Here is a 56,521-nt window from a genome sequence, read left to right on the forward strand (position 1 = left end):
CGTGATCTTCAGCTGTCATCATCCGGTCCCATGACCCGTCCCTTACTCGCGGGCGTGTGCCTGCTGGCCGCACTCCTGGGCTGCGGCGCCACGCCCCCCGCCGTAGCGACGCGGCTGGCCGAGAACGGCTGCGCGCCCAAGATGCGGTACGTGGAGTCGAGGAGGGAGGAGGTCGGCCTCATCTATATCGTCCCAGCGGAGCAGGACTGGCCGAAGTACAGAACGGCGTACTGCCTGGCCGCCGCCGGGAACGGCGCGAAGCTCGTCGGCCGCGTGCTCAAGTTGCAGCCGGCTACGCCGGTCGGACGAGCTCCGGCGCCTGATGCCCACGCTGCCTTTCGCGCCGGTACAAGATCGCCCGAGCGGCCATCACCACGCAGCCGATGCCGAGGAGCAGGCCCCAGGTGATGTCGGTGAGGAAGTGCATGCCCCGGTACAGGCGGGAGAAGGCGACGATGAGCGGCGCGGCGATGCCGAGCACCCAGATCACCACCTGAAGCGCCCGGTTGCGGACGTGCATGCTCAGGATGAGCGCGACCGAGCAGTAGAACCCGACGGCGGCGCTGACGTGCCCCGACGGGAAGCTGGAGGTGGGCGGGGCCGGGTCGATGTGCTGCACCGGCGGCCGGTGCCGGCCGACGGGCGTGGTGGTGGCCAGGAAGATGAGCGACTGGCTCCAGACGGCCGCGATCAGGAAGATCGATTCCCGCCAGCGCTTGTACACGAGTCTGAAGACGATCGCGGCTATCGCGGTGAGTGCCACGATGTACGGAGTGTCCGAGAGGCTGGTGCCGAAGTCGGTAAGCGTGTTCCACAGTGGGGTGCGTCCGGCGGCCAGGCCCCGGCTCACCTCCGCCTCACCGGTGGGCCAGGCGACGATCAGCTTGCCCACGCCGAACGTCACCGCGGCCATCAGGACCATCGGCAATAAGATCGTCAGCGCGTAATACTTCGCGTGCTCAGTTTTGGTCATGGGTCACCTTCTCTGACTCGGGTTCCACTCCTTCGGCCAGCGGAGAGTTGGGCCTGCGGCCCTGTTCGCGCCGCCACGTCTCGAATCCCGCCGCGGTGGCGGCGACCACGGCCACGCCCAGGATGATCCCGGCGACCACGTCGCTCACCCAGTGCACGCCGAGCGCGATCCGGGTGTAACCGACCGACAGCACCAGGAACCAGGCGATTGCCCAGGTCACGCGCCGCCCCCACCGGGGCAGCATGGGCAGGAGGAGCAGGACGACCACTCCCGCGCCGAGCGTCACGTTGACCGCGTGGCCCGACGGGAAGGAGTCGCCGGGCGCGAGCGCGACGGGATCCGGCAGGTGCGGTCTGGCGCGGGCAGTGATGATCTTGAGCGCCAGGCCGAGCAGCCCGCCCACGGTGATGGTGGCGATCGCCCAGACGGCCAGCCGTCGCGCGCCCTTGTGCCACAGCCAGGCGGCGAACGCGATGACCGCGATCCGCCACGGCCACGGGCCGAACAGATCCGTCCACACGATGAGCACCCTGGTCACGTCTGGATGGGTGATCGCGTACGCGTGCAGATCATCGGCGACCTGCTTGTCCAGTCCGTTGACCGGCATCTTGGCCACGACGAGCAGCAGGCTGAACGGAACCATGATGAGCGCCACCGCGAGGCTGGCGATCGTCAGCCGCAGTCCCAGGCTGCGGTCAGGATCGACGCGAGCTTTGACCCATTGGCGGCTCACTGTCCTGATCCTCCCTCGGTTGGCATTCGCGCTCGGCTACCCACACAGCGGCCATTGATTCCTGCCTGAAAACCGGTGTCGAGGGTAGTCCGGTGACCATGTCCCCCACCGTGGCGGTCGTCGCGCACCGCAAGAAGACTCTCGGCGCAGGCCTGGACAGGCTGCGCGTGCTCATCACCGAAGAGGACGTCGGCGAGCTCCTCTGGTACGAGGTGCCCAAGAGCAAGAAGGCGCGCAAGAAGGTCCGGGAGGCGCTCAAGCAGGGCGCCGACCTGGTGTTCGTCTGGGGCGGCGACGGCATGGTGCAACGGTGCGCCGACGTGATGGCCGGCTCCGGCGTACCGATGGCGGTCCTCCCGGCGGGGACCGGGAACCTGTTCGCCAACAATGTCGGCATCCCCATCGACCTCGAAGAGGCGGTGCGCATCGGCTTCCACGGCCGGCGGGAGAAGCTGGACCTGGGAGTGCTGAACGGCGAGCACTTCGCGGTGATGGCGGGAGCCGGGTTCGAGGCCGAGATGATCGCCGACGCCGACCGGCAGGCCAAGGAGCGGCTCGGCAGGCTCAGCTACGTCAAGGCGGCCGTCCGGCACGTCGGCGGGCCGCTGGTGCCGATGGAGATCAAGATTGATGGGACGACGTGGTTCGACGGGGAGGCGAGCTGCCTGCTGCTGGGCAACGTGAGCACGATCGCCGGCGGCATCGAGGCCTTCGACGACGCCCAGCCGGACGACGGCTGGCTGGACGTCGGGGTCTCCACCGCCCAGGGGCCGGTCCAGTGGGCCCGGGTGATCGGCAGGATGGCCACGGGACGCTCGGACGACTCGCCGTTCGTCCGGATCACCCGCGCCAGGAAGGTGTCCGCCCGGTTCGGCGCTCCGCTGACGTACGAGCTCGATGGCGGCGACCGCGAGGCCACCACCCGTCTCAAGGCGAAGGCCGTCCCGGGCGCCCTCACGATCTGCCTGCCGCCGGACGGGCGCTCAGACGAGAGCTGGGACGGGTAGCTGTCATGAGCCGGCGGCCGCGGTGAACCGCACCATGCTCGGCTCCTCGCGATCCCGCAGGTCGGCGGCGGTGGCCTCGGCGCCGCGCAGCGCCCGCAGCACGTTGCGCCCGGCCACCTTCGCCAGATCGTCGTCGGACCAGCCCCGGTCGGCCAGGGCCGCGAACAGCCGAGGGTAGCCGCGCACGTCTTCCAGGCCGACCGGCAGCCCGTCGCACCCGTCGTAGTCGCCGCCGATGCCGAGATGGTCGATGCCGGCCACCTCGCGTATGTGCTCCAGGTGCGCCACCACGTCGTCGAGCGCGACAGCGGGCTTGGGGTGTGACTTCGCCCAGGTGGCCAGGAACTCATGGGTCGCCTCGTAGTCATGGGTGTTGACCCCGGCCGAGCGGGCGGCGTCGGTGCCCGCCTGCCGCCACTCCCAGTTGGCCTGCGACACGAACGAGGGCACGAACACGGCCATGCACACCCCGCCGTTGCCCGCCAGCGTCTCCAGCACGTCATCCGGTACGTTGCGCGGCGCGGAACAGATCGCGCGCGCCGACGAATGGGAGAAGATCACCGGCGCCCGCGTCACACGCAGGGCGTGGCGCATCGTGTCGGCCGACACGTGGGACAGGTCGACCAGCATGCCCAGCCTGTTCATCTCCCGCACGACCTCCTCCCCGAACGCGGACAGCCCGTGGTGCACCGGCTCGTCGGTCGCGGAGTCGGCCCAAGGGGTGTTGTCGTTGTGGGTCAGCGTCATGTAGCGGACGCCGAGCTCGTACAGCATCCGCAGCGCGCCCAGCGAGCAGTCGATCGAATGACCGCCCTCGGCGCCCATCAGTGACGCGATCCGCCCACCGGCGAAGACCCGCTCCACCTCGTCGGCCGTGGTCGCCAGGGCCAGCTGGTCGGGGTAACGCCGGACCATGGCCCGTACGCAGTCGATCTGCTCCAAGGTCGCGGTGACCGCTTGCCCACCGGGCAGCCCGCACGGCACGAAAACCGACCAGAACTGCCCGCCCACCATCCCGGCCGCCAACCGGGGCAGGTCGGTATGGGTCCGATCAGAGGTGTCACCGCTGATCTCGAGCCGGTCGAAGTCGTAGCCGACGAGCTGGCGGGCCGTCCAGGGCAGATCGTTGTGCCCGTCGATCAGCGGGTGCTCGCGCAGCAGCTCGGTCACGTGGCGCAACGAGTCGGTGGACGTGCTCAGAGAAGGTGCTTCCATGCCGATCAGCCAATCACAGGGCATGCCGTCGTGGCGGATCGACCTGCGTCCGACTCAGGTACGTCGCCGGCGGGGATCTCCCAAGCAGCGACGGGCTCAGGTACGCCGCCACCGGGCCTCTCCCAAGCAGTACAGGGCGAACAGCAGCAGCCCCAGCGCCACCACCGCCAGCAGCCAGGGCCCCGCCGGGGTGTCGGCGAACGCCCTGAGCGTCGCGTCGATGCCCCCGGCCTTGTCGGGGTCGAAGGTGATGGCCGCCTGGATCACGAAGACCCCGGCCAAGCCGGCGATCAGGCCGCGCGCGATGTACCCGGCGAGTCCCAGCCGGTCCATCACCGCGCCGGCTCGCGGCGGCATCGGCCTGAGCTGTTTGCGGAACTCCTTCTTGATGCCATACCGCACCCAGTAGACGCCGAGCGCGACGATGCCGAGCCCGACCAGGCCCACGATGACCTGCCCGGCCGGCAGCGCGAGCAGCTTGCCCGTCAGATCCTGGGACCGCTTGTCATCGGACCCGGTCTTGCCGGTCAGCAGCATGGTCAGCAGGGCGGCGCAGATGACCACGTAGACCACGGTCCGGCTGGCCGGCTCGACCCGGTCCTTGAGCTTGTGGGCGCCGAAGATCGCCTCGGACGCCTGCCACAGGGCCAGCGCGGCGAACCCGACGACCATGATCCATAAGAGCACGGCCCCGAACGGCAGCGCGGCCACCGTACTGATCGCCCCGTTCTTGTCGGCCTGCTTGCCTCCACTGCCGAACGCGATCTGGATCGCCAGAACCCCGATCAGCCCGTAGAGCACGCCACGACAAACCAGCCCAACCCGCGCGAGTTTGTCCATAGCCGGGCTGTCTGCCGCCCGGCGTGCCATCGCCTCAGCTTCGCTCATGGATTCTCCCGAGAGTCGTCAAAGACTCTCGGACTGCCCCGGATTCCGCGCTCTAGACCTGCACCCGAGCAGACCAGGGACGGCGCTCAGTCCCGATCGTCCATGACGCCGTAGGTGGAGGCCCGGAACAGGAAGGAGGCCCAGGAGCGGTAGGGCCGCCACGCCTCGGCCAGCTTCCGGTACGCGGCCGGCGGCGCGTCCTCCGGCAGGCCGTACGCCTCCCGGAGGATCGCGAACAGTCGCGGCTCGTCGCCCGGGAACGCGTCCGGCGCGCCCGCGCCGCGAATGAGGATGAGGCCGGCGGAGAACGGCCCCACGCCGGGCAGGCCCCGCAGCTCGGACAGGGCCTCCTCCGGGGCGAGCGCGCGCAGGTGCTCGGTGGTGAGCAGGCCGTCGAGCGCCGCGCGGGCCAGCCCGCGCACCCACTCCTCCTTCTGCGCGGGCAGGCCCAGGCCACCGGCCTCCAGCAAGGTCACGGGCGGGGGAAAGGCCGGGTACACCTGTCCGTCCAAGGTGACCTTCGCGCCGTGCCGCTCCGCGATGCGCTGCTTGAGGCGGGCGGCGATGAGCATCGACGAGCGCTGTACGATCACCGCCCAGCACGCCGCCTCCCACGGGCTCCAGAAGCACACCGGCCGCAGGCCGGGCCGGGCCCGCTGCAGGTCGCCGAGCACCGGGTCGGCCTCGCCGAGCCGGGCGAAACCGGCGCCGTCCACGTCGAGGGACAGGATCCGCGCCACCTCGCCACGGATGCCCGGCCCCGCGGGGCGCGTCGTGGCGACGGCGACCCCGCCCGGCGCGGCCGTCACGCTCACGCCGATGGGCAGCCAGTCGGACTCCGCGCAGTAGGCGAAGCGCAGCGCCCGCCCGTCGGAGGGCAGCGCGCTGGTGGCCGGCCAGTCCTCTACGAAGCGCAGCGAGGCACCGAAGTCGAACGGGCCCTCGGTAGTGAGCGTGAATCCGTGCGTGGTCATGCGCCGTATGTTAGGAGGCCGAGCGGACCGGCCGGGACTCAGCCGTCGACCTCATCCTGATCATGTTTGCGCAGGCGCCAGGCGGCCTGGGCGCCGAGGCTGGTGTCGATGTGCTCGCGCATGACGGCGGCGGCGCTGTCGGCGTCGCCCGCGATCACGAACTCCAGCAGCGCCTCGTGTTCGGCGGCCTTGCGGTCGCGGGCCGTCTGGCCGCGTTCGACCTCCAGCGCGAGCCGCCGGTAGCGGTCGGCCTTGTCCCACAGGCTGTCGAGCGTCTGAATGAGCAGGTCGTTGTGCGATGCCGATGTCGCGGGCGAGCCTGGCCTGCGCGGCATGGGTATCCTCCCGCTGCAGTTCGTGCCTGGTCAGGGCGCCGACGAGCTCGGGCTGACGGGCCGGGAGACCATGACGATCCGTGGCCTCGGACCGATCGGCGACGGCCTCGTCCCGCCCACGCTGACCGTCACGGCCGATGACATCACCTTCGAGGTGAAGGTCCGTCTCGACACCGGACGCGAAGCCGACTACTACCGGCACGGCGGCATCATGCCCTATGTCCTGAGAGGTCTCATGGTGTGACCTCGTGCCGCCTCTGGGTAGGGGCCGACTGTAAGGCACGAGGAGGGGAACACTTATGAGCCGCATCGGAGAATGGCTGAAGAAGGCCGAGGACCTGGCCAGAGGGCACTCCAAGCAGGCTGACCAGGTGCTGGATCGCGCCGAGCGGTTCGCCAAGGAGCGGACCGGCCACAAGTACGACGACCAGGTCGAAAAGGGCGCGGACACGGTCCGGCGCCGTTACGGAGGAGGCGAACCGCAGCCAGGTCAGCCGCCGACGCAGCCCGGTCAGCCGCAGCAGCCACCGGAGTAGCCCGGACTGACGACGACTTGCCGAAGCGCGAGCGGCCGGCGCGGCGTCCGCTGCCAGCGGGTCCTAACGACGCCTACGTGGATCAGGGGCGCGCCGCGTGGCGGGCTGTTCCACCAACGTGGCGCCCGTCTCCGCCTCCACGGCCGGGGCGTAGCCCGCCGCTCGCAGGGCGGTCACCGTCTCCCGCTCCGGGCTGGCGCTGATCAGTACGGTCGGGGCGATCAACCGCAGGCCGAGCGCGCGCAGCGGCTTGGCGTGGACGAGCTCGGCCAGCAGCGCCTCGTCGTCGGAGCGGATGCAGCAGCCGGATCGCACCACCCGCATCCGCCCATGGGTCCGTCCGACATCCTTGATCAGGTATTCCAGCGGCTGCGGCAGCTCGCCCTCCGCCACGGCCCGGAGCTGGTCGAGCAGGGTGTCCGGCTGGTGGCCGGAGTCGAGGGCGTGGCGTACCGAGGCGTGGCTGATGCGCCACACCACCGCGTGGCCTTCCGATTCGCGCACGCCGACCGCGTTGAGCAGGGCGGCCAGTTTCGCCTCAGGGGTGCCGCTCACCACGGCGGTCAGGTCGGTCTGGAAGCGGGCCGTGGTCCGGGGCGCGGGCAGTATTTCGGTCAGTACCGGGGCGAGCGCGGCGTCCGCGCTCTTCCATGCCTCGCCGGTACGGAGCAGGTCGAGGACGGTGTGGCCGAGCCGGGTCAAGGCGCCCTGGCCGGTGACGCCGAGAAGCGCGGCCTCGCGGAGCGTGGACTCGATGCGCTGGGCACCGGCCGGGCCCTGCGGAATCCGTGCGGGGCGGTGCCAGGTAGCCGCGGGCACCAGGTACGGCGGTGCGTCGGCCGCGCGCAGCGAAGGGGCGGCGCCCAGGGCCTCCAGCAGCGCGTAACGCAGGCTGACGGCGTCCGGGTCGTCCGTGCCGGCCAGGGCGACGGGTGTCTGGTCGGGGTCGGGCCACCAGAGCGGGATGTCACGGCACACGGTCCAGGCGGCGATGATCGGCACCAGCCGCTGGGCGGGAGTGCGCGACAGCCAGCGGTCATAGGCCGTGGTGGGCAGGACGACCTGGGTGGGCGGCGGCACCTTGGCGCGGCGGTTCGCGGGCGGCTCGGCAGGCTCGGCCAGGAGGCCCAGCAGGCCGGCGCGGAAGCAGAGCTCCAGCAGGAAACGGACGGTCTCCGGGTCGGCGATGTCCTTGGCCAGGCGTTTGGTGTCGCGCACCGCGACCCCGCCGGATTTGCGTACGGTGAGCGGCTGTTCGGCGCAGCCGGCGAGCAGCCGTTCGAGCTGCCAGGTGAGCGTGCCCAACGCCGCCGCGGCCGCGGGTTCGACGCCCTCGGCCCGTTCCAGGCCGTGCGGCTCGGGAGGGTAGGGGGTGAACGTCGCCCGCAGCTCGCCCCGGACGGCGATCGCGACCTCGGCCGGCAGCTCGGCTATGTGGGGCACGCCTGCCGGGAGCAGCAGCCCGCGCGCCGCCAGCCAGTCCGCGCCGGCGTGTCCCGAACCGCCGGCGAAGACGTACTTGTTGCTGCCGTACGACCCCGCCTGGTGGAAACAGTGGGCCTCGACCATGGGCCCCTCATACGTGAGCCGCGCCAGCAGCTCCGTGGCCGAGGCGGGTGCCTTGTCCAGCAGAGCGCGCAGGCGTACCGGATCCGTCAGGTACGCCACGACGTCGCGTTCGGCGGCTTCCCGGCTCGGCGCCTTGTCCAGCCCCAGCGCGGTGGCCAGCCGATGGACCTCGGGCGCGTTGAAATAGCGGGCGACGAGGTAGGCGACGGAGCGGCCCAGCCCCATGCCGTCCGCCAGGTTCCGGTGGATGTAGGGCGCCACCGAGCACTGCTCGCCATGGGGCGGCTGAAGCAGGGCCTGGTCGGCCAGCCGTGCCAGGGCGGCGTTCGCCTCCGCCCGCAGGTCCTGGTCCTGTCCCGCCAGGAGGGTCAGCAGCTCGGCCCGGGGAACCGGGCGTGGGTCGGGGGTGCGCCAGTAGTCGTCGGGGAAGGGGCCGTAGCGCTGGGTGGCCAGCCAGGCGATCGCGCGCAGGACCTGGAGCTCCGGGAGCGTGCAGAAGCCCACCAACCGGGAGACCACAAGATCCTGGTTGAGCAGATGGGCGTAGTCCTCCAGTGACGGCTCGCGACCGCGAACGCGCAGCGCGCCGCGATCGGCCACGAGCGCCAACTGCTCGGGAGCGCGCGAGGTGAGCCAGTCCATGAGGGCGTCGCGGGGCATGCCTGGCAGCGTAGTACGCAGTGGTCGTCAACTCTTCTCCGTCGCGGAGAAACCAGCAGGTCTAGGGGCTCTCATCGGGGTATGAAGCCTCAGGGAGACGTAGGAGGCGCGCCCATGCGAGGTGAGGGAGAGGCCATGCTGGGCGCCCTGCTGGACGCGAGCCACCTGGCCGCGATCGAGGACCTGCCGGCCCTGCTCGCCCTGCACGCCGAGCCGGCCGGGTTCTCCAACGCCACGATCTACGTGGTCGACCTGCAGCAGCAGTACCTCATCCCGCTGCCCGGCCAGCGCGACGCGGCGGGGGAGTCGCTGCAGGCGATCCGCATCGACTCCACGCTCGCCGGGCGGGCTTATCGCAATGTGGAGATCGTGCAGGCCAAGCACGCCGTCGAAGGGGAGCCGGAGCCGCCGCCCGACGAGGGCCGGCGGCGGCTGTGGGTGCCGCTGCTCGACGGCACCGAACGGATCGGCATGCTGGCGGTGACCGTCTCCGCCGGCGATGAGGCCGCCGATCCGCTGGTGAAGCAGCTGGCGGGCCTGGTCTCCCTGATGGTGATCAGCAAGCGCTCCATCAGCGACACCTACGCCTCGCTGGTGCGCGCGGAGTCGATGACCCTGTCGGCCGAGGTGCTGTGGAACCTGATGCCCAACAGCAGCTTCGCCAACGACAAGGTGGTGGTCAGCGCCGCCCTGGAGCCCGCCTACGACGTGGGCGGCGACGCGTTCGACTTCGCCATCGCCGGAGACACGCTGCACCTGTCGATGTTCGACGCCATGGGGCACGACACCTCCGCCGGGCTGACCGCGACGATCGCCGTCGGCGCCTGCCGTAACAACCGGCGGCGGGGGACCGGCCTGCTGGCGGCGAGCGAGGCCATCGACGAGGCGATCGCCGACCAGTTCGGTATGACCCGCTTCGCCACGGGCATCCTCGCCGACCTGAACCTCAAGACCGGCGAGCTGACCTGGGTCAATCGCGGGCACTATCCGCCGCTGGTGATCCGGCGGGGCCGCCGGGTGGCCATCCTGGAGACGGTGCCGTCGCCGCCGATGGGCTTCCGGCTGGGCCTGTCCGCCGGTCTGGAGCACTACCAGCTCGAACCCGGCGACCGCCTGCTCTTCTACACCGACGGCATCGTGGAGGCGCAGAGCCCGGAGGGGGAGATGTTCGGGCTTGAGCGGTTCACCGACTTCGTCGTGCGCCGCGAAACCGACGGGGTCTCGGCGCCGGAGACGCTGCGCCGGCTGATCCAGTCGATCCTCGCGCACCAGCACGGCCGCCTCCAGGACGACGCCACGGTGCTGAGCGTGGAGTGGCGCGGCGAGAAGGAGCACCGGCTCACGATGTGAGCGGCCTTGGCGCGTGATGTGAGCACGCGCCATGTGCGCAAAAGGAGCACCGCCCTACGATGTCAGCCATGAAGAGCGGAGCGCTGCTGGTGGCGGGCACCACGTCGGACGCGGGCAAGAGCGTCGTCACCGCCGGGATCTGCCGCTGGCTGGCCCGCAAGGGTGTCCGCGTGGCGCCGTTCAAGGCCCAGAACATGTCGCTGAACTCGTACGTCACCGCCGACGGCGCCGAGATCGGCCGGGCCCAGGCCGTGCAGGCGCGGGCCGCGGGCCTCGAACCCGTCGCCGACATGAACCCGATCCTGCTCAAGCCGGGCAGCGACCGCCGCAGCCAGGTGGTCCTCATGGGGCAGCCGGTGGCCGACGTCGACGCGATGGAGTACGGCCGGCTCAAGGACCTGCTCCGCGAGAGCGCGCTGGCCTCGCTCGACCGGCTGCGAAGCTCGTACGACGTGGTCATCTGCGAGGGCGCCGGCAGCCCCGCGGAGATCAACCTGCGCCGGGGTGACATCGCCAACATGGGCTTGGCCAGGGCGGCCAACCTGCCCGTGATCGTGGTGGGCGACATCGACCGCGGCGGCGTCTTCGCCGCCTTCTACGGCACGGTCGGCCTGCTGGACGCCGCCGACCAAGCCCTCATTTCCGGATTTGTCGTGAACAAGTTCCGAGGCGCTGCCGAGTTGCTCGAACCCGGCCTGGACCAGCTCAGAGACCTCACCGGCCGCCGCGTCTACGGTGTGCTGCCCTGGCTGGACGGCCTCTGGATGGACGTCGAGGACTCCCTGGCCCTCGGCAGCCGCTCGATCGCCCCACAGCGGCCCCACGGCGCCCAGACGCTCCGCGTGGCGGTGGTCAAGCTGCCGCGGATCTCCAACTTCACCGACCTCGACGCCCTGGCCGCCGAGCCGGGGGTGCTCGTCCGGTTCGTGACCGACCCGGCGGAGCTCGACGACGCCGACCTGGTGGTCCTGCCCGGCTCGCGCGCGACGGTCGACGATCTGGCCTGGCTCCGCGACACGGGACTGGCCGCCGCCGTCCAGCGGCGGACCGGGCCCGTCCTCGGCATCTGCGGCGGCTACCAGATGCTCGCCCGCGAGATCCACGACGACGTCGAGTCGGGCGCCGGCCGGGTCGACGGCCTGGGCCTGCTTCCGATCCGGGTCCGGTTCGCCGCGGGCAAGACGCTCGGCCGCCCGGCCGGTCACGCCTACGGGCATCCGGTGAGCGCGTACGAGATCCACCACGGCGTCGCGACCGTCGAGGGCGGCGAGCCGTTCCTCGACGGCTGCCGCGTGGCCGACGTGTGGGGCACCACCTGGCACGGCGCGCTGGAGAACGACGGCTTCCGCCGCGCCTTCCTCACCGAGGTGGCCGAGCGGGCCGGGCGCGCCTTCGTCCCGGCGCCGGACACCGACTTCGCCCTGCTGCGCGAGAGCCGCCTGGACGCGCTCGGCGACCTGGTCGAGCAGCACCTCGACACGGACGCCCTGCTCGACCTCATCGAGAACGGCCCGCCCGCCGTGCCGCCGCTGCCGCCGGGGGCTAGCGCAGGGTGAGCCGCTGGGCGCTGATCCAGTCGTCGATGAGCTCCCACTGGTCGTACAGCCAGCGGATCCGCGCCTCGCGCGCCGCGGGGATCCGCGAGGCGGGCACCCGCCACCACTTGGCGGTGATGTGCGCGCTGACCGGCAGTTTGTGCCACACGTCGCCGATCGTGACGAGGTCGTCCAGGCCGGTGTGCGCGACGAAGATGACGTCGGCCGCCGGGCAGGACTCGATGGCCGCGATGGCGCCGCCGGGGCGGGGCGGCAGCAGGTGGTCCATGCCACGGGCCCGCGACGCCTCCTCTTTCAGCCCTTTCTCCTCCAGCCGCCGGATCGCCAGCCGGCGGCGGCGCGGGGTGAAGTTGCCGCCCTCAGGGAAGATCACCAGGGCGTCGTTCTCGTCCATGGGCGCGGACAGCCGCCTGATCTCTTCGATGATGCCGCTGTCGGCGGTGCGGCGGGGCACGAAGGCGTTCGGCAGCCGGTTGATCACCACGTCCAGCGACGGGTCGAACTGCAGCGCGGCCTTCATCACGATCCGGGGCCGCCGGCCGTACAGGGAGAGCAGATGGTAGATCAGCAGGAAGGAGTCGCCGGGACCCGCGTGACGGGCCAGGACGATCACCGGGCGGGTCAGGCGGGCGGCCTGCTCCTCTTCGGTGCGCGGCGGTTCGTGGATGTCGACGGTGAGCCGGAAGATCCGTACGGCGGCGCCGTACACCTTGGTCAGGAACCACTTGATCAGCGCGTAGTGCCGCTCCTGATCCCGGTCGCGGCCGAACGCCCCAGCCACCCAGAGTCCGAGGCAGGCGATGAGCACCGCCGACTCCAGCGTCAGCCAGGCCACCCCGAACCAGACGAAGCGCAGCCCACGGCGCTGCGGCGGCGGGAGCCGCAGTGAGGCGGCGAACGTCACCCCGACCCACACCGGCAACGTGATGAGCACGACCACGGTCACCACGATGACCAGGGGGGCGAGGATGAGCCGTCGCAGGATGCGTGGGGGCAACAACAACGTCGGCCTCCAGGATGTCAGGTCTTCATCGTCCTCCTGTCCTCAGGTATCGGGAAGATGCGTGATAGGCGCGTTCGATGTAGTGGGAGATCTGTGACAGGTCGCGGTAGCGCAGGTTCGACAGCGGCCGCGCCACTCCGGCGGGCAGCACGTGCACCTCGACGTCGGGCGGCAGCGTGGCCATCTCCTCGGCGAACCGGTGCCTGCGCGCGATCTCGAACGCCACCATGCCCACCTCCCAGGGCCGCCGCGGCACGGTGAGCGGGCGCTCGATCCGCCCGACGTGCAGGACGTAGACGCGCTTGGCCCCCAGTTGCACGGCCCGGCCGACGGGGATGCTGTGCACCAGGCCGCCGTCGAAGAAGTGCTCACCGCCGATGGACACGGGCGGCAGCAGACCGGGCACCGCGCACGAGGCCAGCACGGCGTCGACCAGCGGCCCCTGGTCGAACCAGTGGGCGGTGGCCCGCTCCACCGAGGCCGCCACGCACTGGAAAGGCACCGCCAGGTCCTCGATCTCTGAAACCGGCAGCATCTCGCTCAACAACGCTCGAAGCGGCCCGATCGGGTGCAGATGGGTGCCGGTCTTCGCCAAGGTGGACAGCCGGGTGACCCACGAACCGGCGAACGCCGTACGGACCACATCGGATCGCCACAGTGACGACAGCCGCTGCACCGCGCGGCCGGGATCGGCGGCCAGCAGCACGCCGTTCAGGGCGCCGACGGACGTGCCGACCACGAGGTCGGGCACGATGCCCTCTTCGTCGAGTGCCTGGAGCATGCCCACTTCGTGCGCGCCGAGCACGCCGCCGCCACCGAGCACGAACGCCGTCTGCACAGCAGCACGTTACCGGGATCCGGAAGTGAAACGGCCGGTGGTGCCACTGGAACCTGGCTCAACAGGTGTTCCGCGTTGGGCAGACTCGTCCCATGCGGCGTGAACGGCTCTTCACCATCATCGGCGGGATCTTCGCTCTGATCGGGCTGGTGCTGCTCTGTGTCGGCATCGCGCTGGCCGCCTCTACGGCAAGCTTCCTGGCCTCGGCCCAGCGGACCGACGGCACCGTGGTCGCGATGACCGCACGGACCACCACGACACGCGGTTCCGACGGTCATACCCGCAGGAGCACGTCGTGGTACCCGACCGTGGAGTTCAGCGTCGACGGCAGGAGGCACTCGTTTCGGAGTTCCACTGGCAGCAACCCGCCGTCCTACGAGGAAGGCGAGAATGTTCCCGTCGCCTATGACCCGGGCAACCCGTCCGACGCACGCATCGCGTCGTTCTGGTCAGCGTTCCTCGCCCCGCTGATCGTCGGGGGGCTGGGCGTGGTGTTCGCGCCGATCGGTGCGGTGTTGTTCGTCAAGGGACGACGGATGGCTCGGCTGCGAGCCTGGCTATGGAAGCAGGGCCGGCAGGTGTGGGCGGAGATCGAGCGTGTTGGACGCGACTTCACCGTGCGGGTGAACAACCGGCATCCCTATGTCGTCCATGCGACGTGGCGGGATGAGCAGACGGGCCGGACGCACACCGCGGTCAGTGACTATCTCCGCCATGATCCAGGCCCCCGGCTCCAGGGCCGGACCCGCGCGCGCGTGCTGTACGACCCGGCCAACCCGGATCGCAACCTGGTCGACCTGGACACGCCTCCGTCGTGAGGCCCCGAAGCCGCCGTACGACACTGACCGGTCTCCCGACAGGGCATAGCCGCGTTCGGTCGCGTTCTTCCTGAGTGACGGCCAGCCCACGGACGGCCGGCTCGATGCCTAGTTGTCCAGAGCCAGACGGAGGCCGAAGGCGACGATCACGATGCCCGTCACGCGGTCCAGCAGCCGCCTTACGGCCGGGGTACGCAGGGCGCCGCTCATGAGGGCGGCGAAGCCGACCAGCACGGTGCTCCACACGAGGCCTTCGGCCACGTGCACCCCAGCCAGCAGCAGCCCCATGGCCGCGTGCGGGGCGTCCGCCGGGATGAACTGCGGCAGCATCGCCACGTAAAAAGCGCCTACCTTGGGATTCAGCAGGTTCGTGAACAGGCCGCGCCGGAAACCGGAGCCGAAGCCGGTCTCCGGCGAGCCTTCCTGCGTGCTCGCCTTGGTCACGAGCATGCGGATCCCCATCCACACCAGGTACGCGGCGCCCGCCCAGCGCAGGACGTCGTAGGCCAGTTGGGAGGCGGCCAGGAGCGTGGACAGGCCCACCGCGGTCAGCAGGCCCCAGGAGAGGGTGCCCAGCTGGATGCCCAGCACGACGCCCCAGGCCGGGCGCCTACCGGACAGCAGTGACGTACGCAGGATGAGCGCCGTGTCGAGGCCCGGCGTGATGGTCAGGAGGGCGACCACTGCGGCGAATGACCAAATGGAGGGGGCGATGTCCATGTTCGGCAGCGTAGTTCACACCCCTCGTACGTCGGGAGGCGGCCATGCGCGCGCCACCTCCCGACGCTTAAAGCTCAGGGGATCAGGAGCAGCTTGCCCGTCGTACGGCGGGCGGCAAGGTCCTCGTGCGCACGGCCCGCCTCGGACAGCGGATAGCGCTGCGAGATATTGATCTTCAGCTGCCCGTCGGCGATCCACCCGAACAGGTCGGAGGCGCGCCACAGCAGCTCCTCCCGCTCGGCGATGTAGTTGACCAGCGTCGGCCTGGTCAGGAAGAGCGAGCCCTCCTTGTTGAGCCGCTGCGGATCGACCGGCGGCACGGGCCCGCTGGCCGCCCCGTACAGCGCCATGAGCCCGCGCGGCCGCAGCGCCGCCAGCCCGCCGTCGAACGTGGCCGCCCCGACGCCGTCGTAGACCACGTCCACCTGATCGCGCAGCACGTCGACGAAGTCGTCGTAGCGCAGCACCTCGTCGGCTCCGGCCGCGCGGGCCACCTTCTCCTTCTCCTCGCTGGAGACGGTGGTGTGCACGGTCGCGCCCCTGAGCTTGGCGAGCTGGATGAGCAGTTGGCCCATGCCGCCGGCGCCGGCGTGTACGAGGACGCTGTCGCCCGGCTTCACCTCGTACGTGGAGTGCGTGAGGTAGTGGGCCGTCATGCCCTGCAGCATCGCCGCGGCGGCCACCTCGGCCGGAACGCCGGCGGGCACGGGCACCACCCGGTCGGCCGGGACCACGGCCTTCTCGGCGTAACTGCCGAGCACGCTGGCCCAGGCCACGGTGTCGCCGACGGACACGTCCGACACATCAGGGCCTACGGCGGAGACGACACCCGCCCCCTCCGACCCGATCGAGCTGGGCAGATTGAGCGGATAAGCCCCGGAGCGGTGGTAGATGTCGATGAAGTTGACGCCGCTGGCCGCGACGTCGACCACGATCTCCCCGTCACCTGGCTCCGGGTCGGGACGCTCTACGTACTCGAGGACCTCTGGGCCGCCCTGGGCGGTGATGACTATGGCACGCATGCCCCTAGTCAACCTCTTGTCCGCACCCTCGATTCCACCTTCCGACAGAACCTTGGGTGTTTCACTCGATCTTGGCCAGTGCGCCCGCCTCCAGCGCGACCCAGATCGCGCCGTCGGGGCCCACCGTGAGCCCGTGCGGCTCGGCCTGGACGCCGCGCGAGGGCAGTTCGTACTCCTTGAGGTCGCCCTCGGTCGTGATGCGGCCCACGCGGTCGGCGGCCCATTCGGTGAACCAGAGGGCGCCGTCCGCCCCGGCGATGATGGCGTGCGGCCGGCAGGCCCGATCCGGCAACGGATATTCAGTAATTTTTCCGGAAAGGTCCACGCGGCCGATCTGGCCCGCGCCGATCTCCACGAACCACAGTGCCCCATCGGGACCCGCGGTGATGCCCACCGGCGCGGCCCCCTCCGTCGGCAGCTCGTGGATCGTCACCGCGCCCGACAGCGCGATGCGGCCGATGGCGTTGCCCTGATTGAGGGCGAACCAGAGGGCGTCGTCCGGCCCGGCGGTGATGGCCGCGGGCATGCCGCCCATCACCGGGATCTCGAACTCGGTCCGTGTTCCGTCCGCCGCGATCCGCCCGATCTTGTCGGCCCCCATCCGCGTGAACCACATGGCCCCGTCCGGCCCGGCGGCGATCCCGTAGGCGCCCTCCGCCTCGAACGACGTCACCTGACCCGACCCGGTGATCCGCCCCACCCGGCCGCCCTGGAACTCGGTGAACCACATCGCCCCGTCGGCTCCCGGCACGATGACCGTCGGCCCGCCGTCCGCCGGGTGGAGCTGGTGGATCACGGGTTCCGCACCCGGCACCAGCCTGCCGACCCGGCCCTGGTGCACGAGCGTGAACCAGAGCGCGCCGTCAGGGCCGGTGGCGATGCCGTACGGCGCGCCGTCAGAGATCTCGATCAGCATGTGTGGTCAGGGTTCCTTTCTCCCACGTAGCTCGAAGTCGTCGAAGGTGGTCTTGAGCACCGACGTCGCGTCCTTGGACGTGCGCGCGAACAGGCCCACATAGCCGTTGCCGATGCCGTTGGGGTCGTCGACCTGGAGGACTTTCTCGCCGTCCACCCACATGGTCAAACGCACTGAGCTGCCGTCCTGCTCGCAGGAGGCCTCGATCCTGGCCTTCCGGTCCTTCTGCAGCCCGTCCACCTGCACCGGCTGGGCCAGCGTGCCGCCCGAGCCGTCGGAGATGCGCCGGATACGGGCCATGCCGGAGGTGTTCAGGGCGAACTCGTAGTAGGTGCCGTCGGCGCTGTTGTGGCAGAAGACGCCGTACTCGCCGGTGCCCACGGACCGCTTCACCTGGGCCGTCACGCCGACCACCACCGTGTGGGGCAGCATCGGCGTGGGCGTGGCCGACGGGCTGGGCGCCGGGGTGGGCGTGGCGATCAGGAAGGGCGCGGGGGCCTTCACCAGGTGCTCTTCGTCGTCGTCGGCCACGTCGAGCCCGTACACGCCGTCGGTGCGGTAGCCGTAGCTGTACTCGTCGGTCGGATCGTAGGTGCCGTCCCAGCCGCCACCGGTCTGCGTGAAGTCCTCCCGGTACAGGACGGAGAGCTGCGGCGGCCCACTGTCCCGGAGCGTCGCCCAGGCCGTGACACCCCCGGCGACCAGCACCGCCACGGCCGCTGCTATCCCCCCGACCATGACCCGGCTGTTCCAGCGCTTTCTGCCCGGCTGCTCCTGCTCCGCGGTGAACGCCGTGGTCCCGTGCTGCCAGGCCACCTGAGCGGTTTGGGCGGCCAGCTCAGGTCGTACTCCCTGGACGGCCTGCTCAGGATGTCCCGCCTGGACGGCCTGGAGAGTTTGGATGCCTTGCTCCGGGGCGACCGAACGCCCCACGAGATGGTCGAGCAACTGCTGCGCGGTCGGCCGCGCGGCCGGATCCTTTCGCAGCGCCGCCCTGACCAGCTCCCGCAGCCCCGGCTCGACCGCGTCGAGCGCCGGCTCGGTGTTGAGCACCTGGTAGACGGTCGCGGGCAGCGTGTCGCCGCCGAACGCCGCCTTCCCGCTCGCCGCGTACACGATCAGCGAGCCCCACGAGAACACGTCACACGCCGGCGAGACCGGCTCACCACGCAGCACCTCGGGCGCCATGTACCGGGGCGTGCCGATGAGCTCGCCGGTCCCGGTGACCCCGCCCAGCGTGTCGAGGGCCCGCGCGATGCCGAAGTCGATCACCCGCGGCCCGACGGGGGACAGCAGCACGTTCGACGGCTTGAGATCGCGGTGCACGACCCCCGCCCCATGGATCGCGGTGAGCGCGGTGGCCACACTGACCGCCAGCGCGTCGAGGCTGGACCCCTTGAGCGGCCCCGACTGCCGGACGGCCTCCTCCAGATTGGGTCCGGGCACGTACTCGGTGACGACGTAGAGCTGATCACCGTCGAGCGCCGCCTCGAGCACCGCGGCCGTACAGAACCTGCGCACCCGCTGCGCGGCATCGGCCTCCCGGCGGAACCGCATCCGGAACTGCTCGTGCTGGCTGAGCTCCGGGTTGATCACCTTGATGGCGACCCGCTGCCCGGCGGCATCTTCGGCCAGGTGGACAGTACCCATCCCGCCTCGGCCCAGCACGCTCAGCAACCTGTAGCGCCCGATCTGGGGGGATTCACCGCTCACGGCGGGCAAGCTTACCGACTTCTGCCTGATTGGCGGATGACCTCGACTATCAACCAAGCATTGGTGGACGGGTTACGTCCCTTGCGGTTGGGCGCGCAATGATCGGGATCAGCGCGCTGGGCGCGATCACGCGCGACCTCATGGTTCGCGAACGGGAACGCGCGGCCCAGATGTTTGTCATAGTCCCTGATGTGTTTCTGAGCTTCCGCCTGATCGACTCGGGGTCGCAGGCGGCGGCGCACTCCTCGAAGTGATAGAGAACCCACAGCTCGAAGCAGGGGAGGGAGATCGCCAGGTTGATCCCTGCTTTGCGTGCCGCGATCAGAGCCTGGTCGAGCGTCTTGTGGTCGTCGACGTCCACAACGCACCAGACTTCGTCGTAGGCGATGTTGGCATCCCGCTGGGCGCGGGCTTCCTTCTCCTTCTTGTCGCGTTCGCGGATCGTGTAGTCGACGAGAGAGCCTGGATCGCGACCCAGCCCGATCACCTTGCAGCTGCGGATGTCGACGGGGAGGGAGCGGAAATAGTCGCGGATCCCTTCGAAGTACTCGACCTCGGTGACCTGGCCCTCGCAGACGACGAGCACGCGTTTTTTCGGTGATCGTCGGCCGGTGGGGCGGTCAAGGCGCGGGGGGCTACGCCTGGGACTCATAGCGTCTCGTCTGGTCCCTTCGTGAAGACCTCCCGGATGCTGTCGAAGTTGATGTAGGGCACGGCTCCGTAGCGGCCCTGCAAATAACCCCGCTCGATGTTCTCGTCGCGCCGAGGGTGGAATTCCGCTAGAGAGTAGAGGCTGGTCGCGCCGGATGAGTCCTTCTCGGTGAACCAGACCTCGTCCCTGTCGATGACCTCTTCTTCCAACATTGAGCCGAGGAGCGTGGTGTCATGCGAGGCGAAGACAAGTTGCGCTCCCATCCTGTTGATCACCGGATCTTTAAAGATGCGGATGAGCGTGGAACTCAGTAGCGGGTGGAGGTGAGAGTCGATCTCATCTGCCACCAGCACCCCACCTGACGTGATCGCGGCGAGAGAATGCCCGAGAAGCGACAGCCAGACCCGTGTGCCAGCGCTCTCTTCGCTCAGTTTCAGCACGGCCCCGGATGTCCGGCGGAGTCGGATGCCCGTCTGCGAACCGGGCACCCCCTGCCCGATGCCGGCCGGCCACGGAGGGATCTCTTCTCGCATCGGATCTTCATTGATGATCTCGGCTGTTTCGACTCCGAGGTCCGCGATCCTCACCAGGCGGTTGATGATGAACGCCGCAGATTCATCCCACAGCAGCTCTTCGACCAAAAAGAGTCGTGACGTTTCATCGTGATCGCCGTGCTGCGCGAAAAAGATGCTGCCTCTGATGCGTTTATACAGCGTGGTCAGAAGAGGATGGTTGTTGGCCGCCGCAGCGGAGAGGTAGAGAGAGTTCGGGCGGGTCAGCTTCAGAATCCTCTGGGTCTCACCGATGAGGCTACGGCCGAACGTGACGCTTGTCGGGCCGGTGCGGTCGAACAGCTTCTTCGTTCTCCCCTTGGGAAAGGTGTTCAGCCATTCGCCAAGGATCTGCCTGTCGTCGACCTCGAAGCCGTATGAGTATCGGGTTCCCTCGTGTAGAAAGTCCAGTTCGTAGAAGGAAGGGGAGCTCGACTCCCCGCTGGGGAGCCTGAAGGGATCGCGAGGCACGCCCTTGGACGGGCTCCACAACTGGTGGGAGTCGGAGATGGCGAACTGCATCCACTTCAAGGCGGACAGGACGTTCGATTTCCCTGAGGCGTTCGCCCCATAGATCCCCGCCACCCGGACGGTCGACAACTCCTTCGGCCGCTCACCACGACGCGGCACCGAGACGAGGGACAGCGTCTGCTCGTCACGGATGGACCGATGATTGGCGACCCTGAACCGCAGCAGCATGGCGCCCCCTACCTGAATCTGCTCCAAGCTTACACTTTCAATCCTGGCTGGGAAGGAAACCGCCGTATCACGGCTTGAAATCGCACAGCGAGCGCAGATCTGGAAGGCCACGTCGAGAGTCGACCGTCATGACACGGCACCCGGCGGCTATGGCGGCGGCGATGCCGGGCGGGCTGTCCTCGATCGCGACGCAGCGACGAGGCTCCACGCCGAGCCGCCTGGCCGCCTCCAGGTACGGGTCCGGGTGGGGTTTGCCGCGTGGCGTGTCCTCGAAGGCCATCACCAGGTCGAAGTGGTGGTCGAGACGGGGGAGGACGAGGTCGACGATGCTTCGGGGAGAGGCGCTGACCAGGGCGGTGGGGATGGCCTCCGCGTGGAGTTCGGCGAGCAGGGCCAAGGCGCCGGGGATCACCGTCACGCCGCTGCCGACGCGTGTGGCGAAGGCGTCGGTGAGGCGCTGGGTGATCTTCTCCGTGTCGGGACGCGGGGTGGCGGCGGTGAGCAGATGGGCCGCCACATCCTCGGCGGTGCGGCCCAGAACCTGGGGAATGTCGGCGGGGCCCAGTTCGACGCCCAGGGTCCGGGCCACCGTGGCCGTGGCCTGCCACCAGAGGCCCTCGGTGTCTACTAGCGTGCCGTCCATGTCGAAAAGGACGGCCTGCGGCGCCTCCGACGATGCCACTTCCGACAGTGCTGCTCCCGGTGACGGTGTCCCTAAAGGCGGCGCCTTCGGTGACGGCGGCTCAGACGGCATCGGCCGGTTCCGAGGCGGGGGAGGGGACCGTGACCGTTCTCTCGGCCACCAGTACGGGACGCTCCACCAGGCGGACCGTCACCCGGGTGCCGGGTGCCAGGCTCACCGCCTCGTGACCAGGTACGTCGGCCAGCACCTCACCCCCCGACAGCGCCACCCGGAGCCGGACCGAGGCGCCGCGGAAGGAGGCGGCGAGCACCTCCGCCTTACCCTCCGGATCGGGGGTCACCCGTACGGCCTCGGGGCGGATCAGTACGTCCACCTCCAGGATGCCGGGGGGCTCGCCGTCCACCGGCAGCAGTTGGCCCAGCACCGTCACCTGGTCGCCCGAGACGTGTCCGGCCAGGTGGTTCATGGTGCCGACGAACTCGGCCACGAACGGGGTGGCCGGGCGGTCGTAGACCTCGGCGGGCGGCCCGCACTGTTCCAGGCGGCCGTTGCGCAGGACCGCGACCCGGTCGGCGATCGACAGCGCCTCCTCCTGGTCGTGGGTGACGAAGATGGTGGTGATGCCGAGGTCGAGCTGGAGGCGGCGGATCTCCTCGCGCAGCGAGACCCGTACCTTGGCGTCGAGCGCCGACAGCGGCTCGTCGAGCAGCAGCACCCGCGGCTCCAGCGCCAGCGCGCGGGCCAGGGCGACGCGCTGCTGCTGGCCGCCGGAGAGCTGGTGCGGGAAGCGGTCGGCGTGGGCGGGGAGGCCGACGAGTTCGAGGAGTTCGTCCGCCTTGGCGCGCCTGGTGGCCACGGGCACCTTGCGTACCCGCAGGCCGAAGGCGACGTTGTCGCGGGCGTTGAGGTTGGGGAAGAGGGAGTAGGACTGGAAGACCATGCCCGCGTCGCGCTTGTTGGCGGGCACGTCGGTGATGTCCGAGCCGTCGACGAGCACGGCGCCGGAGTCGGGCCGTTCGAACCCGGCCACGCATCGCAGCGCCGTCGTCTTGCCGCAGCCGGAGGGACCCAGCAGCGCGACGAACTCGCCCGGCGCGATCGTCAGGTCGAGGCCGTCCAGCGCCACCGTCTTGCCGAACACCCGCCGCAGCCCCCGGAACTCCACCTGAGCCGTCATTTCCGCTCCTTTCCCGAGAACGCGGTGGACACCGCGAGCAGCAGCAGCCAGATGAGCAGCAGGCTGAGGATGGACACCGCGACCGACACCTGGCCCTTGGACCCGGAGATCGTCACGATCCACACCGCGAACGGCTGGTAGCCCAGCAGCCTGGCCACGGTGAACTCGCCCAGCACCAGGGCGAGCGTCAGGAACGACGCGCTGGCCAGGGCCGAGCGCAGGTTCGGGATGATCACCCGGAACAGCACGTGCGGCCACGACGCGCCCAGGTTGCGGGCCGCCTCGACGAGCGTGCGCACGTCCATGGTGCGCAGCCCGGCGTCGAGCGAGCGGTAGACGAAGGGCAGCACGAGCACCACGTACGCGAGCACGAGCACGACGGGGAACGCCGGGTTCTGCACCGCGATCAGCGTGGCCCAGAACGGCGTCGGAGCGAGCACGTCCGTGCCGGTACGCAGCGACGTGGTGAGCCCCGCCACGAACGTGATCGGCGGCACCACCAGCGGCAGCGTGCAGAGCACCTCCATCACGGGACGCAGCCGCGGCGCGCTGAGCCGTACGGCCAGCATCGCCGGCAGGGTGAGCAACAGGGCCAGCACGATCGTCGCGATGGCCAGCGACATGGACAGCAGCAGCGACGACCCGAAACCCTCGGCTGTCAGCAGCTCCCCGTAGGCCGCGAAGGACACCCCGGTCGTGGGCGTGTAGATCGTGTACCAGAGCGAGGCCCCGAGCGGAATCAGGAAGTACGCGCCGGCCAGCAGGAACACCGCCCCGCGCCACAACCTGGGCCGGGACGGCGCGCGCGGCGCAGCGGTCACCGGCTCCAGCCCGGTCAGCGCAGCCATCGGGTGCTCCTCTTCTGCAGCGGCAGGTAGATCGCCATGACCAGCCCGGCCACCACGATCATGTCGAGGCTGAGCGCGAGCGCGATGTTCTCGTAGCCGATCAGCACGTCACCCGTGAGCGCGCTGGCGATCTTCAGGGTCACCAGCGGCACCACGGTCCCGACCATGGCGTTGGCCGTCGCGAAGGCCGCGAACGCGCTGCCGAACAGCAGCACCACCCCGCCGAGCATGGCCGGCGTGAGCACCGGCAGCCCGACGAAGCGCCAGAACTGCCAGGCCGTCGCGCCGTTGTTGGCCGCCGCCTCGCGCCACTGCGGCCGCAGCCCGTCCAGCGCGGGCGCCATGACCAGCACCATCAGCGGGATCGCGAAGTACAGGTAGACGATCGCCAGTCCCCAGAAGGTGTACAGCGCGCCGGACGGCAGCCCGAGCAGCCCGCTGATCACGCCGGAGTTGCCGAGCGTGGCGATCCAGAAGAAGGCCAGCGGCACGCCGCCGAAGTTGGCCAGCACGCCGGAGGCCGTCAGCACCGCCTCGCGCAGCAGGGCGAACCGGGAGGTCACCACGGCCTGGGCGAGGAACGTGCCGAGCACCGCCCCGGCCAGCGCCACCACGGCCGAGAGCTGGACGCTGCCGGCCATCGCGGTGAGGTAGCCGCCCTGGAGGCTCTGGCCGATGTTGGCCAGGCTCGGCCGGCCGTTCGCGGTGAACGCTCCCGCCACCAGCGCGATGGCGGGGATGCCGAAGACCAGCGCGAAGAAGACCAGCAGGGGCAGCGCGCCGAGCCACCCCTTGGCGCGGGTCATCCCGAGACAGCGGCGTCCCAGCCGCCGGCCAGCTTGGCCTTGGCCGCGTCCACCTGCTCGGGGGTGGGGAACGTGGGCGTGCCCTCGACCTTGGGCAGCGCGTCGGCGGCGGCCTTGTCGACCGAGCCGTCGGTGGTCATGGACGGCAGGAGCACCGGCCTGGCGAAGCCCTTGAGGTAGAGGTTCTGGCCCTCGGCGCTGTAGAGGTATTCCTGCCAGAGGCGGGCGGCGGCCGGGTGGGGCGCGTCCTTGTTGACGGCCTGGGCGTACATCTGGAAGTACTTGCCGTCCGAGGGGACGTTCACCTTCCAGTCGAGGCCCTTGGCGGACATCTCGGGCGCGTAGGCGGCGTTGTTGTAGTCCCAGTCGATACTGATCTGGGTCTCGCCCTTCTCGATCGTCGCCGGGGTGGTCTCGACCGGGTTGTAGTTGCCGGCCGCCTTCAGCTTCTTGAAGAACTCCAGGCCCGGCTGGATGTCGTCGAACGAGCCGCCGTTGGCGATCGACGCGGCGTAGACGCCGGCGAAGGCCGAGCCGGACTTGGTCGGGTTGCCGTTCATCGCGACCTTGCCCTTGTACTCGGGCTTGAGCAGGTCGGCGAAGCTCGTCGGGCAGGCGCTGATCTTCTTGGCGTCGCAGCCGATCGACACGTAGCCGCCGTAGTCGTTGGTCCAGAGCCCGGTCGGCTCCTTCTGCCCCTCGGGGATCTTGTCGAACGCCTGCACCTTGTAGGGCGCGAACAGGCCCTCCTTGGCGCCGCTGATCGCGAACGACTGGCCGAGGTCGAGCACGTCGGGCGCGCGGTCCTGGCCCTTGCGGGTCTTCACCGCGGTGATCTCGTCGGCGCTGGCCGCGTCGGGGTCCTCGCTCTCGATCTTGATCCCGTACTTGGCGGTGAACCCCTTGATGATCTCGCCGTAGTTGGCCCAGTCGGGCGGCAGCGCGATGACGTGGAGGTTGCCCTCCTTCTTCGCCGCCTCGACGAGTTTGTCCAGGCCACCGAAATCTGCGGCGGAGGTGGCGGTCTTCGCGTTCACCCCGCCCTCTGACGCCTTGGTCTCCTGTGTGCCAGGGGCGGCGCCACATGCCGCCGTGGCTACGGTAAGGGCTGCGATGACGCCTGCCGCGCGAGTACGAGGTGTGAACACGTTGGCTCCACTCTCCGGGGGGTGTGGAAAGAAGTTAGAGGAACTTGTACAAACAAGCCAGCACAAGTAAGTCCCATGAAGATTGCTCTTTCATGAATGCGAAAGGTCGCGGATGGTTGCGCGTTATGAACGGATCGCCGGTGAGCTGCGGGACGACATACTCACCGGCGTACATCCGATCGGCTCGCAGCTGCCCACGGAGGCGGAGCTGGCCGCGCGCTACCGCGCCGCCCGCGGCACCGTACGCCAGGCGGTCGCGGTGCTGGTCGCCGAGGGGATCGTCGGCTCCCGGCAGGGGGCCAGACGCATCGTGCTGGGCAAGGTGCGCAGCCAGAGCTTCGCCGAGCTGCACAGCTTCGCGCAGTGGGCGCGCGCCAACGGTTACCGCTACGGCGGCCAGGTGATCGCCCAGAAGCGCCGGGCGGCCGGCCCCGCCGAGGCCGCCAGGCTCGGCACCGAGGAGGTGCTCGACGTGCTCCGGCTGCGCACACTGGAGGGCGAGCCCGTCCTGGTCGAGCGCACGGTGTACGCGGGATGGGTGGCCGCTGCCGTAGAAGGGCTCGCGCCCGGCTGCGAGTCGGTCACCGAGGCGCTGTACGACTCGATCGGGCTGGTCTTCGCCTACGGTGAGCACCTCATCGACGCCGTCTCCGCGGGCGTCCAGGACGCCGCTCTGCTGGGTGTACGGCGCGGCAGCCCGCTGCTTCGCCAGCGCCGCATCACCACCACGCACGAGGGTAGGCCGGTGGAGTGGTCGGACGACCGCTATCGGGCGGGCAGCGTGGTCTTCAGCATCCGCAACTCGATCGACGCCAACCCTCTGGTGCGGCAGGCCGGCGACTTGCGTTTCGGGGCCTAAGAACATATGTTCGAGACATAAGCGCCCGCCTTCCCCCGGGTGGCTCAGCATAGGCACCAGAGCCGCGGGGAGAAGCATCTTGAGCAGACTCTATGGCGATCCGATAGAGGTGTGGACCCGGGACGGGCAGCCGACCCAGTTCGTCTGGCGCGATCGCCTCTATCTCGTCCGCCGGGTCCTCGACCAGTGGGTGGTGGCCCGCGAGTGGTGGAAGATCGACGAGAACGATCCCGGTGAACGGCAGTTCTGGCGGGTGGAGGCCAGCCCGGGGCGCGAGCTCGGATCCTACGAGTTGCGGTTCGACACCGCCAGTGGCGGGTGGCTGCTCCTGCGGGCGTGGGACTGATGGCGCCGCCGTTCCCGCACCTGAACGTGAGCTCCGCCTACTCGATGCGCTACGGCACCGCCTTTCCGCAGGCGCTGGTACGCCGGGCGGCCGAGGACGGGATGGACATCCTCGCGCTGACCGACCGCGACGGTCTCTATGGCGCGATCAAGCACGCTCAGGCGTGCGCGGAGGCCCGGATCGCCTCGGTTTTCGGGGTCAACTTCGCGCTGGCGGGTTCCGCGGCCCGCCCAAGCCCGAGGAGCGGGCCGGGAAGCTGGGAGCGGGCCGGCGCCGGGCCGGGCGGCCGGGGGCGGGTCAGGACCGGGCCGGGGGCTCAGGATCGGGTCACGGTGCTGGCCAGGGCGGGCGGCTGGTCCTCGTTGGTGCGCCTGGTCACGGCCGCCCACTACGCGGGCGAGCGCGGCGCGCCCGAGGTGACGCGCGACCTGATCGCCTCCGTGGCAGGGGGCGGGCTGACGGTGCTGCTCGGGCCGCGTTCCGACGTGGGTCGCGCCGTGGCCGAGCGGCGTGACGAGCACGCCAGGGCGCTGCTCGACCTGTGGCTGGCCACCGTGCCGGGCGTGGTGATCGAGCTGGTCGACCAGTACGGCTTCCGCGACGCCACCACCGCCGTCCGGATGCTCGCCCTGGCCGAGTCCCGGGGCGTGCCGGCCGTGCTCACCAACGCCGTCAGATACCTGGACCCCGCCGACCACCAGGTGGGCGACGTGCTCGACGCGGCGCGGCAGCTCGTACCGCTGCACCCGCGCCACCTGGAGCGCACCACCTCGCACGCCTACCTCAAGGGCACCAAGGAGATGTGGCAGGTGGCGGCCAAGATCTGCGGGGCCGACCCCGACCGGATCGGCCGTCTCCTGCACGCCACCCGCACGCTGGCCGAGGCGTGCGCGATCAACCCGGTCGACCTGCTCGCGCTGAAGCACGACCCGCCGAACCTGCACCTGCCCGAGGTCGGCCGCGATCCGGTGCCGCTGCTGCGGCACCGCGTCGAGGACGGGCTGAGCTCGCGCGGGCTGGATCGCTCCGCCGATGCCAGGGACCGCCTGCGGGCCGAGATGGACATCATCGAGCGGAAACGTCTGTCCGGATATTTCATAGCCGTGGCGGGCATCACTGACATGATCCGTGGCATGGGCATCCGCTGCGCGATCCGCGGCTCGGGAGCGGGCAGCCTGGTCAACTACCTCATCGGCATCGGTGAGGTGAACCCGCTCGAACACGGCCTGCTCATGGAGCGCTTCCTGTCCGACGGCCGCATCGGGCTGCCCGACATCGACGTGGACGTGGAGTCCGCGCGCCGGCTCGACTGCTACAAGGCCATCTTCGACAGGTACGGCGAGTCGCGGGTGGCCTGCGTCTCGATGATGGAGACCTACCGGGCGCGCAGCGCGATCCGGGACGTGGCGGGGGCCATGGGGCTGCCGCCGTACGAGATCGACGCGATCGCCAAGGCGTTCCCGCACATCAGGGCCAAGCAGATCACCGCGTCGCTGAACGACCTGCCCGAGCTGCGCGACAGCCGGCTCGGCGAGGCCGGGCTGGAGCGGGTGTTCCGGCTGGCGGAGCGGCTCGACGGGCTGCCCAGGCACATCGCGCTGCACCCGTGCGGGGTGCTCATCGGCAACGCGGAGCTGCGGGACAGGACGCCGGTGGAACGGAGCCTGCTGGAGTTCCCGATGTCGCAGTTCGACAAGGACGACGTGGAGGAGGCCGGGCTGCTCAAGCTCGACGTGCTCGGCGTACGGATGCAGTCGGCGATGGCCTACACGCTGAGCGAGATCCAGCGGGTGGACGACGTCGTGGTCGAGCTCGACACGCAGCACGGCTCGGAGCCCGGTGTCGAGTACGTACCCCACGACGACCAGGCCACCTACGACATGATCTGCGCCAGCCGTACGCTCGGCTGCTTCCAGATCGAGTCGCCCGGCCAGCGCGAGCTGGTCGCCAAGCTGGAGCCGCGCAAGATGCACGACCTGATCGTGGACATCTCGCTGTTCCGGCCGGGACCGGTCAACTCCGACATGGTCACCCCCTACCTGGAGGCCAGACATGGGTGGCGCAAGCCGCACTATCCGCACGAGCGGCTGCGCGGCGCGCTGAAGGAGACGCACGGCGTCGTGGTCTTCCACGAGCAGGTACTCAAGATCATCGAGGTGATGACGGGCCGCGACCTGTCCTTCGCCGAGTCGCTGCGGCGCACGCTGGCCTCGCCGGAGGGGCGCGAGCGGGTGCGCAAGCACTTCGTGCCGCTGGCCAGGTCCAACGGGTTCGGCGACGCGGCCGTGGACAAGGCGTGGAAGGTGCTGGACGCGTTCGGCGCGTTCGGGTTCTGCAAGGCGCACGCGGCGGCGTTCGCGCTGCCCACCTACCAGTCGGCCTGGCTCAAGCGGCACCACGCGGCCGCGTTCTTCGCCGGGGTGCTCACGCATGAGCCCGGCATGTACCCGCAACGCGTGATCATCGACGAGGCGCGGCAGTGCGGGGTCGAGATCCTGCCGCTCGACGTGAACAGGTCCGGCAAGGACTGGCGCGTGGAGCGGCTCGGCCCGCGGGTGCGGCTCAGGATCGAGCCGGGTGACTTCCGGGCCGGGGAGATCGGGAAGGGCTACGCGCTGCGGGTGCCGTTCTCCGCGATCAAGGGGGTGAGCGAGGCGGAGGTGGGACGCATGGTGGCCGGCCAGCCGTACACGTCGATCGCCGACTTCTGGGACCGCGCCCGCCCGTCGCGGCCGGTCATCGAGCGGATCGTCCAGGTGGGCGGCCTCGACGACCTGCACGACCTGCATCCGGGCGGGGCGCGCTGGCGGCCGGGGCGGCTGACCCGCCGCGACCTGATCGCCCAGGTCGGCGTCCTTGAACGGGCCTCCACGTCGGGCGTCAAGTCGTCCGCCACGAAGTCCAAGCGCTACACCCCGCCCGCCGCTCGTCCTGTTCCCAGGCACGAGGAAGCGGCGGTGCAGCTCCCGCTGGGCTTCGCCGAGCACATCGCGCCCGGCGAACTGCCCGAGATGACCGAGACCGAGATGGTGGAGGCCGAGCTGGAGATCCTGGGCATCGACATCAGCCGCCACGTCATCAGCTTCCACGACGAACTGCTCGACGCGATCGGGGTGGTGCGCTCCAAGGACCTGCTGACCCAGCGCAACGGGGCCGAGGTGCTGGTCGCCGGGGTCAAGGTGGCCACCCAGACGCCCGCCGTACGCTCGGGGCAGCGCGTCATCTTCACCACGCTGGACGACTCGACGGGGCCGATCGACCTGACGTTCTTCGAGTCGGTGCAGGGGCGGTGCGCGGCGACGGTGTTCGGGTCGTGGCTGATGGTGGCGCGGGGCGTGGTCCGGCGCACGGGGACGCGGGCGATCTCGATGCGCGCGGTGGACTGCTGGAACCTGGTCGACCTCGACGCCTTGTGGCGATCGAGCGGGATCGAGGCGGTCAGAGCGCTGCTCGACCAGGCTCCCGAGGACGCGGGTGGGGTCGGCGGGCGCCGCATCGAGTACGCCAACGGCTTCCGCCTGTCTCCGTACGCGGACCTGGGGCCGGTGGTCGCGCCGCCCACCCGCCGCCTCTGGCACGCCAGCCAGGGGAGTTCAGGTCCTAGTGCGGCGTGATCCTTGCTAGTGCGACGTGATTTTCCACCATTTCTTTTTTTACGGCACAGCCGCCCCCACCGCCACCCGCCGACCGTGGCCAGGGGCCTCCAGGAAGACGCCCGCTGACCGGCACGTGGCAGGCCGCCGTTACGGCGTCTTCTCAGCCGTCTCCGGGGTCATGGCTGGGCATGAGGCTCCGGCTGTCAACCCGTCTGTTCGAGCGGGGCGGTGGATTCGGGGGGCGGCTGGGGGAGCCGGGTGACCGTGCCCGCGTTGCGGAGGCGGCCCCGGCCCCGGGCGCTGGACATGGAGCACTGGATGCGGGTGATGTCGCGGACCGTGGCCGCGCACAGCAGGGCGGACACCGTCGCGCAGGCCAGCTCCGGAAGGCCGATGCCCGTCAGGTCGCCCGACGAGGAGCCGAGCGGGAGGCGGACGGTCACCAGGGCGAGCATGGCGAGCCAGGTCAGCCACCAGGCGGCCAGCAGAGCGAGCCAGCGGGGCCGCTGGTCCTTGGGCGGGCGGGCGCCGCGCCACACCTGGTCCAGCAGGAGCGGCGGCGCGATCAGGTTGACGCCGGGGATCAGCCAGGCGGCGGCCACCGGACCCGTGGGGGCCGAGCGATCATTGGCCTGCCGGGCCCGGATGAGCCAGGTGACGTAGGCCGCGGCGGCGGCGATCGCCGTGCCCGCGACCAGCATCATCAGCACGGCGAACACCGTCACGGCCCCGACCACCGCCTGGGCGTCGGCGCCGTGCGGACGGCCGCCGAACGCCGCGAGCTGGGTGGCGAGGCGACGGCCACGAGCCTGTTCGAAGATCACGAGAGCGCCCAGGGAGAGGACCTGTGCGGCAAGGGTCACGTAGACGACAGAAGCGGCCCTAGTGGGCGGTGCCTGGGCGTAGCGCACGTTGTTCTCCCCCCGGGCCATGCGCTGAGGTTCTGCTTCACTTCTATCCCGCCAGGCTCCTTGTTAATCAGCTGGACACATTTATCATCCAACGACACCGGATTCCCACGCCCAAGCTGCGATTCCCACCCGATTACGGACACGGAGCTTCCGTTGAATGCTCCCAAGATGGGTCTTAACCGTCGAAAGTGAGACAAACAGCTCGCCGGCCACTTCCTGGTTCGTCCGGCCCCGCGCCACCAGCCGTACGACGTCCAGCTCGCGGTCGGTCAGCGGATCGTTCAGCGGGACGGGGACGCGGACCTTGGGCTGGGCCAGGTGCTGCAGCAGCCGTACCGTCACCGAAGGCGACACCAGCGAGTCACCGCTCGCCGCCGCCTTGACCGCCTCGATCAGCAGGGTGGGCCCGCTGTCCTTGAGCAGGAACCCGAGGGCTCCGGCCCGCAGCGCGCCGTAGACGTACTCGTCCAGGTCGAAGGTGGTGACGATGACGACCCGCATGGGATTCTCGACACCGGGGCCGGCCAGGGCGCGGGTCACCTCGATGCCGTCCAGCTTGGGCATCCGGATGTCGAGCAGGCAGACGTCCGGCCTGAGCCGCCGCGCCTCGGACACCGCCTCCGCGCCGTCGGCGACCGCCGCTACGACCTCCATGTCCGGTTGCGCATCCAAAATCATCTGAAATCCGGTACGTACAAGCTGTTGATCGTCGGCGATGAGCACGCGAATAGTCACGCCCACAACTCTAGGATCAGCCGACGTCGCCAACTCTGGGATCAGCTCACGCTCGGCGACCCTGGGATCAGCTCGCGCTGCCAACCCTGGGATCAGCTCGCGCTGCCAACCCTGGGATCAGCTCGCGCTGCCAACCCTGGGATCAGCTCGCGCTGCCAACCCAGGGGCCGGCCCGCGTCGGCGACTCCAGGATCAGCCGTTCGGCCGATGGGGAACCGGACGTCCGGCTGATCCGCCGGGCCCCTCCCCGGCGGGAGGCTCGACACCATGAACGACGTGCTTGTTGGACGAGCCCTGGCCAAGCGGTTCGGGCAGACGGTGGCCCTGGGCGGAGTGGACCTCGCGGTCCGCGCCGGGGAGGCCGTGGCGATCATGGGCCCCAGCGGCTCCGGCAAATCAACCCTGCTGCACTGCCTGGCCGGCATCATGAAGCCCGACTCCGGCGAGGTGCACCTGCTCGGCCAGCGCATCGACAACATGCGCGAGCGCGGCCGCAGCGCGCTGCGCCGTACCCGCTTCGGCTTCGTCTTCCAGTTCGGCCAGCTCCTGCCCGAGCTGCCCGCCGAGGAGAACGTGGCCCTGCCGCTGATGCTCGGCGACGTACCGAGGGCGCAGGCCGTACGGCAGGCCCGTGACTGGTTCGGGCCCCTCGGCCTGCACGGCATGGAGACCCGGCGGCCCGGCGAGCTGTCGGGCGGCCAGGCGCAGCGCGTCGCCATCGCCAGGGCGCTGGTCACCAAGCCCGCGGTGGTCTTCGCCGACGAGCCGACCGGCGCGCTCGACCAGACGACCGGCCAGGAGACGATGCGGCTGCTGGTCGAGGCGACCAAGCACAACGGCGCCTGCCTGATCGTGGTGACCCACGACCCCAACGTGGCCGGCTGGTGCGACCGCACGGTCGAGGTCCGCGACGGCCACCTGCTCGCGGGCGGGGTACGCGCGTGAACCTGGACCTGACCTGGCGGCTGCTCAAGGGTGGCGGGCGCAAGGGCCTGCTGGGCACCTGGCTGACCTTGGGAGCCGTCGCCGTCTCCATGGCGCTGCTGCTGTTCGCGGTGGCCGCCAACTACGCCTTCGAGGCCAGGGCCGACCGGAGCGCTTGGCGCAACCCGGTCCAGACCTCGGGAGAGGCCGTGGCGATCGAGGCGTCCCGTCATGACTTCGTCCGCGACAAGGACATCACCGTCGTCGACCTGGCGGCGCTCGGCGGGGAGGCGCCCGCGCTGCCGCCCGGCCTGGCCCGCTTCCCCGCGCCCGGCGAGGTCTGGCTCTCCCCGGCGCTGAAGGATCTGGCCGAGCAGTTGCCCGCCGACCAGCTCGCCGACCGCTTCCCGGGCACCAAAGGCGTACTCGGCGAGGAGGCGCTGCTCTACCCGGGCGAGCTGGTCGCGGTCGTCGGCCACAAGCCGGACGCGCCCGAGCTGACCGCGCAGCGGAGCGATGACTGGATCATCGCCAAACCCCCAGTGAGGGTGGCGAGCCTGGCGGGGGAGCCGACGGAGGACGCCAAGGCTTACCAGGTGCTGGCGCTGATTGCCGGGGTGCTCATGGTCGTGCCGCTGCTGGTGTTCGGGGGCGCGGCGGCCCGGCTCACCGTGGCCAGGAGAGATCAGCGCCTGGCCACGCTCAGGCTGGTCGGCGCCACGCCCGGCCAGGTGGTCGGGATGACCGTGGCCGAGGCGATGATCGTGGCCTTCGCGGGGGCGGTCACGGGCACGCTCGCCTACGCCCTGGCGGCGCCGCTGCTGGCCGGGATCCAGATCGGCGGCGGGCCGTGGTTCGTCTCCGACCTGTGGCCGAGCCCGCTGATCCTGGGCGGGCTGCTGGTCGCGGTCCCTCTGCTGGTGGGGCTCTCGGCCGTGGTGGGGCTGCGGCGGGTCGTGGTCAGCCCGCTCGGGGTGGCCAAGCGGGAGACGCCGCCCGCCATGCGCTTCGTCAGGGTCGTGGTCCTGCTCGTGGTGCTCGCCGCCGTTCCGCTGCTGAGTCGGGGCAACGCCGTGGGCCCCATCGCGGTGGTGATCGGCCTGGCCTTCCTCTGCGTCAACCTGGTCGGCCCGTGGGTGGTCGGGATCATCGGCCGCGTCACGGCCAGCCGGGCGAGCCGGCCCGCCCGGCTGCTGGCGGGCCGGCGGCTGGTGGACGATCCGCGCTCCGCGTGGCGCACGGTGAGCGGGGTGGCCATGACCGGCTTCGTCGCCGGGTTCCTCTGCCTGCTCAGTCCGGGCGCCTTCAACAGCAGCGGGGTTACGGGGCAGCTCCAGGTAGCCGTCCCGGCGGATCAGACGGCCGCCGTGGCCGAGCAGGCGCGGACCCGGCTTAAGGAGGCGGGGATCACGGCCACGGTCAAGCCGGTGAAGAAGGTCGTCGTCGTCGCTCTCGGCACCTCGGCCGACGCCGCGGCCATCGACCGGGCCCGTACGGCGCTGGCCGGGCTGGTTCCCGGGCACACGCCCACCACGGACGCCGACGACGGGCACTTCGGCGTCCAGATCCTGGCCGACATCCGCGCGGGCACGGTGGTCGTGCTGTCGGTGTCGTTCCTGGTCGCCATCGCCAGCGCCGGGATCACGGCCGCGTCGTCGATCCTGGACCGCCGCCAGACGTACGGGCTGCTGCGCCTGGCGGGCACGCCGCTGGAGGTGCTCGACAAGGCGCGCAGGGCCGAGACGCTCATCCCGCTCACGGTGATGGGCGGCGGCGCGATCCTGGTCGGCGCGTTCTGCGCGACACCCTTCATGATCGGCGCGGTGAACTCGACCGGGATGATCACGCTGCTGATCTGCGTCGGACTCGGCTTCGCCGGCGTGATCGGAGCAGGGGCCCTGAGCAGACCCCTGCTCAACTCGATCACCACCGACCCAGCTCCCCGCCCCGACTAACGCGACGCTCGCCGCCCTTCCACTCCCCGGAGGGGCCTCCCTCCGCTCCCCCGGAGGGGGTATCCGACCGAGGGTCCTCAGCCACAACGGGCCGTCTTCTTGCGCTCCCCCGGAGGGGGTATCCGACCGAGGGTCCTCAGCCACAACGGACCGTCTTCTTGCGCTCCCCCGGAGGGGGTATCCCACCGAGGGACCTCAGCCACAACGGACCGTCTTCTTGCGCTCCCCCGGAGGGGGTATCCCACCGAGGGACCTCAGCCACAACGGACCGTCACAGGGACTGAGACGGTCAATGGTCGCCAGCCGTCAGTTCAGAACCAGGTCGCGGATGATCGTCAGTGACCGCTCGTCCCGCGGCCCCATCACCAGCAGGCTGGTGACCGGGCTCTGGCGCCAGAGTTCGAGGCGTTCCTTGATCCGCCCCGGCGGCCCGACGAGCGAGATGCCGTCGGCCAGCTCGTCCGGGATCGCCTGGAACGCCTCATCCTTCTTCCCAGCCAGATACAGCGCCTGGATGCGCTCGGCGGCCTCGGCGAACCCCATCCGGCCGATGATGTCGGCGTGGAAGTTGCGGTGCTTGGCACCCATACCGCCGATGTACAGCGTGAGCATCATCTTCACCCCGTCGAGCGCGGCCCGTACGTCGTCGGAGATCACCACCATGACCATGGCCGCGACGTCGAAGCCCGGCGCGGCGCCCGACAGCGCCTCGCCGTACATCTCCTCGATCTTGGACGGGAAGGCGAACAGCGGGAGCCAGCCCTGGCCGAGCTCGGCGGCCAGGGCCACGTTCTTGGGCCCTTCCGCCCCGAGATAGAGGGGGATGTCGGGCCGCAGCGGGTGGGTGATGAGCTTGAGCGGTTTGCCCAGCCCGTCCGCCAGGGGGAGCGGGTAGTGCGGTCCGCCGCTGGTCACCGGCTCCTCGCGGCGCCAGACCTGGCGCATGATGTCGACGTACTCGCGGGTCCTGGTCAGCGGCTTGGCGAACGGCTGGCCGTACCAGCCCTCGACCACCTGCGGCCCCGAGGCGCCGATGCCGAGCAGTAACCGCCCGCCCGTGAGATGGTCGAGTGTCATCGCGGTCATCGCCGTGGTGACGGGTGGCCTGGCCGACATCTGGGCGATCGACGTGCCGAGTTTGATGCGCGAGGTCCGCGCGCCGTACCAGGCCAGCGGCGTGAAGACATCGCTGCCGTACGCCTCGGCGGTCCATATCGAGTCATAGCCGAGCCGCTCGGCCGTCAGGACGGTTTCGGTCGCGTCGTCCGCGTTGCGCTGCCAGTAGCCAAGCTGTAAGCCGAGCTTCATGTGACACCTCCGGAATTTAGTTCTATTACGGCTGCGGCGGAGCCGGGTGTCAATGCATGATCTTCCGGGGAAATCACCCTCGTGGTTAACGTTCTGTGTCGACTCGCTTGCGCGCTGCTGTTTCTTTCGGCAGGCGCGCTGCCCGTGATTCGTCCGGCGGTGGCCTCCGGGGCAAGCCGGCCGAACATCGTCATGGTGATGGCGGACGACCTGGAGTACGGGGCGCTCTCCTACTTTCCCGCGATAGATCAGCAGTTGGTGCAGCAGGGCGCCTCGTTCGAGCGATTCTTCGTGTCCAACTCCTGGTGCTGCCCATCGCGCACGACGATCCTGCGTTCCCAGTACGTCCATAGTCATGGCGTGCTGACCAACACCGCGCCGGAAGGTGGCTTCGACCGCTTCCACACCCTGGGTCTGGAACAGTCCACGATCGGCACCTGGATGCAGCAGGTCGGCTACCGCACGGCGCTGATGGGCAAGTTCCTCAACCACTATCCAGGCGGCACCGCCACGCAGACGTACGTGCCGCCCGGCTGGCACGAGTGGGACGTGCCCGTGCGCAACCTCTATCAGGAGTACGGTTACCGCCTCAACGAGAACGGCAACCTGGTCGACCACGGCTGGGGCGAGCAGGACTACCTGTCCGACGTGCTGGCGGGCAAGGCCAGAGACTTCATCAACGCCGGCTCGGAGCCGTTCTTCCTCTATCTCGCCCCCATCGCGCCGCACAACCCGGCCAATCCGGCCGTCCGCAACATGGACGCGTTCCCCTGGTCGCAGGCGCCGCGCACGCCGTCGTTCAACCAGGCGGACGTGTCGGAGGAGCCGGAGTGGCTGCGATCGAGGCCGCAGCTCTCGCCGGAGGGCATCGACGAGGTCGACGAGCGCTACCGCAGGAGGCTGCGGGCCATGCTCGGTGTCGACGACCTCGTCAACTCGGTGATCACCACCCTGCGCGACTCCGGCAAGCTCGACAACACCTACATCTTCTTCACCTCCGACAACGGCTTCCACCTGGGGACGCATCGCCTCCCTCAGGGCAAGACCACCCCGTTCGAGGAGGCCATTCATGTCCCGCTGGTGGTGCGCGGGCCGGGCATCGAGCCGGGCTCGAAGATCAACGAGATGACGGCGACGGTGGATCTGGCGCCCACGTTCGCCGCGCTCGGCGGGGCGGCGGTGCCGCCGTTCGCCGAAGGACGGTCGCTGGTGCCGCTGTTGGAGGGGAAGCACCCGTCGCCGTGGCGGCGGAACGTGCTGGTCGAGTTCAGCCGGCCGGCCAACCGGTCGTCGGCCGCGCAGACGCCGGTGCCCTCCTATGAGGCATTGCGTACGGAGACGCACACCTACGTGAGGTACGTCACCGGCGAGATACAGCTGTACGACCTCACCCGAGATCCCTACGAGTTGCACAACCTCGCCCGGTTCGCGGACCCGGGACTGGTGCTGCAACTCCAGGAACGGCTGTCGAGGATGCACTCCTGCTCGGGCGCCGAATGCCTGGAAGCCGACTCAGCCGGCTGAGCAGGCGGCGGGGACCGGCAGGCGGCCCGCCCGGTAAGCGCTCGGGGGCACGCCCATCACCGCACGGAACTCCGCCGTCATGTGCGACTGGTCGTAGTAGCCCGCGTCGGCGGCCAGTGAGGCGCCCTCTTCGCGACACACCCTGGCCAGCACGCCACGGACCCGGCTGATCCGGGCGAACCGCTTGGGCGGGACACCGACGCCGCCCGTGAACAGGTTGCGCAGGTGCCGCTCACTCACCCCCAGCTCTCTGGCAACCGCGACGACCGGAGGCGCCGCCGCGACACCCACCAGGTCGCCACGATCCAGCGCCGTCACGCCCACCAGGTCGCCACGGTCGAGCGCCGCCCCGGCCGAGAGCAGCGCCGCCGCCGCGCCCACCAGGCCGGCGCGGTCCAGGTCGGCGGGCGATTGCGCGGCCAGCCGATCAAGGAACGCCGCCTCCAGGCGCGCCATCACCCGCTCCGCCCAGTCATTTTCCATCACCATGCCCGTCAGCTCTTCGGCCAGCCGGTCCGCCCGTACCCCCCAAAGGTCCCGGAGCGGGACGACCTGGTCCACGAGCTCGCTCAGCGGCACCCCGAGCAGCGGCCGGGCGGTCCCCGGGCGCAGCCGTACCGTGACGCAGTGCGGCACGTCCTTGGGCGCCAGGTACGACGCCCGCGTACGCGGCCCCAGCACGTACAGGCGCCCGCCCCCGTCCACCGTGCGGAAGGCCACCGTCGGCGTGGTGTCGGGCTTCCGGACGTGAATCCGCTGGGTTCCCAGGAGTGCTCCATCCATAGTGCCGATTCTTCCTATAAGCGACGCCAGGTGCGCTGTCAGCCTGGCTGACATGATTCTGATCACCGGTGCCACGGGCACCATAGGCAGCCAGACCGCCCGCCTGCTCATCGAGCGCGGCGAGGCCGTACGGTCGATGACCCGGGACCTGTCCCGCGCGCCCGGCGGCGAGGCCGTCCAGGCCGACTTCGAAGACCCGCGATCGCTGCGGCGGGCGTTCGAGGGCGTGTCGGCCGCTCTCCTGCTGACCGGATTCGGCGGGCGGCTGAAGGAGCACGACCAGGCCATGATCGGGGCGGCCGTGGCGGCGGGCGTCAAGAAGGTGGTGAAGCTCTCGGCCATCGGCACGGGCGACAGCGACGACCCCGACGATGTCAGGTCGTGGCACGTGCCAGGTGAGGAGGCCATCAAGGCGAGCGGCATGTCGTGGACCATGCTGCGCCCGGCCGGCTTCGCCGCCAACTCACTGGGCTGGGCGGAAGCCGTCAGGTCGGGCGGCCCGATCCCCAACTTCACCGGCGACGGCGTGCAGCCCATCATCGACCCGCGCGACATCGCGGCCGTGGCGGTGGCCGCTCTCACCACGAGCGCGCACGACTCGCGCACCTACGACCTCACGGGACCGGACCTGCTCAGCGTCCCCGCCCAGGTGGCGATCCTGGCCAAGGTGCTCGGCCGCCCGCTGGAGACCGTCGAGATCCCCATCGAGGCGGCCAAGGAGCAGATGCTCGCCTCGGGCGCCGATCCGAGCCTGGTCAAGGTCGCGGCGACGGGCTGGACCATGCTCAAGGAGGTGGGCTGGCCGCATCTCTCGGACGACGTCCAGTCGGTGCTGGGCCGCCCGGCCACCTCCTACGAGTCCTGGGTCCAGGACCACCGAGCCGCGTTCAGCTAGGGGCCTTCAGCTGAAGGCGTGTAAGGAGCGTTCAGCTGAGCGAGGGGTAGGCGTGGGCGAGGTGCTCGGCGACCGCGTTCGCGGCCTCGTCGGGATCGCCCGCCCGTACGGCCGCGAGGATGCGTTCGTGGTCGGCGCGCAGCACGGACGTGTCGCCGAGCCGTGTCACCGCCTCCACCGCGTAGCGTCTCATCGAGTCGCGCAGCGACCGCATGATGGCCGCGATCAGCCGGTTCCCTGACGCGTCGGCCAGCGCGCAGTGGAAGGCGGTGTCGTGCTCGACGAACTCCTCGGCCGAGGTCGCGGCGTCCATGCCCGCCAGGGCCGTGGCGAGGTCGGAGGTGTCGGATCCGGCCGAGGCGGCGCGGGCCGCCGCCCAGCGTTCGATCATCAGCCGGGTGTCGATCACCTCGCGCAGCTCCAGGCTGGCCAGTCCCAGATGCAGCCTGAGCAGATCGGTGAGCGCCGTGTCGGGGCGGGAGGTCAGCACCGCCCCGGCGTCCGGCCCCCGCCCCACCTGCGACGACACCACACCGAGCGTCTCCAGCACGCGCATGGCCTCCCGTACCGACGAGCGGCTGACCCCCAGTTGCTCGGCGAGGCTGCGCTCGGCGGGCAGCCGGTCGCCCGCCTTGAGACCGTCTTCGGCGATGCGCCGTTCGATCTGTGCGATGACGTCCTCGAACGTACGGGTCCGCCGGACGGGCTGCCAGTCGGCCACCATTGTCCCCCTCGTGCGGCTTCGATATGGTCTGACCATACTGTGGTCAGACCATACATCGGAAGGAGAGCCGTGCGAGTCGCCCTGTTCATCACGTGCGTGAACGACACGCTCTTCCCCGGCACCGGCAAGGCCGTCGTGTCGCTCCTGCGCAGGCTCGGCTGCGAGGTGGACTTTCCCGCCGCCCAGACGTGCTGCGGCCAGATGCACGTCAACACCGGCTACCGCGAGGAGGGCGTACGGCTGGCGCGCCGCTTCACCGAGGTGTTCGCCGGGTACGACGCGGTCGTCGCGCCGTCCGGATCGTGCGCCGCCATGGTGCGCGAGCAGTATCCCAAGCTGGTACGGCAGGGGAGCAGGGGAGCGGCGGCGATCGCCGAGGTCGCGCCCAAGGTCTACGAGCTGTCCGAGTTCCTGCTCGACGTCCTCAAAGTCGACGACGTAGGCGCATATTTCCCGCACCGGGTGACATATCATCCGACGTGTCACTCGCTGCGCGGGCTCCATCTCGGCGACCGTCCGACCAGGCTCCTCCAGAACGTCCGGGGCCTGGAGCTGGTCCCGCTCCCGGCGGCCGAGGAGTGCTGCGGCTTCGGCGGCACCTTCTCGCTCAAGAACCCGGCCGTCTCCGCCGCCATGGGCGCCGACAAGGCGCGCAGCGTGCTCGACACGGGCGCGGAGGTGCTGTGCGCGGCCGACAACTCGTGCCTGATGCACATCGGCGGCACGCTCAGCCGCCAGCGGACCGGTGTCCGGGTCATGCATCTCGCCGAGATCCTCGCCTCCACCGAAGAGGGCGGTGCCCAATGAGCGCGACATTCCTCGGCATGCCAGGAAATTTCCCGAAAAATGCGGCGGAGGCCGTACAGAACTCCCAGCTCCGCTACAACCTCCGCAAGGCCACGCACACCATCCGCGGCAAGCGCGCGAACGTCGTCAGCGAGCTCCCCGACTGGCAGGAGCTCCGCGCGGCCGGCAAGGCGATCAAGGACGACACCCTGCGCCACCTCGACCGCTACCTCATCCAGCTGGAGGAGGCCGTGACCAGGGCGGGCGGCCACGTCCACTGGGCCCGCGACGCCGACGAGGCCAACCGCATCGTCACCCGGCTGATCCAGGCCACGGGCGAGAGCGAGGTGGTCAAGGTCAAGTCGATGGCCACCCAGGAGATCGGCCTCAACGAGGCGCTGGCCGCGCAGGGCATCACCGCCTACGAGACCGACCTGGCCGAGCTGATCGTGCAGCTCGGCGACGACTTCCCGAGCCACATCCTGGTGCCCGCGATCCACCGCAACCGGGCCGAGATCCGCGAGATCTTCCTCGACAAGATGCGCCCGGTCCCGGCGGACCTCACCGACGAGCCACGCGCGCTGGCCGAGGCCGCCCGGCTGCACCTGCGCGAACGCTTCCTCAAGAGCAAGGTCGCCGTCTCCGGCGCCAACTTCATGATCGCCGAGACCGGCACGCTGGTGGTGCTGGAGTCCGAGGGCAACGGCCGGATGTGCCTCACGCTGCCGGAGACCCTGATCAGCGTGGTCGGCATCGAGAAGCTGCTGCCCTCCTGGCGCGACCTCGAGGTCTTCCTGCAGCTGCTGCCGCGCAGCTCCACCGGCGAGCGCATGAACCCCTACACCAGCATGTGGACCGGCTCGGCCGAGGGCCAGGACTTCCACCTGGTGCTCCTCGACAACGGCCGCACGAACGTGCTCGCCGACGAGGTGGGCCGCCAGGCGCTGCGCTGCATCCGCTGCTCGGCCTGCCTGAACGTCTGCCCGGTCTACGAACGCGCGGGCGGCCACGCCTACGGCTCGGTCTACCCGGGCCCGATCGGCGCCATCCTCACCCCGCAGCTCAGGGGCATGTCGTCGGAGCTGGACGCCTCGCTGCCGTACGCCTCCAGCCTCTGCGGCGCCTGCTACGAGGTGTGCCCGGTCGCGATCGACATCCCCGAGGTGCTCGTGGACCTGCGCGCGAAGGTCCGCCACGCGCCGGCCGAGCGGGCGGGCATGCGCGTCGCGGGCTGGATACTCAACGACGAGGTACGGCTGGCGAAGGCGCAACGCCTGGCCACCCGCTTCCGCAAGGTGGTGCCGAAACGCCTGCCGGGCCCTCTGTCGGCCTGGACCGACACCCGGGACCTGCCGGAGATTCCGGAAGAATCATTCAGAGACTGGTGGGAGCGGAATGAGCGCGCGTGACGAGATCCTGGCCAGGGTCCGCCGGGCCGTGGCTGGCGCCCCCGAGGTGACGATCCCGCGCGGCTACCGTACGGCTACGCAGGCAGAAGACCTCGTGGGGCTGTTCGCCGAGCGGGTGGACGACTACCGCGCCGTCGTGCATGTGCTGCTCGCGGCCGAGGTGCCCGGCAAGGTGGCCGAGCTGGTGGCCGGCCGCCGGATGGTCGTGCCCGACGGGCTGCCGGCGGAGTGGCAGGTGCCCGGTGCCGTCGCGGGCGGCTCCGTGGCCGAGCTGGACGCCGCCGACGGGGTGATCACCGGCTGCGCGGTGGCCATCGCCGAGACCGGCACGATCGTCCTCGACTCGGGCCCCGGCCAGGGCCGCAGGGCGCAGACCCTGGTGCCCGACTACCACCTGTGCGTGGTCCGCGCGGACCAGATCGTGGCCGGTGTGCCCGAGGCGGTCGCCCGGCTCGACCCGGTCCGCCCGCTGACCTGGATCAGCGGCCCGTCGGCCACCAGCGACATCGAGCTCAACCGGGTCGAGGGCGTACACGGGCCGCGGACGCTGGAAGTGATCATTAGTACCTGATGACCGCCGCCGCGTCCGAGATCTCCGGGCTGAACCACAGCTCGGCGTCCGTCATGGTCGCGGCTCTGGTCAGCGCGGAGTCCGCGCGCTCCGGCACCGGATCCTCCACCCCCCAGCCGCGTAGCTCCTCGGGGGCGGTGGCCAGCTGCGTGCCGCCTCCGCCGCCGATCCACATGGGCCTGGTCACCTTGCCCGGCATCAGCACCGCGTGCACCCTGCCCTCCCGCAGGGCGTGCGCGACCTCGGCCAGCCCGGTGGGCCCGCCGGTCTCCCGGTAGCGGTCGAGCAGCTCCGCCCGCCGCCGGTCGAGGTAGGAGTCGAGCGCGGTCTCGACGTCTCGTTCGAACTGCTCGTGGTCGGCGCGGCTGCCGTGTTCGACCATCATCACGCGGTCCACGGACTTCGTTCCGAGATGATCGCAGACCAGCGAACGCGACTTCGGATCGCCGGCCACCACGACGAGTTCGAGGCCGAGCCGCCGGACCTGCTCGTCGATCTCGTGCGCGACGACCTTCGCGCTCTCCTCCCACACCTCCTCCATGTCGCGCTCGAATCGCTTCCGCGACCAGCCACCCCAGCTGGTCCTGTGCAGCGGCCACGGAGTGGGCTCCACGGTGGGCCGCCGGGGGGAGCCGCTGCCGAAGACGGCCAGCTCGGTGCCCGCGTGGTCCACGATGGCCCGCAGGTGCGGCACGTTCTCTCCGCGCAGCATCAGCATGGGCGTCACCAGCGGCAGCGGGCTGTACGCGGCCAGCTCCGGCGCCTCGGCGAGCGTCTCAGCCAGCACCACGTCGCCGTGGGTGGCGAACATCACCCGCGCGGCCACCGACCCCGCCGCCTCCGACTCCAGAGCGTCGAGCGTGTCCGGGTCCACCTCACCGCGGAGCTGGGCGCGCAGGTCACGCCAGTGCCTCTCGCGGTCGCGCCCGGCGAGGGTGCTCAGATAGACCGAGGCGTACGGCCCGCGGCGTTCATAGAGCGGCCGGATGAAGTCGAGCCGCACCACTCACCACCTCCGCTTCTCCATGCTGAGCCCGAGCGCCTCCGTGGCCTGCCCGATGGTGTGGTACTGCCGCTCCGGGAGCGAGTGCAGCAGCTCCAGCACCTCGTCGGGCGCGTGCCGATGCTCGGCGTGCCGCAGCAGGTCCTCCCTGGATGAGGGGAAAGAGGTGTCATTGACCCATTCGAAAAGCTCGGCGCCCTCGGCGTGCGTGAGGTCGCCGCCCCTCTTGTGCTCGCGCTGCTCGTCAAGGTGTTCGGCGCTGCCACATTCCATGGTGGTCTCACTCCTCTCTAGGGCGACCTACCCCCGCTTTCATGGGCAAACATCGCGGCTGTGTACCCTGCCGAGGGTGTTCGATCCCGGTGTGAGAATCACCACCGCGCGGCTCGTGCTCCGGCCTTTCGGCATCTCGGACGCCGACCGGATCCGCTCGATCGTGCAGTCCGGTGCCCAGTTCCTGCCGCCCGGCACCCCCGCCAAGGTGTCGGGCATCGCGCAGTGGCTCAAGACCGGCGTGCACGAGCTGCGCCGCTCCGGGCAGGGCGTGCACCTGGCGATGGCCGACGCCGACGACCGCGTCGTGGGCGCCATCAGCCTGTTCAAGACCGCGTGGGGCGCGGGAACGACCGAGGTCGGCTACGGCGTGCACCCCCTCTACCGGGGCCGCGGGTTCGCGCCCGAAGCCGTACGCGGGCTGGTCGAGTGGGTGTTCGCCACCACGGAGCTGCGCAGGATCGACCTGACGGCCAACCTCGACAACCTGGCCTCGCTACGCGTCGCACAGAAAGCGGGCTTCACCTGGGAAGGCGTGCTCCGCGACGCCGCGATGGAGGACGACGGGCCGCACGATCTGGTGATGTTCGGCCTGCTGCGCGGCGACAGCCGCGTCCCGTCCGACACGCTGCCCCGCACCGAGCTGCGTACCCGGCGGCTGCTGCTCAGACAGCCGGCCGAGGCCGACGTGGCGGACCTGGCGGCCACGGGCGCCGACCCGCTCACCCAGGCCGAGACCGGGCTGCCGCGCGGCTACACGCAGGCGGACGCCCGCGCGTTCATCGGCGCCGCCGAGCGGATCAGGACCAGGGGACAGGGGATCGCCTACACCGTGGCGGAGCTGGCCGGCGGCCGTTTCGTGGCGAACGTGGACCTCAGGGACGCCGACTGGGTCAACAGATCGGCGGAGGTCGGCTACATGACCGCGCCCTGGGCCCGCGGCCAGGGGTACGCGGGGGAGGCCGTGCTGGCGATCGCCCGCTGGCTGTTCGTCACGCAGGGCTTCGGACGGCTGCAACTGCGGGCGGCGGTCACCAACATAGCCTCGCAGCGGGTGGCGGAGAAGGCGGGCTTCGTCCGCGAGGGCGTGGCGCGCAACGCGCTCCAGGGGCGTGACCTGGTCGTCTACAGCCTCACGCCGGCCGATCTGGCGTGACGGATCGCACCGGTCCGGCCGGGCAGGACGGGGTGGTTCGTGCGGACAGGCACACCGGACAGGCGTTCGTACCCTTTGTGAAACACCGCGGCACCCGTCACCCTTAGTGGTGAGGCGGTGGTGCGCATGATCACAGTGGTCGGGTGGGACGGATCGGAGCTGTCGGCCAGGGCGGTCGAGCGGCTGCGCGGGGCGACGCTCGTGGTGGGGCCGGACGCCATCATCGGGCAGCTCAGGCTGACCGCTTCGGTCGTGGCCGACGGGTCGCTGCTCCAGACCCTCGACAGCCACTTCGAACAGGGCGAGGGCGCCGCCGTGGTCGTCGCCGAGGGTGATCCCGGCTTCTTCGGCGTGGTGCGCAGGCTGCGCGCCCACGGGCTCAAGCCCGACGTACTTCCCGCCACCTCGCTCGTCACCCGCGCCTTCGCCCGCGCCGGGCTCAACTGGGAGGACGCGCTCGTCGTCGCCCCGGTCGGCCCGCACCAGCTCAACCGGGTGGTCAACGCCTGCCGGGCGCACCCCAAGGTGGCCCTGCTGGTCGCGCCCGGCGTCGGGCCGGGCGACATCGCCCGCGAGCTGGCTCCGACGACCCCGCGCGAGCTGATCGTCTGCGAGGACATCGGCGGACCCGACGAGCGGGTCACCCACAGCCGCATGGGCGAGGCCACCACCCGGCCGTGGAAGGACCCCGACGTGGTGCTCGTCATCGACCCCCTCCACCAGGCCAGGGAGCCCGGCTGGGTGGCGGGCGCGCAGCCGGGGCCGGCCGAGTGGGCGCTGCCGTTCGAGAGCTCGATACCGGCCGAGGTCAGGGCGTACATCCTGGCCAAGCTCGGCCCCCGGCTCGGCGACCTGGTCTGGGACGTGGGCGCGGGCTCCGGCGAGATCGCCGTCGAGTGCGCCCGGCTCGGCGCCGCCGTCGTGGCCGTCGAGCGGGAGGAGGCGGCCTGTGCCCGGCTGCGCGCCACCGTACTCGAACACGGCGTCAAAGTGGCCCTGGCCAGGGGGCAGGCGCCACCCGCGCTCGAACCGCTGCCCGATCCCGACGCCGTCTTCGTCGGCGGGGGCGGAACCGACGTCATCGTGGCCTGCGCCGCCCGCCGACCGCGCACGCTGGTCTGCGCGCTGAAGACGGTCGAACGGGTCTCCGCGGTGCTCGACCGGCTCCGCGAGCACGGCTATCGTGCCGAGGGCACGCAGATAATCGCCTCAAAGCTCACCATTCAGCCGGACGGATCGCATAGCCTGGCCGCGGCCGACCCTGTCTTCGTCGTACACGCGACCCCCTCGCGTGTGGCGTGACCTGTTTCAACCGGCACGCATCGGTTATCCTCGCGTGTCTTGCCTACGCACCGGAGATTCCCTCAATGAAGCCCCCGCTCCTGCTCATCGGGCAGGGCTCGAACGATGACGCCGACTCCGCCGAGTTCGGCCGGTTCGTCCACAGGCTCCGATGCCGCCTGGACCAGCGGGCCGCCGACGTCTCCGGAGGCTATCTGGAGCGCGCCACGCCACGGGTGAGCGAGTCCGTCGCCTCCCTGGTCGCCCGGGGCCACCACCGTCTGGTGGCGCTGCCGCTGAGCCTCAGCCGGGTGGGCGCGGAGTTCCCCGCCGCCATGGCCAGGGTGCAGGAACGCCACCCGACCCTCATGTGCGACTACGGCCGCCCGCTGGGCCCCGACCCCCGTGTGCTCGCGCTGCTGGCCGAGCGCCTCAACGACGCCGCCACCGAGATGCCCAAGCTGCGCCCGCTGGAGCTGGTCGGCGGCCGGCCGCGGCTGCGGGCCGTCGACTCGGCGACCACCGAGCTGCCCCTGCACGTCGAGCCGGGAGACACCGCGGTCGTCCTGGTCGGCGAGGGCTCCACCGATCCGGCGGCCAACGCCGAGATCCACCGCGTCTCGCGGCTGTTCTGGGAGACACACGCCTACGACTTCATGACGGTCGAGACCGCCTTCGTCTCGGTCACGCCGCCCGGAGTGCCCGGCGGGCTCGAACGCTGCCGCCGGCTGGGCGCCAAGCGGGTGATCGTCGTCCCGTACCTGCTGTTCGCGGGCGGGATGCTGGAGCGGGTGTGGGCGCAGGCGCTGGCCTACGGCGCCGGCCACCCCGATCTCGACATCCGTTGCGCCGAGGTGATCGGCGACTGCGAGACCCTGGCCGATGTCGTCATCGACCGTTACGAGGAAGCGCTCCAACTGGTCCCCTGACCCCTACTCGGAGGTAAGCCGTGCTCGCTGAGACGCTCGCCGCGATTCGCCCCGCCGACCCGCGCGCCATCGCCGACGCTCGGGCCTACCAGGACCGCCTCACCAAGCCGCGCGGCTCGCTCGGCGCGCTGGAAGAGGTCGCGGTACGTCTGGCGGGCGCCGCGGGCACCACCCCGCCGCCCATGCCGACCCCGGCGGCCCTGGCCATCTTCGCGGCCGACCACGGCGTCCACGCCCGGAACGTCACCCCGTGGCCGCAGGAGGTCACGATCCAGATGGTCGCCAATTTCCTGTCCGGCGGCGCGGTGGCCAACGCCTTCGCCAAGCAGGTCGGCGCGACGGTGACCGTGGTCGACGTGGGCGTCGCGGCGGACCTGCCCGACGCGCCGGGCCTGGTGAAGCGGAAGATCGACTACGGTACGGCCGACCTGGCCGCTGGTCCGGCCATGACGGTGGATCAGGCCGTACAAGCTCTCGAAGCCGGCATCTCGGTGGCCCGCGACCTGGTGGCGGGCGGCGCCCGCTGCCTGATCACCGGTGACATGGGCATCGCCAACACCACCGCCTCCGCCGCGCTGATCTCCGCCTTCACCGGCCGGGACCCGGCCGACGTGACGGGCCGGGGGACCGGGATCGACGACGAGACGCACGCCCGCAAGGTGGACGTGATCCGTGAGGCGCTCCGGGTGAACGGCGTCAACTCCGTCATGTCCCTGCCCAACGACGCCCTGCGAGCCCTGGCCGCCGTGGGCGGGTTCGAGCACGCGGCGCTGGTGGGCTTCATCCTCGGCGGCGCCGCCGCCCGCGTGCCGCTGATCCTCGACGGGGTCATCGCCGGGGCGGCCGCCCTCGTGGCCGCGGCGCTCGACCCCGCCGCGCTGGACCACTGCGTCGCCGGGCACCGCTCGGCCGAGGTGGGCCACACCGCCGCACTCGGCCACCTCGGCCTGCGCCCCATGGTGGACCTGGAACTGCGGCTGGGGGAGGGCACCGGTGGGCTGCTCGCCTACCCGCTCGTCTGCGCCGCCGTACGCGTCATGCACGAGGTCGCCACCTTCGACTCGGCGGGAGTGACCGAAAAACACGTGTGATGATGGGGCCATGTCGAGATACGGCCCCATGTACGGCCCCGATATCACCTTCCTCGGCGTCGAGCGGTGCGATGTCGGCGACCCCGCGACGTACGCGGGGGCCGACGTCGTGATCATCGGGGCTCCGTTCGACGGCGGCACCTCCAACCGTCCCGGGGCCAGGTTCGGCCCGATGGCCCTGCGCCAGGCCTGCTACCTGCCGCACGACGGCTCCAGGCCCAGCCTGGCCCTGCGCGTCGACGCGCTGCGGGACCTGCGCGTGCTCGACGCGGGCGACGTCGAGTGCTACTCCGGCGACGTCGAGTCCTCGCTGGCCGCCATCGAGGACGCGGTCCACCGCGTCGCCGCCTCCGGGGCCGTGCCGCTCGTCCTGGGCGGCGACCACACGGTCGCGCTGCCCGACGCCAGGGGCACCTCCAGGGCGTACGAGCCGGGCCGGACCTCGATGATCCACTTCGACGCACACGCCGACACGGGCAACATCGCCTTCGGCCACCTGTACGGCCACGGCCAGCCCATGCGCCGCCTCATCGAGTCCGGCGCCATCCGCGGCGACCGGTTCCTGCAGATCGGGCTGCGCGGCTACTGGCCGGGTCCCGAGACGCTCGGCTGGATGGCCGAGCAGAACATGCGCTCGTACGAGATGACCGAGATCGTCACCCGAGGGCTCGAAGAGTGCCTGACGGAGGCGTTCGGCATCGCGCTCGACGAGTGCGACCAGATCTTCCTGTCCGTCGACATCGACGTCTGCGACCCCGGGCACGCCCCCGGCACGGGCACCCCTGAGCCGGGCGGCCTGTCGGCCAGGCAGCTTCTCGACTCGGTCCGGCGGATCTGCTACGAACTGCCGGTGGCCGGTATGGAGGTGGTCGAGGTGGCTCCGCCGTACGATCACGCGGACATCACCGCGTTCCTCGGGAACCGGGTTATCCTTGAGGCGCTGTCAGCGATGGCCAGACGCCGGAAGGACGATAATGGCGGGCCCCGCTGGGATCCTCACCAGCCGCTTCTTGACGGCCGATAAATCTCTCGGTAAGACCCGGTAGGTTTACCTCTTAACACACCAAGCTTCGCGAACGGGAGATTCCCCAGCATGGGCCCCTACCTCCTCGGCCTGCGGCTTTCCGGGCGCAGGGTCCTCGTCGTGGGCGGCGGGCGCGTCGCGCAGCGGAGGGTGCCGGCGCTGCTGGAGGCGGGCGCCGAGGTCACCGTGGTGTCCACGAGCGTCACGCCCGCGCTCGACGACCTGATCGCCTCCGGCCGGGTCACCTGGCACGCCCGCCCCTACGAGGTCGGCGACTGCGACGGCGCCTGGCTCGTCCAGGCGTGCACCGACGACAAGTCCGTCAACACCGCCGTCGCGGCCGAGGCCGAGGCCAAGCGGATCTGGTGCGTGCGAGCCGACGACAAGGACGCCTCCGCCGCCTGGACGCCCGCCTCCGGGCGGGTGGACGAGATCACCGTGGCCGTGACCGCCGGCGGCGACCCGCGCAGGGCGGCCGGCATCAGGGACGCGGTCGTGGGCGCGCTGCGCGACGGCACGGTCGACGCTCGCCGCAGCCGCACCAAACCCGTCGGCGTCGCCCTGGTCGGCGGCGGCCCCGGCGATCCCGGGCTGATCACCGTGCGCGGCCGGCAACTGCTCGCGCAGGCCGACGTCGTGGTCGCCGACCGGCTCGCGCCCCGCGCCCTGCTCGACGAGCTGGCGCCCGACGTCGAGCTCATCGACGCCGCCAAGGTCCCCTACGGCAGGTCCCTTTCGCAGGAGACCATCAACGAGTTGCTCGTCGACCGGGCCAGGCAGGGCAAGTTCGTGGTCCGCCTCAAGGGCGGCGACCCGTTCGTGTTCGGGCGCGGCGGCGAAGAGATGATCGCCTGCGCCCAGGCGGGCATCCCGGTGCTCGTGGTTCCCGGCATCACCAGCGCCGTGGCGGTGCCCGCCTCGGCCGGGGTTCCGGTGACGCATCGCGGGGTCAGCCAGGAGTTTCACGTGATCTCCGTGCACGTCGCGCCGGACGACGCCCGGTCGACCGTCGACTGGCCGGGGCTGGCCCGTTCGCAGGGCACGCTGGTGCTCATGATGGCCGTCGAGAGGCTGGCGAAAGTGGCCGAGGCACTCCTGAGAGATGGACGCCCTCCGGAGACTCCCGTAATGGTGGTACAGGACGGTACTCTTCCGACCCAGCGGGCGGTTGTGGCTCCACTTTCCAGCGTGGCCGACCGCGTGTCCGCGGCTGGTATACGGCCGCCGGCGATCGTCATCGTCGGCGACGTCGTAAGGGTCGGCCAGGAGGTCGAGATGGTCAGAGCGGAGCGCCTGCCGTGAACACGGCCATGGATGACGGGCGGCAGGAGTCGCCTGGGGAGCAGACGTTGAGCTTCCGCGCCTTCACGGACGAGTCCGCGGCGCCGGCCGCCGCGGCCGAGGAGGAGGCGCCGTCTCCGACCGGAGAGTCTCACGACGAGCCGGCGGGGCTTGAGGCGTCGTCCGAGGAACCCCCTGACGGGCCTCAGACGTCGTCTGACGCTGGTGACGCTGGTGACGCTGGTGACGCTGGTGACGCTGGTGACGTCGGCGCGTCGGAACCGGAAGCGCCGGAGGCGGGGGCCGAGTCGGACGAGCCGGCTGACGAGGAGCCTGACGTGCGGGCGGAACCGGAGGAGTCTGAGGCTCTGTCTGACGAGGAGCCCGCGGAATCAGCCGAGCCCGCGGAATCAGCCGAGCCCGCGGAATCAGCCGAGCCCGCGGAATCAGCCGAGCCCGCAGGGCCCGACCAGCCCGCGGAGCCGGCCTGGCTCAGGGAGCTCGACGAGGCGGAGGCACGGGCGGAGCTCGCGGAGACCAATGAGCCGCAGCAACCGGCCGGGTTCCTGACACTCGATGAGCCGGAGGCGCGGGTCGAGCCTGCGGAGAGCGACGAGTCTGCCGAGGACGAGCCTGCGGGATCGGCGGATGTCCGCCCGGAGCCGTCCGCGTGGCAGTTCCCGGACCCCCAGGCCGAACAGGACTCGGACCCGCAGGCCGGACAAGTCTCGGACCCACAGGCCGGACAAGTCTCGGACGACGCGCAGGCCGTACACGATGAGCCCGTAGAGCCCGTAGAGCCCGTAGAGCCCGTAGAGCCTGCGGAGGCGGTCGGCGCGGAGCAAGGCGCGGCTGGGCGGCCCCCCGCCCGGCGGGTCGAGCCGCTGCCCCCCGAGATGGTCGCCGCGCTGACGGCGGCGCTCGACGCGCTCCGCGAGAGCGTGTCCGACCTGCGGTTCGGGCTGGACCTGCCGGGTGCGGCCGAGGCCAGGCAGGCCCGCGCCGACCTGCTCGCCCAGCTCAAGGACTACGTGCTCCCGAGAGTACGGACGAACACCGCGCCCGCCCTCATCGTGGTCGCGGGCTCGACCGGCGCGGGCAAGTCCACGCTGGTCAACTCCCTCGCCGAGAAGAACATCTCCCGCACCGGCGTACGACGGCCCACCACCGGCATCCCGGTGCTGGTCTGCCACCCGGACGACCGGCAGTGGTTCACCAAGGGCGACCTGCTCGGCGGCATGCGGCGGATCGACAAGCCGTCGCCCGAGGACGGCATCGGCAGCCTGGTCGTGGTCGCGACAGAGAAGCTGCCGCAGGGCGTCGCGCTGCTCGACACCCCCGACATCGACTCGGTCGTCGAGGAGCACCACGAGATCGCCCACCGCATGCTCGACGCCGCGGACCTGTGGATCTTCGTGACCACCGCCGCCCGCTACGCCGACGCCCCCGCCTGGAACCTCCTGCGGCTGGCCAAGGAACGCGGTGCCCGGCTGGCCATCGTGCTCTCACGGGTCCAGCCCAAGGCGCGTGAGGTCGTGCTTAAGCACTTCATCCGGATGCTCACCGAATACGGCTTGGGCGAGGTCGACCGGTTCGTCATCGGCGAGGCGAAGGTCGTCGACGGCCGGCTGCCCGATCATGAGATGACCGATCTGCGCCTCTGGCTGGCCGAGCTCTCCGTCGATGAGGACCGCCGCGCGCAGGCCGTACACGAGACGCTCAACGGTGTGCTCGACAGCTTCCGTACCCGCGTTCCCGCCCTGGCCAGGCATCTGGAGGGGCAGGTCGCCTTCCGCACCGAGCTGCGCGCGGACGTGGAGGCGGCCTACATGAGCGCGCTCGCCGAGATCGACAAGGCGACCAGGAACGGCATGCTCGTCCACGGTGAGGTGCTGGCCCGCTGGCAGGACTTCGCCGGGTCCGGTGACCTCATGCGGACGATCCAGTTCCGCAAGCGGGGCAGGTCGGGCAGGCAGGCGCCCGAGCGGGTCACGGCGTTCCGCGCGGCGCTGCGCGCCGGTCTGGAGTCGGTGATCGTCGCCGCCGCCCACCGCGCCGCCGAGGAGGTGGTCGCCCGCTGGCGGCACCGCTCGGAGGTGGGCGGCACGATCGGGGCGGGCCTCGAACGGCCTTCCGACGAGCTCGTACGGCATGCCACCCGGGCCATCTCCGCCTGGCAGGAGCACGTCACGGAGCTCGTACGTACGGAGGGTGTGGCCAAGCGGTCGGTGTCCAAGTTCGTCTCATTCGATGCCGACTCGCTATCGTTGATCTTCATGGTTGCGATGTTCAGCGGCGGCACCGTCGAAGGCGTGCCGCACCGGCTGGTCAATGCCCTGCTCGGCGCCGAGTCGCTGCGCGGCATCGGCGCCAAGGCACTCAGTGACCTGCGAGCCAGGATCGGCATGCTGTTCGACGAGGAATCCATGCGTTACGTGCAAGCGCTCGACTCGGCCGGGATACCCGACGAGTCCACCGCGACCCGCCTCTACCAGGCGACGTACAACCTCGAGGTCGCTCGATGACCGCCGTCACCACCAGGCCGGGCCTGGCTCCGCGGCTGACCGCCCTGACCAAGATCGTTGAGCTTGGCCCCGGGCGGCTCGACCAGAAGGTGCTCTCCGAGGCGAGCGCGCTGCTGACGCGGGCCGGTGACCGGCTCAAGCTGTCGTCGGAGCACACCGTGGTCGCCCTCGCCGGTGGCACCGGCAGCGGCAAGTCGTCGCTGTTCAACGCGATCTCCGGGCTTGAGCTGTCGCCGACGGGCGTACGCAGGCCCACCACGGCCCGTACCCACGCCTGCGTTTGGGGGCTGGAAGGCGCCGCGCCGCTGCTCGACTGGCTGCAGATCCAGTGGCGCCACCGCTTCGCCCGCGCCAGCGCGCTGGACAAGGGTGAGAGCCAGCTCCACGGGCTGATCCTGCTCGACCTGCCCGACCACGACTCGATCCGGGCGCTCACCGACACCGAGGCCGACCGGCTCATCGGCCTGGCCGACCTGGTGGTGTGGGTGCTCGACCCGCAGAAGTACGCTGACGCCTCCACGCACCGGCGCTACGTCACCGACCTGGCCGGGCACGACGCGATGACCGTGTTCGCGCTCAACCAGGCCGACAAGCTGTCCACCGAGGAGCTCGCCGAGCTGGTCATCGACCTCAACGACCTGCTCCGCCGCGAAGGCATCGAACATCCCAGCGTGGTGCCCACCTCGGCGGTCAGCGGCCGGGGCATCGACAGTCTCAAGAGCGTCATCTCGGGCGCGGTCTCCCGGCGGCGGGCGGCCATCCACAAGATCGAAGCCGACCTGCGCCGGTTGGAGCGGCGCCTCACCGAGACCATGCCGGTCGGTGAGGCCCTCTCCGCGCCGGCGTCGGTCGACGAGGCCCGCAGGCTCGGCCTGACGGACGCGCTCTGCGACGCCGTGGGCGTTCCGGCCGTGGGCGAGGCCATGGAGAACGTCTACGCCGAGCGGTCGAGCCGCTGGGTGGGCTGGCCGTACCCGCGCTGGCTGGCCAAGTTCCGTCCGGACCCGCTCAAGTCGCTGCGCCTGGAGGATGTCAGCGACGAGATCCGCGGTATCACGACCGGCTCGGTGAGCGCGCAGGCCGCCGAGGTGTCCAACGCCGTCCAGGCGCTCGCCGACGGGCTGACGGTTGGGATGCACCCGGTGTGGCGTACGGCGGTGCACCGCGCGGCCCGCTCCCGCTCCAGCCAACTGCCCAAGGTGCTGACCGAGGACCTCACGGAGGTCGCGCCGGAGCTCGACCGGGTGCCGGGTTGGTGGCGGATCCTGAAGATCTGGCAGTACTTCCTGGTCGGCGCCTTCGTCGGCGGACTCGCCTGGCTGGCGGTGGGGCTGACCGTCCCCGGCCAGCTCCCCGCGTCCCTCCAACTGCTCGGCGACAGCGCCGCGCTGCCTTGGGTGGGGCTGATGATGGCCTCCGTACTGGGGTTGGGGGCGCTGTCGGGCATCGCGTCACGCAACTTCGTCGTACTCGGGGCATCGAGGGAACGCGAACGCCTGGAACGGGAGATGCGCCGTCGGGTGGCGGCGGTGTCGGAGACCATGGTGGTGGAGCCGGTGGAACGCGAACTGGGCCGCCACCACGCCTTCTACAGCGCCATGCGTGGGCTGTCCGGCTGACTCCTCTGCGGGCTGGGCGGCTTTTCTCTCACAGTGCTGTGTGTGCACGGCCTTCTTACGGTGCTGTGTGTGGTCGGCTTCTGGAGCACCTCGCCTGGCCTCTTTTCGCGGGCAGCCGTCTTGGGGCAGCCTCGTGCACAGGCAGTTACCACAGGAGCGGCTTTCTCCACGGGAAGCCGTCCCCGGGGATGGCCTCGTTCCACAGGCAGTTACCACAGGGCGACTTAGTCCCGAGCAGTCGCCTCAGAGGTGGCTTCGTCCGTGAACACCCGCCTCGGGAGCTAGCCCGTCGGCAGCCGCCACAAGGGGGATGGGTTGGCGAGATGACGTCCCGCAGAGCGGTGTAGTTTCTCACCCGCTCAGCCCGGTTCGCCACGTAGGAAACGCACAACGAGATCGTTGATCCACCACTGGGTGGGACACCACCGGGTGGCGATGTCCATGCGCAGTCACTTCAAGCGGCTTCGTCCACAGGCAGCCGTCCTCAAGACGACGCTGTCCACAGAACCCCGTTCGGCCCCGCCCGCCCACACCCATCTGAGGCACCGTACTCCCAGGCCGCGGGCACCCCGCCCGCCACAGTGGAGGCAACGGGATGAACGACATCTACATCACACTCACCGGCAACGTCGCAGCAGAGCCACGCCAATACAGCTTCGAGGACGGGGCCAGGGTGACCTCACTCCGGGTGCTCACCACCCACCGTTACTTCGACAAGAGGACCGGACAATGGGCCGACGGGGAGCGAGTGTGCTTCGCGGTCCGCTGCTGGCGTGCCCTCGGTGACAACGTCGCCAAATCCGTGCAGGTAGGACAGCCCGTAGTCGTGTCCGGCAAGCTCCGCATCAGAGAGTTCGGCCCCGAGGGCGACCGGCGCTTCATGCCCGAGGTCGAGGCCAGCTCGGTGGGCCACGACCTGCGCTGGGGCACAGGCGTCTTCGCCAAGCCGGAGCGCGGCGGCGGCACCGGCTCGGTGAGCAGGGAGATGCGCGACCGCCTGGACGAGGAAACCCAGGACTGGGCCATGGGCGCCAAGCCCGCCCCCGACCGTCTCACGACAACCCGGGTGACCGCCCGAGTAGATGCCCGGATGGATGAAGGCTCCGCACCTCGCGTCGCGGAGGAGCAGAAGCGCGGCCCTGACCGTCCGACGGAGCCGCCAGCCCCGGCAGATGAGGCGATGACATCGGAGAACCGCACGGCATCGGAGCAGGACCGCTCGACTTCACAGCCCCACACGTCCGAGGAGAGCGGCACGGCCGAGGAGAGGGGTGCGCCGACTCACAGCATCAAGGACCAGATATCCGCCAGCGTGCTCGGCACCGGCTCCCGTCGCACCCGCGCCCTCGAAAGCCCCACTACGGGAGCCGACACTAAGCGGAGCGGCCCCGCAACCACCAAGCAGCCCAACACCAAGCATTCCGCCTCTTCACCGAGCGCCACCTCGCCCACCGATGATTCGTCAACCGATCTCCCGCCCACCCACTCCGAGTCAATGGGTGCGGCGTCAGCAGGTGCGGCGTCGACAGGTGTCACGTCAGCAGGTGCGGCGTCGACGCGGTCCCAATCCCGAGGCGCTCCGTCTCCGGCGGGCAGGAGCGGCGGCGCGACCGTACGGATCCTGGGTGCCGACGACAACGAGACCGAGGCGGAGGACGCTGGT

At 70.5% G+C, this 56,521-nt stretch carries 52 protein-coding genes (1 of these 52 only partly in view); 25 read left to right on the forward strand and 27 right to left on the reverse strand.

Annotation, left to right across the window (positions count from 1 at the left end; genetic code table 11):
- Positions 1–292: 292 nt before the first annotated feature.
- Positions 293–973, reverse strand: coding sequence for a phosphatase PAP2 family protein (locus AB0J16_RS27980; RefSeq protein WP_358544739.1), 681 nt, complete (start codon positions 971–973; stop codon positions 293–295).
- A complete protein-coding gene (locus AB0J16_RS27985) occupies positions 960–1,706 on the reverse strand; it encodes a phosphatase PAP2 family protein (protein ID WP_358544741.1) in 747 nt (248 codons plus the stop codon). The genes AB0J16_RS27980 and AB0J16_RS27985 overlap by 14 nt, the downstream gene beginning before the upstream one ends.
- A gap of 98 nt (positions 1,707–1,804) precedes the next feature.
- Here AB0J16_RS27985 and AB0J16_RS27990 point away from each other — a divergent pair, with 98 nt between their 5' ends.
- Positions 1,805–2,713, forward strand: coding sequence for a diacylglycerol kinase family protein (locus tag AB0J16_RS27990; protein ID WP_358544880.1), 909 nt, complete (start codon positions 1,805–1,807; stop codon positions 2,711–2,713).
- 3 nt (positions 2,714–2,716) lie between these two features.
- Here AB0J16_RS27990 and AB0J16_RS27995 read toward each other — a convergent pair whose 3' ends face one another.
- The 4 genes from AB0J16_RS27995 to AB0J16_RS28010 form a co-directional block, all read right to left on the reverse strand.
- The gene (locus AB0J16_RS27995) at positions 2,717–3,928 is read right to left on the reverse strand and encodes a dipeptidase (RefSeq protein ID WP_358544742.1); all 1,212 of its coding nucleotides are present in this window, start codon (positions 3,926–3,928) and stop codon (positions 2,717–2,719) included.
- Between the two features lie 96 nt (positions 3,929–4,024).
- A complete protein-coding gene (locus AB0J16_RS28000) occupies positions 4,025–4,816 on the reverse strand; it encodes a DUF1206 domain-containing protein (protein WP_358544744.1) in 792 nt (263 codons plus the stop codon).
- An 86-nt stretch (positions 4,817–4,902) separates the two neighbouring features.
- Complete coding sequence (locus AB0J16_RS28005; protein WP_358544746.1) at positions 4,903–5,790, reverse strand: hypothetical protein; 888 nt, start codon at positions 5,788–5,790, stop codon at positions 4,903–4,905.
- A gap of 38 nt (positions 5,791–5,828) precedes the next feature.
- Entirely contained in the window at positions 5,829–6,125 is a 297-nt protein-coding gene (locus AB0J16_RS28010) for an FCD domain-containing protein (protein ID WP_358544747.1), read from the reverse strand.
- On the opposite strand from AB0J16_RS28010, the gene AB0J16_RS28015 reads away from it, so the two are divergent.
- Together AB0J16_RS28015 and AB0J16_RS28020 are read left to right on the forward strand one after the other, a co-directional pair.
- The gene (locus AB0J16_RS28015; RefSeq protein ID WP_358544749.1) at positions 6,124–6,369 is read left to right on the forward strand and encodes a hypothetical protein; all 246 of its coding nucleotides are present in this window, start codon (positions 6,124–6,126) and stop codon (positions 6,367–6,369) included. The genes AB0J16_RS28010 and AB0J16_RS28015 overlap by 2 nt on opposite strands.
- Before the next feature lie 55 nt (positions 6,370–6,424).
- Positions 6,425–6,661, forward strand: coding sequence for an antitoxin (locus AB0J16_RS28020; RefSeq protein WP_358544751.1), 237 nt, complete (start codon positions 6,425–6,427; stop codon positions 6,659–6,661).
- A gap of 63 nt (positions 6,662–6,724) precedes the next feature.
- Here the strand turns inward: AB0J16_RS28020 and AB0J16_RS28025 are convergent, their stop codons facing one another.
- Positions 6,725–8,890 carry a helicase-associated domain-containing protein gene (locus AB0J16_RS28025; protein ID WP_358544753.1) on the reverse strand — a complete coding sequence of 722 codons (2,166 nt, stop codon included), beginning with the start codon at positions 8,888–8,890 and terminating at the stop codon, positions 6,725–6,727.
- 114 nt (positions 8,891–9,004) lie between these two features.
- Between AB0J16_RS28025 and AB0J16_RS28030 the strand changes: the two genes are divergently transcribed.
- A complete protein-coding gene (locus AB0J16_RS28030; protein WP_358544754.1) occupies positions 9,005–10,240 on the forward strand; it encodes a PP2C family protein-serine/threonine phosphatase in 1,236 nt (411 codons plus the stop codon).
- 68 nt (positions 10,241–10,308) lie between these two features.
- The gene (locus tag AB0J16_RS28035; protein ID WP_358544755.1) at positions 10,309–11,796 is read left to right on the forward strand and encodes a cobyric acid synthase; all 1,488 of its coding nucleotides are present in this window, start codon (positions 10,309–10,311) and stop codon (positions 11,794–11,796) included.
- Here the strand turns inward: AB0J16_RS28035 and AB0J16_RS28040 are convergent.
- Entirely contained in the window at positions 11,783–12,799 is a 1,017-nt protein-coding gene (locus AB0J16_RS28040; RefSeq protein ID WP_358544757.1) for a 1-acyl-sn-glycerol-3-phosphate acyltransferase, read from the reverse strand. The two genes, AB0J16_RS28035 and AB0J16_RS28040, sit on opposite strands and share 14 nt — an antisense overlap.
- A gap of 25 nt (positions 12,800–12,824) precedes the next feature.
- A complete protein-coding gene (locus AB0J16_RS28045; RefSeq protein WP_358544759.1) occupies positions 12,825–13,637 on the reverse strand; it encodes a patatin-like phospholipase family protein in 813 nt (270 codons plus the stop codon).
- Between the two features lie 92 nt (positions 13,638–13,729).
- Between AB0J16_RS28045 and AB0J16_RS28050 the strand changes: the two genes are divergently transcribed.
- Positions 13,730–14,455 (forward strand): DUF3592 domain-containing protein, encoded by a 726-nt coding sequence (locus tag AB0J16_RS28050; protein WP_358544761.1) that lies wholly within the window; start codon positions 13,730–13,732, stop codon positions 14,453–14,455.
- A gap of 108 nt (positions 14,456–14,563) precedes the next feature.
- On the opposite strand, the gene AB0J16_RS28055 is transcribed toward AB0J16_RS28050, so the two are convergent.
- From AB0J16_RS28055 to AB0J16_RS28105, 11 genes are all read right to left on the reverse strand, one after another.
- Positions 14,564–15,175, reverse strand: coding sequence for a LysE family translocator (locus AB0J16_RS28055; protein ID WP_358544763.1), 612 nt, complete (start codon positions 15,173–15,175; stop codon positions 14,564–14,566).
- A 74-nt stretch (positions 15,176–15,249) separates the two neighbouring features.
- Complete coding sequence (locus tag AB0J16_RS28060; RefSeq protein ID WP_358544765.1) at positions 15,250–16,197, reverse strand: quinone oxidoreductase; 948 nt, start codon at positions 16,195–16,197, stop codon at positions 15,250–15,252.
- A 61-nt stretch (positions 16,198–16,258) separates the two neighbouring features.
- The gene (locus AB0J16_RS28065) at positions 16,259–17,113 is read right to left on the reverse strand and encodes a virginiamycin B lyase (RefSeq protein WP_358544767.1); all 855 of its coding nucleotides are present in this window, start codon (positions 17,111–17,113) and stop codon (positions 16,259–16,261) included.
- A gap of 6 nt (positions 17,114–17,119) precedes the next feature.
- A complete protein-coding gene (locus tag AB0J16_RS28070; protein WP_358544769.1) occupies positions 17,120–18,826 on the reverse strand; it encodes a serine/threonine-protein kinase in 1,707 nt (568 codons plus the stop codon).
- A gap of 49 nt (positions 18,827–18,875) precedes the next feature.
- Entirely contained in the window at positions 18,876–19,412 is a 537-nt protein-coding gene (locus tag AB0J16_RS28075; protein WP_358544771.1) for an RloB family protein, read from the reverse strand.
- 62 nt (positions 19,413–19,474) lie between these two features.
- The gene (locus tag AB0J16_RS28080) at positions 19,475–20,728 is read right to left on the reverse strand and encodes an ATP-binding protein (protein WP_358544773.1); all 1,254 of its coding nucleotides are present in this window, start codon (positions 20,726–20,728) and stop codon (positions 19,475–19,477) included.
- Positions 20,729–20,795: 67 nt separating this feature from the next.
- Positions 20,796–21,410 (reverse strand): HAD family phosphatase, encoded by a 615-nt coding sequence (locus tag AB0J16_RS28085; protein WP_358544775.1) that lies wholly within the window; start codon positions 21,408–21,410, stop codon positions 20,796–20,798.
- 61 nt (positions 21,411–21,471) lie between these two features.
- Entirely contained in the window at positions 21,472–22,548 is a 1,077-nt protein-coding gene (locus AB0J16_RS28090) for an ABC transporter ATP-binding protein (RefSeq protein ID WP_358544777.1), read from the reverse strand.
- Complete coding sequence (locus tag AB0J16_RS28095) at positions 22,545–23,396, reverse strand: ABC transporter permease subunit (RefSeq protein WP_358544779.1); 852 nt, start codon at positions 23,394–23,396, stop codon at positions 22,545–22,547. Before AB0J16_RS28095 ends, AB0J16_RS28090 begins: the two co-directional genes overlap by 4 nt.
- The gene (locus AB0J16_RS28100; RefSeq protein WP_358544781.1) at positions 23,384–24,202 is read right to left on the reverse strand and encodes an ABC transporter permease; all 819 of its coding nucleotides are present in this window, start codon (positions 24,200–24,202) and stop codon (positions 23,384–23,386) included. Before AB0J16_RS28100 ends, AB0J16_RS28095 begins: the two co-directional genes overlap by 13 nt.
- The gene (locus AB0J16_RS28105) at positions 24,199–25,239 is read right to left on the reverse strand and encodes an ABC transporter substrate-binding protein (protein ID WP_358449491.1); all 1,041 of its coding nucleotides are present in this window, start codon (positions 25,237–25,239) and stop codon (positions 24,199–24,201) included. Before AB0J16_RS28105 ends, AB0J16_RS28100 begins: the two co-directional genes overlap by 4 nt.
- A 223-nt stretch (positions 25,240–25,462) precedes the next feature.
- Here AB0J16_RS28105 and AB0J16_RS28110 point away from each other — a divergent pair, with 223 nt between their 5' ends.
- From AB0J16_RS28110 to dnaE, 3 genes are all read left to right on the forward strand, one after another.
- Complete coding sequence (locus AB0J16_RS28110) at positions 25,463–26,209, forward strand: GntR family transcriptional regulator (protein WP_358544782.1); 747 nt, start codon at positions 25,463–25,465, stop codon at positions 26,207–26,209.
- 79 nt (positions 26,210–26,288) lie between these two features.
- Positions 26,289–26,555, forward strand: coding sequence for a DUF6504 family protein (locus tag AB0J16_RS28115; RefSeq protein ID WP_357953631.1), 267 nt, complete (start codon positions 26,289–26,291; stop codon positions 26,553–26,555).
- Positions 26,555–30,169: a DNA polymerase III subunit alpha gene (dnaE, locus tag AB0J16_RS28120; protein ID WP_358544881.1), complete on the forward strand. Its 3,615-nt coding sequence runs from the start codon at positions 26,555–26,557 to the stop codon at positions 30,167–30,169. The genes AB0J16_RS28115 and dnaE overlap by 1 nt, the downstream gene beginning before the upstream one ends.
- 185 nt (positions 30,170–30,354) lie before the next feature.
- On the opposite strand, the gene AB0J16_RS28125 is transcribed toward dnaE, so the two are convergent.
- Positions 30,355–31,083, reverse strand: coding sequence for a DUF4328 domain-containing protein (locus AB0J16_RS28125; RefSeq protein WP_358544784.1), 729 nt, complete (start codon positions 31,081–31,083; stop codon positions 30,355–30,357).
- A gap of 63 nt (positions 31,084–31,146) precedes the next feature.
- Positions 31,147–31,797, reverse strand: coding sequence for a response regulator transcription factor (locus tag AB0J16_RS28130; RefSeq protein ID WP_358183259.1), 651 nt, complete (start codon positions 31,795–31,797; stop codon positions 31,147–31,149).
- Between the two features lie 267 nt (positions 31,798–32,064).
- Between AB0J16_RS28130 and AB0J16_RS28135 the strand changes: the two genes are divergently transcribed.
- Both AB0J16_RS28135 and AB0J16_RS28140 read left to right on the forward strand, forming a co-directional pair.
- On the forward strand, positions 32,065–32,742 hold the full coding sequence (locus AB0J16_RS28135) for an ABC transporter ATP-binding protein (RefSeq protein ID WP_357953625.1): 678 nt from the start codon (positions 32,065–32,067) through the stop codon (positions 32,740–32,742).
- The gene (locus AB0J16_RS28140; RefSeq protein WP_358544786.1) at positions 32,739–34,676 is read left to right on the forward strand and encodes an FtsX-like permease family protein; all 1,938 of its coding nucleotides are present in this window, start codon (positions 32,739–32,741) and stop codon (positions 34,674–34,676) included. The genes AB0J16_RS28135 and AB0J16_RS28140 overlap by 4 nt, the downstream gene beginning before the upstream one ends.
- 306 nt (positions 34,677–34,982) lie before the next feature.
- Here AB0J16_RS28140 and AB0J16_RS28145 read toward each other — a convergent pair whose 3' ends face one another.
- Entirely contained in the window at positions 34,983–35,984 is a 1,002-nt protein-coding gene (locus AB0J16_RS28145) for an LLM class F420-dependent oxidoreductase (RefSeq protein ID WP_358544788.1), read from the reverse strand.
- Between the two features lie 198 nt (positions 35,985–36,182).
- Here AB0J16_RS28145 and AB0J16_RS28150 point away from each other — a divergent pair, with 198 nt between their 5' ends.
- Positions 36,183–37,508, forward strand: coding sequence for a sulfatase (locus tag AB0J16_RS28150; RefSeq protein ID WP_358544790.1), 1,326 nt, complete (start codon positions 36,183–36,185; stop codon positions 37,506–37,508).
- On the opposite strand, the gene AB0J16_RS28155 is transcribed toward AB0J16_RS28150, so the two are convergent.
- Entirely contained in the window at positions 37,497–38,291 is a 795-nt protein-coding gene (locus AB0J16_RS28155; protein ID WP_358544791.1) for a helix-turn-helix domain-containing protein, read from the reverse strand. The two genes, AB0J16_RS28150 and AB0J16_RS28155, sit on opposite strands and share 12 nt — an antisense overlap.
- A gap of 52 nt (positions 38,292–38,343) precedes the next feature.
- On the opposite strand from AB0J16_RS28155, the gene AB0J16_RS28160 reads away from it, so the two are divergent.
- Positions 38,344–39,186, forward strand: coding sequence for an NAD(P)H-binding protein (locus AB0J16_RS28160; protein ID WP_358544793.1), 843 nt, complete (start codon positions 38,344–38,346; stop codon positions 39,184–39,186).
- A gap of 31 nt (positions 39,187–39,217) precedes the next feature.
- Here the strand turns inward: AB0J16_RS28160 and AB0J16_RS28165 are convergent, their stop codons facing one another.
- Complete coding sequence (locus tag AB0J16_RS28165; RefSeq protein WP_358544795.1) at positions 39,218–39,910, reverse strand: FadR/GntR family transcriptional regulator; 693 nt, start codon at positions 39,908–39,910, stop codon at positions 39,218–39,220.
- A gap of 69 nt (positions 39,911–39,979) precedes the next feature.
- On the opposite strand from AB0J16_RS28165, the gene AB0J16_RS28170 reads away from it, so the two are divergent.
- The 3 genes from AB0J16_RS28170 to AB0J16_RS28180 are packed head-to-tail and all read left to right on the forward strand — an operon-like array spanning position 39,980 to position 42,676.
- Positions 39,980–40,717, forward strand: coding sequence for a (Fe-S)-binding protein (locus AB0J16_RS28170; RefSeq protein WP_358544797.1), 738 nt, complete (start codon positions 39,980–39,982; stop codon positions 40,715–40,717).
- Complete coding sequence (locus tag AB0J16_RS28175) at positions 40,714–42,105, forward strand: lactate utilization protein B (protein WP_358544798.1); 1,392 nt, start codon at positions 40,714–40,716, stop codon at positions 42,103–42,105. Before AB0J16_RS28170 ends, AB0J16_RS28175 begins: the two co-directional genes overlap by 4 nt.
- Positions 42,092–42,676 (forward strand): lactate utilization protein C, encoded by a 585-nt coding sequence (locus AB0J16_RS28180; RefSeq protein WP_358544799.1) that lies wholly within the window; start codon positions 42,092–42,094, stop codon positions 42,674–42,676. Before AB0J16_RS28175 ends, AB0J16_RS28180 begins: the two co-directional genes overlap by 14 nt.
- Here AB0J16_RS28180 and AB0J16_RS28185 read toward each other — a convergent pair.
- Positions 42,666–43,679, reverse strand: coding sequence for a Vms1/Ankzf1 family peptidyl-tRNA hydrolase (locus tag AB0J16_RS28185; protein ID WP_358544801.1), 1,014 nt, complete (start codon positions 43,677–43,679; stop codon positions 42,666–42,668). The two genes, AB0J16_RS28180 and AB0J16_RS28185, sit on opposite strands and share 11 nt — an antisense overlap.
- A gap of 3 nt (positions 43,680–43,682) precedes the next feature.
- Positions 43,683–43,952: a DUF2795 domain-containing protein gene (locus AB0J16_RS28190; protein ID WP_358544803.1), complete on the reverse strand. Its 270-nt coding sequence runs from the start codon at positions 43,950–43,952 to the stop codon at positions 43,683–43,685.
- A gap of 91 nt (positions 43,953–44,043) precedes the next feature.
- Between AB0J16_RS28190 and AB0J16_RS28195 the strand changes: the two genes are divergently transcribed.
- The 9 genes from AB0J16_RS28195 to AB0J16_RS28235 all read left to right on the forward strand — a co-directional run.
- Positions 44,044–45,108 carry a GNAT family N-acetyltransferase gene (locus tag AB0J16_RS28195; RefSeq protein WP_358544805.1) on the forward strand — a complete coding sequence of 355 codons (1,065 nt, stop codon included), beginning with the start codon at positions 44,044–44,046 and terminating at the stop codon, positions 45,106–45,108.
- Between the two features lie 126 nt (positions 45,109–45,234).
- A complete protein-coding gene (locus AB0J16_RS28200; RefSeq protein WP_358544806.1) occupies positions 45,235–46,410 on the forward strand; it encodes an SAM-dependent methyltransferase in 1,176 nt (391 codons plus the stop codon).
- A 65-nt stretch (positions 46,411–46,475) separates the two neighbouring features.
- Complete coding sequence (locus AB0J16_RS28205; protein WP_358544807.1) at positions 46,476–47,318, forward strand: sirohydrochlorin chelatase; 843 nt, start codon at positions 46,476–46,478, stop codon at positions 47,316–47,318.
- Between the two features lie 20 nt (positions 47,319–47,338).
- Complete coding sequence (gene cobT / locus AB0J16_RS28210) at positions 47,339–48,409, forward strand: nicotinate-nucleotide--dimethylbenzimidazole phosphoribosyltransferase (RefSeq protein ID WP_358544808.1); 1,071 nt, start codon at positions 47,339–47,341, stop codon at positions 48,407–48,409.
- Positions 48,410–48,419: 10 nt separating this feature from the next.
- Positions 48,420–49,433, forward strand: coding sequence for an agmatinase (gene speB, locus AB0J16_RS28215; protein WP_357953598.1), 1,014 nt, complete (start codon positions 48,420–48,422; stop codon positions 49,431–49,433).
- Between the two features lie 69 nt (positions 49,434–49,502).
- The gene (gene cobA, locus AB0J16_RS28220; RefSeq protein WP_358449531.1) at positions 49,503–50,735 is read left to right on the forward strand and encodes a uroporphyrinogen-III C-methyltransferase; all 1,233 of its coding nucleotides are present in this window, start codon (positions 49,503–49,505) and stop codon (positions 50,733–50,735) included.
- On the forward strand, positions 50,732–53,239 hold the full coding sequence (locus tag AB0J16_RS28225) for a dynamin family protein (protein ID WP_358544810.1): 2,508 nt from the start codon (positions 50,732–50,734) through the stop codon (positions 53,237–53,239). The genes cobA and AB0J16_RS28225 overlap by 4 nt, the downstream gene beginning before the upstream one ends.
- Positions 53,236–54,858, forward strand: coding sequence for an ABC transporter (locus tag AB0J16_RS28230; RefSeq protein WP_358544812.1), 1,623 nt, complete (start codon positions 53,236–53,238; stop codon positions 54,856–54,858). The genes AB0J16_RS28225 and AB0J16_RS28230 overlap by 4 nt, the downstream gene beginning before the upstream one ends.
- Before the next feature lie 595 nt (positions 54,859–55,453).
- Positions 55,454–56,521, forward strand: the 5' portion of a protein-coding gene (locus AB0J16_RS28235) for a single-stranded DNA-binding protein (protein ID WP_358544813.1). The gene runs 30 nt beyond the window's last position; 1,068 of the gene's 1,098 nt are visible here — the first part of the coding sequence; it begins with the start codon at positions 55,454–55,456; its stop codon lies off the right edge, out of view.

The organism is Nonomuraea sp. NPDC049750 (assembly GCF_040659625.1).
Lineage (GTDB): Bacteria > Actinomycetota > Actinomycetes > Streptosporangiales > Streptosporangiaceae > Nonomuraea.

Bases quoted from the DNA above. Each gene is read 5' to 3' on its own strand.
- AB0J16_RS27980 (WP_358544739.1), bottom strand. From the start codon at position 973: ATGACCAAAACTGAGCACGCGAAGTATTACGCGCTGACGATCTTATTG.
- AB0J16_RS27990 (WP_358544880.1), top strand. From the start codon at position 1,805: ATGTCCCCCACCGTGGCGGTCGTCGCGCACCGCAAGAAGACTCTCGGC.
- AB0J16_RS27995 (WP_358544742.1), bottom strand. From the start codon at position 3,928: ATGGAAGCACCTTCTCTGAGCACGTCCACCGACTCGTTGCGCCACGTG.
- AB0J16_RS28000 (WP_358544744.1), bottom strand. From the start codon at position 4,816: ATGAGCGAAGCTGAGGCGATGGCACGCCGGGCGGCAGACAGCCCGGCT.
- AB0J16_RS28005 (WP_358544746.1), bottom strand. From the start codon at position 5,790: ATGACCACGCACGGATTCACGCTCACTACCGAGGGCCCGTTCGACTTC.
- AB0J16_RS28015 (WP_358544749.1), top strand. From the start codon at position 6,124: ATGGGTATCCTCCCGCTGCAGTTCGTGCCTGGTCAGGGCGCCGACGAG.
- AB0J16_RS28010 (WP_358544747.1), bottom strand. From the start codon at position 6,125: ATGCCGCGCAGGCCAGGCTCGCCCGCGACATCGGCATCGCACAACGAC.
- AB0J16_RS28020 (WP_358544751.1), top strand. From the start codon at position 6,425: ATGAGCCGCATCGGAGAATGGCTGAAGAAGGCCGAGGACCTGGCCAGA.
- AB0J16_RS28025 (WP_358544753.1), bottom strand. From the start codon at position 8,890: ATGCCCCGCGACGCCCTCATGGACTGGCTCACCTCGCGCGCTCCCGAG.
- AB0J16_RS28030 (WP_358544754.1), top strand. From the start codon at position 9,005: ATGCGAGGTGAGGGAGAGGCCATGCTGGGCGCCCTGCTGGACGCGAGC.
- AB0J16_RS28035 (WP_358544755.1), top strand. From the start codon at position 10,309: ATGAAGAGCGGAGCGCTGCTGGTGGCGGGCACCACGTCGGACGCGGGC.
- AB0J16_RS28050 (WP_358544761.1), top strand. From the start codon at position 13,730: ATGCGGCGTGAACGGCTCTTCACCATCATCGGCGGGATCTTCGCTCTG.
- AB0J16_RS28055 (WP_358544763.1), bottom strand. From the start codon at position 15,175: ATGGACATCGCCCCCTCCATTTGGTCATTCGCCGCAGTGGTCGCCCTC.
- AB0J16_RS28060 (WP_358544765.1), bottom strand. From the start codon at position 16,197: ATGCGTGCCATAGTCATCACCGCCCAGGGCGGCCCAGAGGTCCTCGAG.
- AB0J16_RS28065 (WP_358544767.1), bottom strand. From the start codon at position 17,113: ATGCTGATCGAGATCTCTGACGGCGCGCCGTACGGCATCGCCACCGGC.
- AB0J16_RS28080 (WP_358544773.1), bottom strand. From the start codon at position 20,728: ATGCTGCTGCGGTTCAGGGTCGCCAATCATCGGTCCATCCGTGACGAG.
- AB0J16_RS28090 (WP_358544777.1), bottom strand. From the start codon at position 22,548: ATGACGGCTCAGGTGGAGTTCCGGGGGCTGCGGCGGGTGTTCGGCAAG.
- AB0J16_RS28095 (WP_358544779.1), bottom strand. From the start codon at position 23,396: ATGGCTGCGCTGACCGGGCTGGAGCCGGTGACCGCTGCGCCGCGCGCG.
- AB0J16_RS28100 (WP_358544781.1), bottom strand. From the start codon at position 24,202: ATGACCCGCGCCAAGGGGTGGCTCGGCGCGCTGCCCCTGCTGGTCTTC.
- AB0J16_RS28110 (WP_358544782.1), top strand. From the start codon at position 25,463: ATGGTTGCGCGTTATGAACGGATCGCCGGTGAGCTGCGGGACGACATA.
- dnaE (WP_358544881.1), top strand. From the start codon at position 26,555: ATGGCGCCGCCGTTCCCGCACCTGAACGTGAGCTCCGCCTACTCGATG.
- AB0J16_RS28125 (WP_358544784.1), bottom strand. From the start codon at position 31,083: ATGGCCCGGGGGGAGAACAACGTGCGCTACGCCCAGGCACCGCCCACT.
- AB0J16_RS28135 (WP_357953625.1), top strand. From the start codon at position 32,065: ATGAACGACGTGCTTGTTGGACGAGCCCTGGCCAAGCGGTTCGGGCAG.
- AB0J16_RS28145 (WP_358544788.1), bottom strand. From the start codon at position 35,984: ATGAAGCTCGGCTTACAGCTTGGCTACTGGCAGCGCAACGCGGACGAC.
- AB0J16_RS28150 (WP_358544790.1), top strand. From the start codon at position 36,183: ATGGCGGACGACCTGGAGTACGGGGCGCTCTCCTACTTTCCCGCGATA.
- AB0J16_RS28155 (WP_358544791.1), bottom strand. From the start codon at position 38,291: ATGGATGGAGCACTCCTGGGAACCCAGCGGATTCACGTCCGGAAGCCC.
- AB0J16_RS28160 (WP_358544793.1), top strand. From the start codon at position 38,344: ATGATTCTGATCACCGGTGCCACGGGCACCATAGGCAGCCAGACCGCC.
- AB0J16_RS28165 (WP_358544795.1), bottom strand. From the start codon at position 39,910: ATGGTGGCCGACTGGCAGCCCGTCCGGCGGACCCGTACGTTCGAGGAC.
- AB0J16_RS28175 (WP_358544798.1), top strand. From the start codon at position 40,714: ATGAGCGCGACATTCCTCGGCATGCCAGGAAATTTCCCGAAAAATGCG.
- AB0J16_RS28180 (WP_358544799.1), top strand. From the start codon at position 42,092: ATGAGCGCGCGTGACGAGATCCTGGCCAGGGTCCGCCGGGCCGTGGCT.
- AB0J16_RS28190 (WP_358544803.1), bottom strand. From the start codon at position 43,952: ATGGAATGTGGCAGCGCCGAACACCTTGACGAGCAGCGCGAGCACAAG.
- AB0J16_RS28200 (WP_358544806.1), top strand. From the start codon at position 45,235: ATGATCACAGTGGTCGGGTGGGACGGATCGGAGCTGTCGGCCAGGGCG.
- AB0J16_RS28205 (WP_358544807.1), top strand. From the start codon at position 46,476: ATGAAGCCCCCGCTCCTGCTCATCGGGCAGGGCTCGAACGATGACGCC.
- speB (WP_357953598.1), top strand. From the start codon at position 48,420: ATGTCGAGATACGGCCCCATGTACGGCCCCGATATCACCTTCCTCGGC.
- cobA (WP_358449531.1), top strand. From the start codon at position 49,503: ATGGGCCCCTACCTCCTCGGCCTGCGGCTTTCCGGGCGCAGGGTCCTC.
- AB0J16_RS28230 (WP_358544812.1), top strand. From the start codon at position 53,236: ATGACCGCCGTCACCACCAGGCCGGGCCTGGCTCCGCGGCTGACCGCC.